Below are 43,081 nucleotides of genomic sequence, written 5' to 3' on the forward strand. Positions count from 1 at the left end.
AAGGATAGGACCGGCTGGGGGCCCGCAGGCAAGTACAAGGGCTGGCGGTGTTCAGCGGCTTTCTTTTGCCTACTTTTGTTTGCCGCGGCAAAGAAAAGTAGGTGCTGCCCCGCACAGGGGCGACGCATGAGGAACCAGCAAGAAATCGCGGATGCCAGCCAAAAGCAAACACCAAACGCCAGCGTAAAAAACAAACCCACCGGCTCCGCCAGAAAAAAACCACTTACCCCTGCTCGTCCTGCTCCTTAAAAACCTTATCAGCCAGATGAAAAGCCGAGTTAGCCGCAGGCACACCACAATAAATAGCAGTCTGCAGCAACACCTCTTTAACCTGCTCGCGAGTCACCCCATTATTCCGCGCAGCGCGCAGATGCAAGGCAAGCTCTTCACTACGATTAAGCGCAACCATCATCGCAATAGTCAGCAAACTACGCGTATGCCGCGGCAACCCTTCGCGAGTCCAGATCTCGCCCCACGCATACCGCGTAATGAAGTTCTGAAACTCCTCAGTCACTTCCGTGCGGTTAGCAAGCGACCTGTCCACATGCGCATCGCCTAGCACCGCACGACGCACGCCCATACCCGCTTCGTATCGTTGATCGTCGTTCATCGCTGCCCCTTCAGGAAATCGACCACCGTCTTCGTGAACGTATCCGCCACCTCGATGTTCGAGATATGCGACGCATCCAGTTCGACATATCGCGCGCCCGGAATCGCCGCAGCCAGCTCGCGACCCTGCGCAGGCGTCGCAGCCAGATCGTGCGTGCCCGAAATTACCAGCGCCGGCGCCTTGATGCCAGGCGCCTCAGGCCGCAAATCCGTTGCGTTGATCGCTTCGCAATTCAACGCGTAGCCTTCCTTGTCGGTGTGCACGAACACATCGCGGACATAGTTGAACACGAGCGGTTCGCGCGCGATGAAGTCAGCCGTGAACCAGCGCGGCAACACCGCTTCCGACAGCGCCAGCATGCCTTCCGTGCGCGCCCGCGCCGCGCGCGGCACCCACACTTCCGGCGAACCGATGCGCGCCGCCGTATTGCACAGCACGACATGATCGATACGATCCGCGTAACGCGCGGCCAGGCCCACGCCCGTCAAACCGCCCATCGAAATGCCGCAGAAATTCGCGCGCGCGATCTTCAGCGAGTCGAGCAGGCCGATCACGTCGCCTGTCAGTTGCTCGATCGAATACGGTCCCTTCGGCGCTTCCGAATGGCCGTGGCCACGCGTGTCGTAGCGCAGCACACGGAAGTGCTTCGCGAACTCGGCGACTTGCGCCGTCCACATCGACAGGTCCGTACCGAGCGAATTCGACAGCACCAGCCACGGCGCATTGCCGTGACGGTCGCCGTCGATGCGGTAGTGAAGCTCGATGCCATTGACTGCGGCGTAAGGCATTCCATTACTCCTGATGTTGGTTCACGCGTTCTTGCGCGCGGTATGAAGAGCCAGCACGGCGTCCACGAAAGCGTGCGCGCTGCCGACGTAATGCGCCGGATCGAGCAGCTTCCGAAGCTGCTCGACGGGCAGGTGTTGAGTGACGGCGGCATCGGCGGCAAGCACGTCGAATAGCGTCTTGCCGCTTCTGACCGCTTCCTTCGATGCATGCTCGACAAGATGATGCGCGTCCATCCGGCCGATCTTGTCGCCGAGCGCGAGCATCACCGCTTCGCCGAGAATCAGGCCATGCGTGACCTCGAGATTCGCCGCGAGACGCGCGACGTTCACTTCTAATCCCTGTGCTATCTGTTCGATATTCGCCAGCGCGCCGCCCGCCAGACGCGCGAGATCCGGCAGCGCGTCCCATTCGGCCTGCCAGCCGCCAAGCGCACGCTCATGCTCCTGCACCATGCCTGCGAAAACGGTCGCGACAAGACCGGGCGCACGTGCGGCTGCCGTCAGCACAGCAGCACAGCCGACCGGGTTGCGCTTGTGCGGCATCGTCGATGAACCGCCTTTGCCCGCGGCAACCGGCTCGCCGAGTTCGCCGAGTTCGGTCTGCATCTGCAGCGAGATGTCGCGCGCGATCTTGCCGAGCGTGCCGATCAGCATGCCGAAGAACGACGCCGTTTCCGCGATGCGGTCACGCTGCGTATGCCACGGCACGGCGGGCAATTGCAGTTTCAGTTCGTCTGCCAAAGCGGCGGCAACGACTTCGCCTTTGTCGCGCAAACTCGCGAGCGTGCCCGCCGCGCCACCGAATTGCAGCACCAGCACACGCTCACGCAACGCGTCGAGCCGCTCGCGATGACGCAGCAGCGCATCGAGCCATTGCGCGAACTTCAAACCGAGTGTGATAGGCAGCGCCTGTTGCAGCCACGTGCGGCCGATCATCGGCGTCGCGCGATGCTGCTTCGCGAGTGAAGCGACTGCATCGCAGGTGGACGTCAGCGTGCCGTCGAGCAGATCGAACGTTTCGCGCAGTTGCAGCACGGTCGCCGTATCGATGATGTCCTGGCTCGTCGCGCCCCAATGGACGAATTTCGACGCTTCTGCGTCGGCGTCCTTGACGCGCGCGGTCAGTTGCTTGACAAGGGGAATGGCGAGATTGCCGCCGAGCGCGGCATCGCGTGCGAGCGCGTCGGCGTCGAGTTTTTCCGCGCGGCATGTCGCTTCGATCGCGGCCACGGCCGATTGCGGAATCACGCCGTGGATGGCCGATGCGCGCGCCAGCGCCGCTTCGACATCGAGCATCCGTTGCAGCGTCGCGCGCGGCGACCAGATGTCGTTCATCGGCTGCGTGCCGCAGATCAGGCCAGTCAAGCGTGCGCTAGCTTCTAGCATGATGGATGTGTGCGTTGGGATGAATGCGCGTTGGGTCGCGCCTGGAAGCGCGCGGCGTTCGGCTTCATTGTCGCCGAACGCCGCGCCGAGGTCACGCGCGCCGTTGCGCGCGTGTCGGCTGTCAGATGCCGTGGCTCTGCAACCCTTAAGCCGCGCGAGCCTGCTGCGTGCCGTCGATCAGCGCGACGCCCGTCAGCTTTTCCAGTTCGGCGAAGTCGATATCCGAGAAGATTTCGCGCACGACGAGGCCGTCCTTCGTCACGTCGATCATCGCGAGGTCCGTGTAGATGCGGTCCACGCAGCCGACGCCCGTCACCGGGTACGAGCAATCGGCGACGATCTTGCTTTCGCCCTGCTTCGTCAGATGTTCCATCATCACGAACACCTGCTTTGCGCCGATGGCCAGATCCATCGCGCCGCCAACGGCCGGAATCGCATCCGGCGCGCCCGTGTGCCAGTTCGCCAGATCGCCCTTCGACGACACCTGGAACGCGCCCAGCACGCAGTAGTCGAGATGGCCGCCGCGCATCATCGCGAACGAATCGGAATGGTGGAAGAACGCGCCGCCCGTCAGCAGCGTGACGTGCTGCTTGCCGGCGTTGATCAGTTCGTCGTCTTCCTCGCCTTTGGCGGGCGCCGGGCCCATGCCGAGCAGGCCGTTTTCGCTGTGCAGGAAGATTTCCTTGTTGGCGTCGAGGTGATTCGCCACCAGCGTCGGCACGCCGATGCCGAGGTTCACGTAAGCGCCTTCAGGAATGTCCTGCGCGACGCGCTTTGCCATTTCATCGCGGGTCAGTTTTTTCATGTCAGGTCTCCTCAGGCGGCTTGTTCGGGGCGTTGCGCTTGATGCGCGGCCTGCGGCACTTCGACGATGCGCTGCACGAAGATGCCCGGCGTCACGATCACTTCGGGGTCGAGCGCGCCGAGCGGCACGACTTCCGACACCTGCACGATGGCCGTCTTCGCCGCGCTCGCCATGATCGGGCCGAAGTTGCGCGCTGTCTTGCGATACACCAGATTGCCCCAGCGGTCGCCCTTGTACGCCTTGATCAGCGCGAAGTCGGCGTGCAGCGGCGCTTCCAGCACGTAGTGCTTGCCGTCGATCTCACGCGTTTCCTTGCCTTCGGCCAGCTTCGTGCCGTAACCCGTCGGCGTGAAGAAGCCGCCGATGCCCGCGCCCGCCGCACGGATACGCTCGGCCAGATTGCCCTGCGGCACGAGTTCCAGTTCGATTTCGCCGGCGCGATAGAGCGCGTCGAACACGTACGAATCGGTCTGACGCGGGAACGAGCAGATGATCTTGCGCACGCGCTTCGCGTTGAGCAGCGCGGCGAGGCCCGTGTCGCCGTTACCGGCGTTGTTGTTGACGATGGTGAGTTCTTTGGCGCCCTGTTCGATGAGTGCATCGATCAGTTCGGACGGCATGCCCGCCGTGCCGAAACCGCCAATCATGACGGTCGCGCCGTCCTGCACGTCGGCGACTGCCGACTGGAGTGACTCGAAAATCTTGTTGATCATGTCGAATATCCTCTGGAACGCGTCGTTTCCGCGCCGCACGACCCGCCGTTTCATCGACGGATGCGCGCCGGACGGTCTCCACGTCCGCTTTCGTCCTTCAAAGCCTGCTGACGACGGCATGCAGACCTGCTGCAGGCCGCATGTGTTTGGTTCACGTTTCGAATCGCATCACCTCAGAACCGTTAAAAGTTCTTTACGCGAACACTGTTTCGTTTAGCGAACGTACCGGCGCATTATGGTTTGCGTACGCATCACTTGTCAAGGCAAGGGATTCGTGGTTTGCCCTGGCGTTATTCGTAAGCTGCCGGGCGCTGTTCACGTGCTGCCGCGCCCGGCGACCGGTTAGTCGAACAGTCAGTCGTGAAACGGCAGCCCGACATAATTCTCTGCCAGCATCCGCGCCGCTGCATCGGAGCGCGCGACGTAGCGCAATTCGGAAAGCTTCAGGCGATTGACGAACGGCGTGTCGTCGAATGAAGGATGCAGCATGTTCGTCATGAAGTATGAGAAATGCTCGGCGCGCCATATGCGCTCGAGACAGGTCGCCGAGTAAGCCGCGAGCAGGTCGTCGCGCCCTTCCCGATAGCGCGCGGCGAGCGCCTTCGACAGCACACGCACGTCGGCGACGGCCAGGTTCATGCCTTTTGCGCCCGTCGGCGGCACGATGTGCGCGGCGTCGCCGGCAAGAAAAAGGCGACCGTACTGCATCGGCTCGCATACGAAGCTGCGCATCGGCGTCACGCCCTTTTGCGTGATCTCGCCGATGGCAGGCAGCCAGCCGTCGTCGTTTTCGAAGCGCGCGTGAAGCTCGGCCCAGATGCGTTCATCGGACCACAACGCAAGATTTTCGTCGGGACGGCATTGCAGATAGAGACGCGTCACTTCCGGCGACCGCATGCTGAACAGCGCAAAGCCGCGCTCGTGATGCGCGTAGACCAGTTCCTCGCAGGTCGGGGCGGCGTCGGCCAGTATGCCGAGCCATGCATACGGATAGACGCGTTCGAAGGTTTGCAGCGCATCAGCAGGGATGGAATCGCGCGCGATGCCGTGAAAGCCGTCGCAGCCCGCCACATAGTCGCAATCGATACGCTGCACTGCGCCATCGTGCGTGAATCGAACCGAGGGGTGTTCGGTGCCCAGATCGTGAAGCGAGACTTCGGAGACATTGAAATAGAGCGGCTGCTGGTGCCCAACCGCTGACGCGATCATGTCGCACACCACTTCATGCTGGCCATACACCGTGATCGCGCGCCCACCTGTCAACGCGCTCAGATCGATGCGATGCCGCTTGTGCTCAAACAGCAACTCGATGCCGTGATGTACCAGACCTTCACGCTGCATTCGCTCGCCCAGACCAGCCTCGATGAGCGTATCGACGGTGCCTTGTTCCAGTACGCCGGCGCGAACTCGCTGCTCGCAGTATTCGCGCGACCGGCTCTCCAGCACCACCGATTCGACACCCGCCAGCCGCAGCAGATGCGACAGCAGCAGACCGGCCGGACCCGCGCCAACAATGGCTACCTGAGTGCGCATCGTTTGTCTCCGAAGTGCCTGTTCGGCTTGTCAGGCCATTCTCGGCGCTTTCCCGAATATGCGACAACGCGATTTTTAGGATAGGTTGTATACGAAATTTCGATACAGCGTAGGCACCTTTGCACCCGTTGCCCGCGCGCCAAACACCCAGCATGGCCGAACTCGATCTCAACCTGATTCCCTACCTCGTCGCGCTCGAAGACATGCGCAACGTGAGCCGCGCCGCCGAACGTCTCGGTGTGAGCCAGCCGCGCGTGAGCACCGCACTCGGCAAACTGCGCGAGTATTTCGACGATCCGCTGTTCGTGCGCACCTCGCGCGGCATGGAACCGACGCCGCGCGCGCTCGCATTGATTCCCGCTGCCCGTGAGGCGCTCGCACGCATCGAGAAAGGCATGCTCGAATCGCAGGACTTCGATCCCGCGACTTCGACGCATACCTTTTCGCTGGCGTTATCCGATGTCGGCGAGATCGTGTTTCTGCCGCGCCTGTTGCAGCTATTCGCGAAGCGAGCGCCGCATGCGAACCTGCGCTCGGTCTCGTTGCCGCCTGCGCATGTCGAACGCGGTCTGGAATCAGGCGATATCGATCTCGCCGTCGGCTATTTTCCCGATCTTTCCGGCAACAACTTCTTTCAGCAGCGTCTGTTCACGCACCGCTTCATCTGTTTGATGCGCAGCGATCATCCTCTCGCCGGCACGCCGATGACGCTCGACCAGTTCATTGGCCTCGGGCATGCCGTCGTGCGCGCCGAAGGCCGCAGCCAGGAAGTGCTCGAACAGTTTCTGGAGAAGAAGCGGATTCGCCGCCGTGCCGTGCTGGAGACGCCGCATTTCATGAGCCTGCCGTTCATTCTCGCCCGCACCGATCTGATCGCGACGGTGCCGCATGCGATCGGCTTTGCGTACGTGTCGGAACATGCGTCGATCACTCTGGTCGAACCGCCTTTGCCACTGCCGCGCTTCGACTTGCGCCAGCACTGGCATCGCAAGTTCCATAACGATCCGCGCGCAAGCTGGCTGCGCAGCGTTGTTGCAGAATTGTTCAATGATGCGAAGGACGAGTGGCCCAGGTAATGCCCGTCTGCGCTTGCTGCGCATATCCCTGTTGGGCGTAGGGCCGCGAAACATGGAACAATGCGATGGAACCATGACGCAACGTGCGATGCGCGTATCACTGTAACTGGAGCGAAGGATGACTACCAAGAAAACAACGCCCGCCGACGCACCCGGCCGGCCGTCCCGCGAAGAAGCCGAAGAAGCCGTGCGCACCCTCCTGCGCTGGGCCGGCGATAACCCTCAGCGCGAAGGGCTGATCGACACGCCCGCGCGCGTGGTCCGAGCGTACGAAGAATTTTTCGCGGGCTACACCGTCGAGCCGCGCGAGATCCTGGCCCGCACGTTCTCCGAAGTGGACGGCTACGACGAAATGATCGTGCTGAAGGACATCCGCTTCGAAAGCTACTGCGAGCATCATATGGTGCCGATCATCGGGCGTGCGCATGTGGCGTATCTGCCGGAGCATCGCGTGGTGGGCATTTCGAAGCTTGCACGGCTGGTCGATGCCTTTGCCAAGCGTCTGCAGATTCAGGAAAAGATGACCGTGCAGATCGCCGATACGCTCAACGAAGTATTGCAGCCCAAAGGCGTCGGCGTGATTCTGGAAGCGTCGCATCAATGCATGTCGACGCGCGGCGTGCACAAGGCAGGCGTCGAGATGGTGACGTCGCGCATGCTCGGCACGTTCCGCTCGGATCCGTCCACACGCCGCGAGTTTTTGTCGATCGTCCATAGCCCGACGTCTGTCAGCGTCGCGAATACCTGATCAATCGATAGCGGGCCTTTCAACGCGCCATTCAGCGCGAAGGCCCGCTTCCGGCGCGCGCCGTCGTGTCGGCGCCATGCGCATCGCTCAAAGCCTCATTACACCCGTCACGGTGATGTGCTCGCCCGGATAGCGCACTCTAAGAATTGGCCAGGCGTCCTGGATCGCGGCATCGCCCGAGACTGCCGCGACGCGTATCGTGGCGAGAACCGGACGCGTGGACATCGCGCGTTGGTGCGTGTATTGAACGACATACTTGTTCATCTTTGCTCCGCTTCGTTATTCGAGTCGCCATCGCCATCGCGAACATGGCTGAGAACTCGTTACGATGCCGCAGAGATCATCTCAAAACAAGATTAGTTATTCTTATTGATTTAAGGCAAATCAGGCGATTTCCTACGCGCCAAATAGCGTCCCTCATGCTTTCGCACTGACTCTCGCCGATCGAAGCTGGCCGAGCGTGGCAAGCAATACGGCGGCCAGCACGCACGCGACGCCAGCCAGTTGCGCGTGGCTGATCGATTCATGCAGCAGCCCGGCCGCGAACGCGAGCGTCGATACGGGCACCAGCGCCGTTACCAGCCCCGCCTCCGCGCCGCTGATCCGCGAAGCACCCGCGTACCACAGCACAAAGCCAAGCACGGTCGGCACGAGTGCGTAATAGACGACGCCCGTGAGCGCCGCCACGAGGCTCGCGTCGAACGGAATGCGCCACGGCTGCTCGAAAGCGGCCGGCACGATCGCGACGAGCAAGCCGATTCCGCTCATCAGCGCCGACAGCGGCAACGCGGCGACGGGCGTGCGCAGCTTCCGGTTGAGCAAGATGAAGAGCGCCTCGCAGACGATCGCTGCACCTATCAGCATGTTGCCGACGAGTGAATGAGCATCGCGAGAGGCGGCCATATCGTCGATCCGCACGGTGCAGGCCAGCACGCCGACCGTCGCAAGCGCAATTGCGCCGAGCAATGCCAGCGAGGGACGCTCACCGAGCGCGAGCGCCGCGAAACCCGCCGACACGGCCGGCAATGTCCCCGCGATCACGCCCGCATCGGCCGCGGACGCGAGGCGCATCCCGCTGATCAGACATACCGTGTAGCCGACGCTGCCCGCGCCCGCCTGCGCAATCACGAGCAACGCATCGCGTTTGTCGAGCTTCGGCCAGCCGGTTTTCTGCACCCGCATCATCGCGACGAAGACCGGAAACGCGATCGCGAAACGCAGCGCAGTCGCCGTGAACGGCGGCAAGCCAGCCGCTATCGTCTTGCTGACGATGACCGTGGTGCCTACGCCGATCATCGCCAGCGTGCAATAGAAATAGCCCGAGTAACGCGTGTTCATGCCGCCTCCCGTCGTACGATACGGAAAGCGTACGAGCCGGGTCGACGCGTGGTCTTGAACGTTATTGCAGCGCGAACGCGCCTTGAAAGAAATGGATCAGCGCACGGCGGCTGCGTAGCCCGCTGGCGTCACGCCCAGCAGGCGCACGAAGGCTCGCGTCATGTGGCTTTGATCGGCGAAACCCGCCGAAACGGCTGCGTCCGCGAGCGCCCCGCCACTGGCGATCAACTGCCGTGCGAGCAGAACGCGGCGTTGCATCCGGTAAGCGTGCGGCGGCAAGCCCACTTCATGCGCGAAACTGCGCAGCAACTGAAAGCGGCTCATGCCCGCTTCAGCGGCCAGTTCGGCAAGCGTCGTGGCGGCCGAAGGATCGTCGTCGATACGGCTTCTGGCGCGTGCGACAGGACCGATGCGCTCCCGCCTGCACGGCGACACCGTCATGCAGTGCCGTCCAACATACGCAAACATGGCCAGCAACGCCTCTTCGCACGCCAGATTGTCGGCGGGTGAAACGTCGCCTGCTTCGTTCACCGCGACTGAAAAGAGACGCGTGAAATGCGTCGACAGGCCCGGATCATTTAGCACGGGGCGCGTCAACTCGACGTTCTGCGAGCCAGCATGACCGCATTCCGTAAGCGTGCTCAACACCAGCGACGGCTCGAAATACAGCATGCGCCACGCGCGTCCACGCTCATCGAGCGGACTGCCGTCGTGGACTTCGCCTGGATTGACCGTGATGACATCGCTGGCCCGCGCTTCGACGGGGCCACGCCCGCTCGCCGAACGCTGCCCGCCCGCCACCACCACGCCGATGCCGAAACGCTCGTGCGAATGACGCGCGAACGCATGCGTCGTATGCGCGACGGTCGCCTCGATACCGTCGATCGCACAACGCAGCATCTGCACGCGTCCGCGCGGTTTCATCGCCGCGCGCGCCCGGTTTTCACGCAGAGCAGCGACGGCGCATTCATCAACGCCGCCCTTCGTCGCTGCGGCCGCGTTCGCCTTCGCGGATCTTGCCCTGCGACACGCTGCTGCCGGGCGGCACGCTATGCGTGAGCCACACATTGCCGCCGATCACCGAACCGCGCCCGATCGTCACGCGGCCCAGAATGGTCGCGCCCGCGTAGATCACGACATCGTCTTCGACGATCGGGTGACGCGCATTGCCCTTGACCAGCGTGCCGTCTTCTTCCGCAGCAAAGCTTTTTGCGCCGAGCGTCACGGCCTGATACACGCGTACACGCTCGCCGATGATCGCCGTCTCGCCGATCACGACGCCCGTGCCGTGATCGATGAAGAAACTCGGGCCGATCTGCGCGCCGGGGTGAATATCGATACCCGTCGCCGAATGCGCGATCTCGTTGATGAAACGCGCGAGCAGCGGCACGCCGAGCCGGTAGAGCGCGTGCGCGAGGCGATGATGCGTCATCGCCCACACGCCCGGATAGCACAGCAGAATCTCCGTGATGTGCTGCGCGGCAGGATCGCCGACGTACGCGGCCTGAATATCGCTGACCAGCATCGCGCGGATGCCGGGCAACTGCTTGCCGAACTGACGCGCGACATCGAACGCAAGCGCGCTCAGATCCGCCTCCGACGTCTCCGCGTGCTCAGGCAAAAAGCGCAACGCACGGCGAATCTGCTCGGCCAGCAGACGCAACGTGCTTTCGAGCGTGTGGCCCACGTAATAGTCGACGCTTTCGTCGGTCAGATCGGGCGCGCCGTAATGCGTCGGGAACAGTGCGGCGCGCAAACCCGCGACGATGTTGATCACGCCATCGCGCGAAGGCAGTTCACGGATGCCGCGTGGATGGCGCGTGCGATGCAGTTCTTCACGCGACGCACGCAATTCCGCGACGATCTGTTCGAGGCCCCAGTTGTGGGAAGAAACGTTTGACATGGCGAGAACGGCAGCCGCGCGTGAAGCGCGGCGAAAGTGAATTGTCCCCAGAGATTACCGCGTTTCGGCGCGCGCCGCCTGACGCACTTGCGAACTGCATAGCCAGTCGCATAAGGAACGGCTCATGCAGTGCAGACCATTGCATGCGTGCAAACAGACCGCCAGGGAAGCGTTACACGGTCATACTGCTCGCATCGATCCAGCGCACGGCCCAGTCGCGCGCATGCGCGATAGCGGCGGCTTCGGCGGTGAAGCGGAGGGCGGTAGGGAAGAAGCGGTTGGCGACGAGTTCGCCATCGCTGGAGCGCGACACCACGACATAAGGTTGCCAAGTTCCATCGCCCGCGCGCGCCGGCGCGCAGTTAAGCAAGTAGCCACGATGTGTGAATGCAGCATCAACGTGCATGAGTCACCCGCCCCTGACTGCCCCATAGATGGTCCTTGTGCGAGTGCTTTGCCATTTAGCGAAACAGTCCGCGCGACACTTGCGGTCATGCTGTTGTGTGGTCGTTGCTGCACTCGAACCAGAATCATACTCTGTAGGAAAAGGGCGTCTACGAAAAAAATAAGTAAAAATTCGCTGCCTGCCCTAAGTGCCGTCACGCGTGGACCGCGAGGTGATTGCGCGCTCACGCGGAACGACTTTTGCTCCTATCCTATGCTTTAAAGGCACGAGCCAAGGAGGGCATCAACATGAGCCTCAATACTCGCAAAGTCCCAGCGACACAATCGGGCACGCAGGTCGCACGCAGCGCCGAGATGCACAACGACCGCACGCACGACAGCACCGTGGACACCGACAGCAAGAACCTTGAAGCCGCGCGCATCGCGGGCCACGCGCCGATCGGCCCCGATGAGATCACGACGAGCAATGCAACGCTGGTGAACAGCGTGCCCGATAACCCTCACGCCATGGTGGCGGGATTCGACAGCCGCATCGGCGGAAACCATCTTCTGCTTGCTTTGGAGCCGGGTTATCGCGTGGTCGACAAGGGCATGACCATGCCCGATCCCACCGAACATTTCGACGACCGCTTTCATGAAGCACACTTTCATACGGGCGGGCGCGTGCACTACGCGATCAATCACCGGCGGCCGATGCGGGTGATCGAACTCGAACGCGTCGGGTGAATCGAGCGTGTGTTTGCGCGGTTTGATCTTTGTCGCTGGCAGGCGTGGCGTGTCATTGTGTGGCTCGCCGCGCCATTCTGTTGCATGACGTTCCACGTTCCGTTCGGGCGAACTTCGCTTTCGGATCAGACGAACCGCTCAGACATCGGTCAGGCCAACATGCGCGCGATTCGAAACTGCTGGTTTCATGACCTGATCGCACGCAGCTCTTTTTCGTGCTTGCTGCTATCAGCACAATCAGCCCATTTCCCTCATTCACGGAGCAGCAGATGAGCAGAATCGTCGTGATTGGCGCAACAGGCACGCTCGGCCAGGCCGTGGCCGCCGAACTGAAAGCGCGGCATGAAGTGATCGAAGTCGGCGCGACGCGCGGCAAGTATCAGGTCGACAGCAAGGACCCCGCTAGCATCGAACGGCTGTTTGAGGCCATCGGCAAAGTGGATGGCATCGTCACGACGACGGGCAAGGTTCACTTCGGCCCGCTGCCCGAGATGAGCATCGAGCAGTTCTGGATCGGTCTGCGCGACAAGCTGATGGGACAGATCAACGTCGTGCTCGCGGCTCAACCGTATCTGAACGACGGTGGCTCATTCACGCTGACGAGCGGCATTCTTGCCGACGAACCGATCAAGCTGGGTGTCAGCGCGACGACCGTGAATCTGGCGCTCGAAGGCTTCGTGCGCGGCGCGGCGATCGAGTTGCCCCGCCATATCCGCATCAACCTTGTCAGCCCGACTGTGTTGACTGAGTCAATGGAAAGCTACGCACCGTTCTTCAGAGGCTTCGAACCTGTCGACGCGAAGAAAGCCGCGCAAGCGTATCTGCGCAGCGTTGAAGGTGCGCAGACGGGACGTGTGTATCGCGTCGGCTACTAGAACGTTCGATTGATGTCTGCTGGCGGGCGCACATTGACGTGCGCCCGTTTTTTATTGGGCAGACGGTTGCGACTCAATGGATCTCCGGCTCGCCTTTGCCTGCGTTCGCGCCATCGCGTTGCAGGAAGTCGAAGTCACAACCCTTGTCGGCCTGCAGCACATGCACCTGATGCATCGCGCCGTAGCCGCGCGTGAAACGCGGCGCCGGCGCGACCCATGCGGCTTTGCGGCGCGCCAGTTCTTCATCCGATACCAGCACGTTCAGCTTGCGCTGCGGCACATCGAGTTCGATCATGTCGCCGTCGCGCACCAGCGCAAACGGCCCGCCGATAAACGATTCCGGCGCCACGTGCAGCACGCACGCGCCGTAGCTCGTGCCGCTCATGCGCGCATCGGAAATGCGCAGCATGTCGCGCACGCCCTGCTTCAGCAGCTTCTGCGGAATCGACAACTGGCCCCACTCGGGCATGCCCGGCGCGCCGACCGGCCCTGCATGCTGCAAAACGATCACGCAGGTTTTGTCGATATCGAGCGCATCGTCGTCGATGCGCGCGGCCATGTCGTTGTAGTCCCTGAACACCACGGCGCGGCCCGTGTGCACCAGCAGATGCGGCTCGGCCGCGCCCGGCTTGATGACGGCGCCATCGGGCGCGATATTGCCGCGCAGGACGGCGAGACCGTTGTCCGGCATCAGCGGATTGCTGCGGCGGCGGATCACGTCGTCGTTGAAAATCTGCGCGCCTTCGAGGTTCTCGCCGATCGTCCTGCCGTTCACGGTCTTCTGCGAGCGGTCGATCAGATCGCCCAGTTCCGCGAGCATCGCCTGCAGGCCGCCCGCATAGTAGAAATCTTCCATCAGGTACGCGCCCGTCGGCCGGATGTTGGCCAGCACCGGCGTGCGGCGCGACATGCTGTCGTAACGGTCGAGCGTCAGCTGGATGCCCGCACGGCGCGCGAGCGCGATCATATGCACGATGGCATTCGTCGAACCTGACAGCGCGAGGCAGGTAGTGACCGCGTTATCGATGGATTTTTCGGTGAGGATGTCCGATGGCTTGAGGTCTTCCCACACCATCTCGACGATACGCATGCCCGTTTTCGCGGACATCTGCGCATGGCGCGAATCAGGCGCGGGAATCGAGGCGAAGCCCGGCAGCGTGAAACCGAGTGCTTCGGCGGCGCTCGTCATCGTCGATGCCGTGCCCATCGTCATGCAGTGGCCCGGCGAACGCGCAATGCCGCCTTCCACACCTTGCCAGTCTTCTTCCGTGATCTTGCCTGCGCGCAGGTCGGCCCAGTATTTCCACGTGTCCGAACCCGAGCCGAGTGTTGCGCCGTTCCAGTTGCCGCGCAGCATCGGGCCGGCGGGCAGAAAGATAGTCGGCAGATCCATCGAGATCGCGCCCATCAGCAGCGCGGGCGTGGTCTTGTCGCAGCCGCCCATCAGCACGACGCCATCGGCGGGATACGAACGCAGCGTCTCTTCCGCTTCCATCGCGAGGAAGTTGCGGTAGAGCATCGTGGTCGGCTTCTGGAACGGCTCCGACAAGGTCTGCACCGGCAACTCGATCGGAAATCCGCCCGCCTGCCAGATGCCGCGCTTCACTTCTTCCACACGCTGCTTGAAGTGCGTGTGGCAAGGGTTCATCTCGCTCCAGGTGTTGAGGATCGCGATGACAGGCTTGCCCGCGTACTCCTCACGGCTATAACCCATCTGAGCCGTACGCGAGCGATGGCCGAACGAGCGTAGATCGTTCACGCCGTACCAGCGGTGACTGCGCAGTTCTTCGGGGGACTTCCGTTTCTTCGTCTGATCGTTCGACACTTCAACTCCTACCGGCGCTGCTCCTTCACCCGCGACACGATCTGCGTCGGGCTGACGAACTGCAACGCTATCAACACCCAGATCAGCGTGATCGCCATGTAGATCATCGCCATGGCGTCGATCGACTGCGGCGCGCGCACGCCCGTTGAAAACACAGCGTAGTACAACGCGACGACGAGCGTTTGCGTCGCCGGCCCCGCCGTGAAAAACGTCAGCTCGAACATACCGATGGTGCGCACCAGCACGAGCAGACCCGCCGCGAGCATGCCGGGCACCAGCAAGGGCAGCAGAATATAGCGGAAATACCGGAACGTATTCGCGCCGAAGATGCGCGCCGCCGATTCCAGATTCGGATCGATCTGCTCGATGAACGGCGTCATCACCAGAATGACGAACGGCAGCGCGGGCACGAGGTTCGCGAGGTTCACCCCCCACAGCGTTCCCGCCAGGCCGATCTTGTACATCACGGGCGCCATCGGAATGCCGTAGGTGACAGGCGGCACCATCAGCGGCAGCAGGAACACCAGCATCGCGAAACGCTTGCCGCGAAACTGCACGCGCGCCAACGCATACGCGGCAGGCACGCCGAGCACGACGGACAGCAGCACGACCGCGCCGACGACTTCAACCGTGACCCACAGCACCGCCGCAAGCTGGAAGTCGGTCCACGCCTGAGCGTACCAATGCAGCGTAAAGCCCTGCGGCAACAGCGTGCCGAACCAGCGCGTCGCGATGGAGTTCACCGCGACGGTGGCGATCAGCAGCACGAGATTCAGCAGGAAGAAAATCATCGCGCCCCAGACGAGCGCCTTGTACACGCGATCGCGCAAACTGACGTGCGGTTTCATCGATTTCACCGTTTGCCCTTGCGGCGCAGTGGGCCACGGATGCGCGACCTGACGATCGGTTGCCATCAGCCTTTACCTCCCGTCGCCGGTCCAGTGTAGAAGAAGCGGCGCGCGCCCAGCATCGCAGCGACGATGACCAGTTGCACGAAGCCCATCACGATTGCAATCGCCGATGCGAGCGAGTAATCGTAGTTCTCGAACGCGGCCTCGGCGGCGGCGATCGACATCACGCGCGTCGGACCGGCAGGCGCACCGAGCAGCACCGCCGACGGAAACACCGAAAACGCCTGCACGAACGACAGACACGCGGCCATCGTCAGCCCCGGCACCAGCAGCGGCAGATAGATCTGACGGAACTGCTGCCACGGATTCGCGCCGAGCGTCGCCGCAGCACTGGCGAGCGTCGGATCGATGCCCGTCACGTATGACAGCGTCAGCAGGAACGCAAACGGAAAGCCCGACACCACCAGCGAGATCAGCACACCCCAGTAGTTATGTGTGAGGCGCACTTCGTCGGTATAGAGATGCAGCCCTTGCAGCGCCTGTGGAAACCAGCCATTCGGACCGAAGTACGTCAGCATGCCATCGGCGATCAGCACGGTGCCGAGCGTGACGGGAATCACCAGCAACGTGGTCACGAACTTCTGATACGGCGACGGACGGCGCAGCGCGAACGCAACCGGCACCGACACGCCAACATTGATCAACGTAGCAGGCACGGCGAGCTTCAGCGTGACGATGATGGTGGGCCACATCGACGTGTCGCTGAAAAACTTCGCGTAGTTCGCCCACATGCCGCCGCCTTCCATCGGGCTGAACGACAGCGCGAGACCATAGACGAACGGGTAGACGAACAGCGCGAGGATGAACAGCAACGCAGGCGACACGAGCCACGCCTTGCCGTCGCGCGGCGCGGCTGACGCCGCTGCGGGCGTCAGCGTGCTCATGCCGGCTCTCCGTCGTACACCAGCGTGCGCGACGGCGGCACGCGCAACGTGACGCGCTCACCTTCGGCAAACTCGCCTGCCACACGCGCCCACAACTCGCCGAATGCGCTCTTCACGCGGATCAGCGAATCGCGGCCGCCGTATTCGACCGTCGTGACCTGTGCGTCGAACGCATTCTCCGAGCCGGGCGCGGCGCGCTCCATATCTTCGGGACGCAGCGCGACGGCAACACGCTTGCTGTTGAAGCCATCCATGGCCGTGCCGATCAGGCGCACGCCGTTCGCCTCGACTGCGACGCCATCGCCCTGCGTGCCTTCCAGCGTGAACGGCAGCACGTTGCGATAGCCCATGAAACGCGCGACATGCAGGTTCTTCGGTCGCCCATAAACTTCCTTCGGCGCCGCGACCTGCTGCACGACGCCTTCTTTCATCACGACGATGCGGTCCGCCATCGACAGCGCTTCGTCCTGATCGTGCGTCACGTAAATGGTCGCGCGATCCAGCTGGCTGTGAATGCGGCGGATCTCGGCGCGCATTTCGATACGCAGCTTGGTGTCGAGATTCGACAGCGGCTCGTCCATCAGAATGAGCGGCGGCTCGATGACAATGGCGCGCGCGATCGCCACGCGCTGCTGCTGGCCGCCCGACAACTGGCCCGGCAGCTTCTTCTCGTGACCGACCAGTTGCACGAGTTGCAACGCGTCACGCGCACGCTTGACCGTTTCCGCCTTCGATATGCCGCGCATCTTCAGGCCAAAGCCGACGTTGTCGAGCACCGACATGTGCGGAAACAGCGCGTAATTCTGGAACACCATGCCGAAGCCGCGCTTTTCTGGCGGCAAGACATCGATGCGTTTCTCGTCGAGCCAGATGCCGCCGCCCGACAGCGGTTGCACACCCGCGATGCAGTTGAGCGCCGTCGATTTTCCGCAGCCCGACGGACCGAGCAGCGCGATGAATTCGCCGCGGCGGATATTCAGATCGAGGCCCTGCAACGCGGCAACGGATTGGCCTTCGGCATTCACGAAACTGCGGCTGACCGACTCGAGGCGCAACTGTTCAAAGTGATGCTTCATGATCGCTTCCCTACGATGTTGCGTGGCCGCGCCGCGAGGCGGCGCGCCGTCACAGTCGCCGATGTGCGTATGGCGTCATGCATCACGCCATGCGCAACACCGGCTGTTCCGCTTTGCACGGTAATGGGTGTGTCTGGCGATGCGCTTATTTGCTCTTTTGCGCGCCCACTTCGCGGTCCCACTTCTGGAATGCCGCGACCATCGCCGCCGCGCTCAACGGCTGAACGTGCGGACGATCAGCCAGCAATTTTGCGTATTCCGGACGGCCGAATTTTTTCAGCACGTCCTGGCTGTGCTCGGGCGCCTGGGCTTCCGTCACGCCCTTGATAGCCGGACCGGGATAGAAATAGCCGTCGTCGTACGTCAAGGCCTGCTGTGCCGGCTCCAGCATGAAGTTCATCAGCTTGTAGAGAATATCGAGCTTTTCCTTCGGCACGCCCTTCGGAATCACCATGTAGTGCGCGTCGTTGACCCAGGTCATGTTGTCGAACGCCTGCACCTTGAATTCAGCCGGCACGATGCCGAGCGCGCGCGGGTTGATGTCCCAGCCCGTCACGGTGACGGTCATGTCACGCGTGCCTTCGCCCAGTTCCTTCATCACCGCCGACGTGCCGCCCGGATAGTAAGGAATGCAGTCGTTCAGCTGTTTGAGGAATGCCCAGGTTTTATCCCAGCCATTGACGGGATCTTTCGGGTCTTTGTCGCCGAGCACGTACGGCAGGCCCATCAGGAACGTGCGGCCCGGACCGGAATTGGCGGGGCGCGCGTAGATCAGCTTGTTCGGATGCGCCTTGCACCATTGCAGCAGCTGGTCCGGCGTTTTGGGGGGATCAGTGACCTTGGCCGGGTTGTATTCGAGCAGCGGGCCGGCGGGCATATAAGCGACTTCGAGACCGAAGCCCTGCGCGATGTCCTGCATCTTGCGCGGACCGGGCGCGTACTTGTCGAGCACACCGGGGAAGGCAGCATTGTTTTCCGGCAGCAGCTTGATCCACAGATTCTGTTCGATGCCGGCGGCGAGCGCGTCGGTGCCCGTCAGCACGAGATCGATATCCGAGCGGCCGGCGGCCTGCATCGCCTTGATCTTGCCGGGCAACTGCGGTGCGGGCGCGTTCGTGTAGGTGATATTGGAGACGAGATTCGGGTACTTAGCCTTGAAGGCTTCGAAGCCCTTTTGCGTGAGTTGCAGATCGCCGGCGACGTCGACGATGTTGAGCGTGACGGGGTCTGCCGCGCGCGCCACTTGCGTATACCCTGCCACCACCGCGCCGACTGCCATGCACAGTGCAGCCACTTTCAGTGGCAACTTGCCAGAAAAAGCCATTTCGTCTCCTCGCCTCTTGGTATGGAACGCCCGCCGACGGGATGCGGCGGTGACGTATCACGGGCTGCTAGTCAGAGAAACATAACGAACGCAAGCGCATGATGTCAAGCAAATCTTAGCTTGACGAGATCAGCGCACGATCACCTTTCAGATTCATCAAGTCCTTTTATGGTAAGGGTTTCCGCGCATTTTTTCGATTCGGCCGGATGGCATAGGGAGAACACCGAGATATGACTTGTTAGGCAACTTCAGCCACCGCGAACGCCCTGCGTGTTGACGTACAGCGCGTACAGGCCATGGCTTGCGGCCATGAACAGGCGGTTTCGGTGCCGGCCGCCGAAACATACGTTCGCACAACGCTCGGGCAGCGCGATATGTCCGAGCGCTTCGCCTTGCGGAGAGAACACGCGCACGCCGTCGAGCTCATCCGTGCCCATGCCCCAGCCGCACCAGAGGTTGCCGTGGAGATCGATGCGAAAGCCGTCCGGCGTACCCTGTTGCGCGTCGATCAGCACGCGGTTGTTGGCGAGCGTGCGCCCGTCGCCGAGCACATCGAACGCGCGGATCGTGCGCGGCTTCGCGCGCGATTCGACGATATACAGCACCGATTCATCCGGCGAGAACGCGAGCCCGTTCGGGCCGATCACTTCGTCGCACACCATCGTCACTTCGCCCGTCTGACCGTCGACGCGATAGACGTTCTGCGGCAACTCCGGCTCCTGCTTCTCGCCTTCGTAAAAACTGTCGATGCCGAACGAGGGATCGGTGAACCAGATCGAGCCGTCCGACTTCACGATCACATCGTTCGGCGAGTTGAAGCGCTTGCCCTGGTAGCGATCCGCGAGCACCGTGATCGAGCCGTCGTACTCGGTGCGCGTCACGCGCCGCGTCAGATGCTCGCAGGTGACAAGCCGCCCTTCGCGGTCGCGCGTGTTGCCGTTGGCATTGTTCGATGGCCGGCGAAACGGCGTCACGGCGCCCGTTTCCTCGTCCCAGCGCAGCATGCGGTTGTTCGGAATGTCGCTCCACAGCACGTAGCGGCCGTCGCCGAACCAGACAGGGCCTTCGGACCAGCGCGCGCCCTGATACAGGCACTCGACGGATGCCGAGGCGAGACGCAATGCATCGAAGCGGGGATCAAAACTACGGATGGAAGGATCGGGATAGCGGCGCGGGTTCAGTTGGCTGAGTTCGGTCATGGCGCTGTCAGAGCGAACGCCGGGCGTCGAATTGATCGACGCCCGGCGTTCGTGGTGGTTTGATTATTGTTGATGACGCGGCCCGAAGCGCGCTTGCGAGCACCCCGAGCCGCTCTGCCGTCATGCCTGCGCGGGTTTGCCGTCGCGCAGACGCCAGAGCTTCAACGGATTATCGTCGCGCAACGCTTGCGGCAGCAAATCCTCCGGCAGATCCTGGTAGCAGACCGGGCGCAGGAAACGTTCGATCGCCGTGGCGCCGACCGAAGTCGCACGCGGGTCTGACGTGGCCGGGAACGGGCCGCCGTGCACCATGGCGTGAGACACCTCGACGCCCGTCGGAAAGCCGTTCGCCAGGATGCGGCCCGCCTTGCGTTCCAGCGTGGGCAAGAGGCGCCGCGCCGTGTCGTAATCTTCGGGTTCGATCTGCAACGTCGCCGTCAGCTGGCCTTCGAGATACTCGGCCACCTTGACCATTTCGTCGATATCCGAGCACGTGACGATCAGCGACGTCGGCCCGAAGATTTCGTCCTCGAGTTCGGCGGAGGCGAGAAACTGCATCGCGGAGGTCTGGAACAGCGCGGGCAACGCCGGGCACGTCGCATCCGACGAGGTGCCGCGCGCGATGGTCTGCACCCCGCGCTGCTCGGTACGATGCGTAATGCCGCCCTGATACGCCCTCGCGATGCCCGGCGTCAGCATGGTCTGCGCGCTCTTTTGCGCGAGCGCTTTGGCGGCAGCGTCGATGAAGATCTGCTTGTTCGGGCCTTCGAGAATCAGCACAAGACCAGGATTCGTGCAGAACTGTCCGACACCGAGCGTCACCGATTCGATGAAGCCTGTCGCAATCTGCTCAGCGCGTTTGGCCAGCGCGCCGGGCAGCACGAAGAACTGGTTGACGCTGCTCATCTCGGCGAACACGGGAATCGGCGCGCGGCGCTTTTGCGCGAGATTGACGAGCGCAAGGCCGCCCGCGCGCGAACCCGTGAAGCCAACCGATTTGATGGCGGGATGCTGGACCAGCGCCTCGCCGATCTCGTTACCCGCGCCGATGACGAGCGAGAACACGCCCTCATGCAGCCCGCAATCCGCGACCGCTTTCTGAATCGCGCGCCCCACCAGTTCGGACGTACCGAGATGCGCAGGGTGCGCCTTGACGACAACCGGGCAACCCGCTGCCAGCGCAGATGCCGTATCGCCGCCCGCCACGGAAAACGCGAGCGGGAAATTGCTCGCTCCGAATACGCCGACCGGACCGACGGGAATCTTCTGCAGGCGCAGATCGGAGCGCGGCAGCGGCTTGCGATCGGGCTGGGCCGAATCGAGTGTCGCGGTGAGCCAGCGGCCCTCGCGCACCAGCGAAGCAAACAGCTTCAACTGTCCGACGGTGCGCGCGCGCTCGCCTTCCAGCCGCGCCTTGGGCAGCGCCGATTCGGCTTGTGCGCGCTCGATCAGCGTATCGCCCAGACCGAGGATGTTTTCCGCGACCGTTTCGAGAAAATGCGCGCGGATTTCGAGCGAGGTTTGACGGTAGGCGTCGAACGCCAGCGCGGCCAGCGTGCATGCGCGGTCCACGTCGACCGTGCCGCCCGCACCGAATTCGGGTTCGATTTCCATATTGCGCGCCGGGTCGAACGCGCGCAGCGTGCCCTTGGTGCCGCGCACCTCGGCCGCGCCGATCAGCATGTCTCCGGTAATCTGCATGTCCTGCTCCTGTCGATGGCCGCGCGGCAGGAACGCATCTCAGTCGAGCGGCCGGAATTCAGATAGTGAATGTGCGACGTCACGATGGGCGGACGATTCCGCGAGATGGCGCTCAAACAGAGCCAGGCCAGCGTCGCAACTTCGATCTTCGCATGATGCCCGGGCGGCGTCGAACGTGCTGGCGGTTGCCTCAGTGTTCGTCCGGCACATTAGCAAAACGTGGGACAGCAACCCTTTTCGATCAGTCGCGAACTTCCACGCAACCAGTGTGCCGCAGCCAGCACGCGTTGACCCGTTCGCTCGCCGAGCGGATCACGGACTGCCGGAACGCCCTGCGACGTGACAATCGCCCAGGAAAACTAACATTGCGCTTCCAAGTTGTCAAACAACCAGGAGTGTAAATCGCGCAAATGCCAGATGCATAGAACCCGCTTTCTTCATACAAAAGAAGGCTCAACATGCTGCGGCGCACTTCTGACTGATATAAATGCTGGTATGACAACGAGTGGAAAAGCCGGCCGGTTTGAATCAAACGTTTCGTAATCTCTTCCGATTTTCAAGATACCACCGTATTTAATACCGATTCAAACCAGTGCAAATCCCTCTCAATGAGAGGTTTATTCGATTGGCTGTCAGCCAAGGCAGGAGCGGATTTGCGGCATTTGCTGGAGAATTGCGCCAAATCAATTTAATGACGCAGACGCGACAAGCCGATTTTGAGCCAAAAAAGAAACATCCTAAAAATTCTCTATCGCCAATGCGTATTAACCGGCGAATAATAGTGATAAATTGATGCGCAACAAGACCATGAGTCACCGCAGCATCGGCATGGCCATAGCCCGCTCCGCTGCGAACCTCGAGAGATAGAACCTTGCCTCAACATTTCATTGAGCAGATGTCGCCGTTGCTGGCAGCGGAGAACGATGTCACCTGGTTCCGCGAAGTCGCCCGGCTGGCTGACGGGTGGGGCTTTGATCGCGTGCTGGTCGGGATTCTTCCGCGGCCCGGCATGCGTCTGGAAGACGCGTTCATCCGCAGCACGTACTCGCCGTCGTGGCGGCAGTTCTACAACGATCAGGGCTTCGCGCACATCGATCCGACGGTCACGCATTGCATGACCAAGTCGTCGCCGCTGATCTGGTCACCCGATCTGTTCGTGACCTCTCCCGCGCAAACCATGTATGAGGAAGCGCGCGCGCATGGCTTGCACGCAGGCGTGAGTCTGCCTATACATGGTCCACGGCAGGAGTCAGGGCTGATCTGCTTCGTCAACGATCAGAACCCGAGCGATGATTTCTGGCGTCATCTCGATGTCGTGCTGCCCAACCTGGTGCTGTTGCGCGACCTCGTCATCGATACGAGCCAGCCTCACCTGAATGCTCACACGCAGGCCCTGGTGCCGAAGCTCACGCCGCGTGAACAGGAGTGCCTGAAATGGACCGCTCGCGGTAAGTCCACGTGGGAAATTTCGCACATCCTTAATTGCTCGGAAGCCGTGGTGAACTTCCACCTTAAGAACATTCGCACGAAATTCGGCGTGAACTCACGGCGGGCGGCCGCCGTGATTGCAACGCAGCTTGGTCTTATTGATCCAGGTTGATCAGCTCACGGGCTTCCGGGTTGTGGAGCACCTTCTCTGCCCTGCCCAGATCGCCGTCCGTGACGGTCTTCGTGAAATACAGACCGAGCAGGATCGAGACGGGTGCCGGAATCTCAGCGCCCGATTCGAAGCGGCTGCCACGCGACTGCGTCACGCCGAAGCGTGCCCAGAACTGACGCTGGCTCTCTTTCTTTTTCTTGCGGTACGCGATGATCAGTACGCGATCAACGCCGGACGAAGGGTCCGCGCTGCGGTTCTGAACGGTCGGTTGAACGTTTGCGTGAACACCCGCTTGCCAATGATTTTGAAGTTCCATGATGTTTTCTTCCCTGTTGAGTGGCCCTCATCTCAATTTTGTAATCTTCAGACGCGATCGCCACCTATCTAGGTGAGTAGGTGTTTTTTTTATCCGAAATGCATACGTTTTCCTGCGTACCGCGACCACGTAAGGAGTACACCATGCATACCTCGATTCGGATTGGCACACGGCAAGAGTTCGACAACAACCATATCAACGAGATGTATCGGCTTCGCGCACGGGTTTTCCGTGACCGGATGGGATGGGATGTCCCCACCATCGCCGGCATGGAGATCGATGGATACGACGCGCTCGGTCCGTACTACATGCTCATCCAGGACCCCGAGCGGCAGGTGCGCGGCTGCTGGCGTCTGATGCCCACGGAAGGCCCGAACATGCTGAAAGACACGTTTCCGCAGTTGCTCGACGGACAGGCTGCCCCACTCGGGAGGCATATATGGGAATTGAGCCGCTTTGCTATCGAAACGGATGGAGAGCAAACGTTTGGCTTTGCAGATATGACGATGAACGCCATCCACGAACTGGTCACGTTCGCGGACCGGATGGGCATTACGCGCTATGTGACCGTCACGACGACGTCGATCGAGCGGCTGTTGAAGCGCACGGGGATCGAAGTGACGCGCTTGGGGCCGCCCGTGAAGATCGGCGTCGAACGCACGGTTGCGCTCGACATCACCGTCGACGCGATCCGCGCCGCAGTGTGCAAGCCGATGCGGGTCGCAGCGTGATCGCGGCCTGACAGCGGTCTGATCGAAGAAAACGTCTAGCTGCGCCGGAAGGTGATGTGGGAAATGCGGCGGACGAGCAGCGCTGCCGCCAAAGCGGCGCAGCCCGTCAGCACGACGCCGATGTGAATCGACTGCACGAGCACGTGACGTGCAGCGTCGAACAGCGCCGGGCCTTCCAGGCCGGCGCGTTTCAGTTCGGCCAGCAGCGAATCGCGGAGGTTTTCATCGACCAGAATGCGCGGATCGGCGAGTTTTGGCCGCCACGTCGTGGCGACGTTCTCGCCCAGTACGCGCAGCGAATCCGCCACGCCCGACGCATAGCGCCGGTTCACGATCGTCGCCACGATGCTGGTGCCGAGCATGCCGCCTACCATCCGCGTGGACTGCAGCAGCGCCGTCGTGATGCCGAAGCGTTCGCGGCCGGCTATCTCCTGGCCGAACACGTTCAGGTTGTTGAGAATGAACCCCAGCCCGATACCTACGGCCGCCATCGACAGTTCGAGATAGAGATGCGGCGTCGTGGGCGTGGCAAGCGCAATCCCCACCGAAGCCGCCACCAGCAAGCTGAAGCCGATGGTCAGAATGGCCGTGGGCCGCTTCATGTGAATCACGATGCGCGTGTTGATCAGGCTGCCGAGGGCGATGCACGCGGCTATCGGCGTAGCGAGCAGGCCGGCCTGCTGCGGCGACAACCCGAAGCCGCCCTGCAGCAGCAGCGGCGCGAAAAAGATCAGCGAGAACATCACGAAGCCCGACAGCACCGACAGCGTGAACAGCGTCACGAGCTGCGGGTCCTTGAACAGGTCGAGCGGCACGATGGGATGCGTCGCGCGGCGTTCGCAGATGAGCAACGCCGCCGCACCAACAACCACCAGCGCCGCGAGGATCAGGTTGGCCGTGGTCAGACCGTCCTTCGGCACGGCTTCGATAAAGGTCTGCAAGCCACCGAGCACCAGCGCAACCAGCGCGGCACCCGTCCAGTCGATCCGCACGTCGCCCGTCCGCTCGCGACGGTAGTACGGCAGATGTGCCCAGATGAAGTACAGCGCGAGCGCGCCGACGGGCAGGTTCACCAGAAACGTCGAACGCCAGCCGAATTGCTGGCTCAGCCAGCCGCCCAGCGACGGCCCCGCCGCCGTGCCGATGCCGTAGGCAGCCGCCAGCACGACCTGCCAGCGCACGCGCGTACGCGGATCGGGAAAGATATCGGGGATCGACGCGAACGCGGTGCCGACCATCATGCCGCCGCCCACGCCCTGCAGGCCGCGCGCGAACACCAGAAACGGCATGCTCGACGCGAGACCGCACAGCACCGACGCCAGCGTGAAGACGATCACTGCCGTGATGACGAAGTACTTGCGGCCGAAGTAATCGCCGAGCCGCCCGAACACGGGCACCGTGACGACGGAAGCCAGCAGATAGGCGCTCGCGATCCATGCGTAGTACTCGAAACCATGCAGTTCGACGACGATCGACGGCAATGCCGTGCTGACCACCGTTTGATCGAGTGCGACCAGCATGTTGACGAGACCAATGCCGAGCATGGCCAGCAAGGCGTCGCGGAATACGAGAGGACGGGAAGGGTTCACTTCGTTGCGATGCGGCGCAAGGCGCGCCGCATTTTTCAGTCAGGAGGAAAACGGAACCGGGCCACCGTCAGGCGGCTGGCCCGGCGAGGCGGAAAAACTCAGGAGCCGAACATCCGGTCGCGTGCACGCTCGAGGTGCTGACGCATTGCGAGACCGGCCGCAGCTGAATCCTTACTGCGGATCGCTTCGAGCACAGCGAGATGCTCGGCCTGCACCAGCCGCTGACGCTCGAGCGTCTTCACCAGCGACAGATTGCGCGACAGATTCATGCTGAACACGATCTGCTCTTCGATGAACGACATCATCGTGATGAAGAACTGGTTCTTCGACGCCCGCGCGACGGCCAGGTGAAACGCGAAATCATCCTTCGCGCCAATGCCCTGCGTTTCAATCACACGTTCGAGTTCGTCCCACGCATGCTGGATCGCGGCGATGTCGTCGGCTTCGGCCATTTGCGCGGCCAGTTCGGCGGCGCCGGATACCGTGACGATGCGGAAATCGTAGCAGCGGCGGATATCGGAGAGCGTTTCAAGCGGCGCGAAGCGGCGCACGTCGGGGTCCGGTCGGCGCGCGACCGTGGTGCCCGAGCCGTGCCGCGTGACGATGATGCCGTCGGCGCGCAGTCGCGCCAGCGCTTCGCGCACCGTCGGCCGCGACGTCGCGCAGCGCTCCGCGAGGGCATGCTCGGGCGGCAGACGCTCGCCTTCCTTGTACTCGCCTTCGAGAATGCGGTTGAGATTGTCGCCGTAGATCTTGTCGGGCAGACCTGTCGATTTGCGCTCGTTCATCGTCGAGAAAGCGGCTTGTCAGAGTAGATTCGAATTGTAAGGCAAATAACGCGCGCCACGCGCCTCAGCCGTCCGCCGTATGGGTCAGAAAGTACGCTATTGCGCGCATGCCGCCAGTATGAACGACCTCGCGTCCGACAGCAAAATTTGACAAATCATTGATTAACATCTGTGTTTCCGCTGACGAAAACGCGCCTTCCGCGCCGATGATCTAAGCTGCACGCACCAACTCGACACACTCACCGCTACACGGCACGGAGGCCCTATGTACACACGCATCCTCGTTGCAGTCGACGGCAGCAACACATCGCGCCGCGCTTTCGACGGCGCCCTGAACCTCGCCAGCAAACTGGGCGCGACGCTGCGCGCGTTCTACGCCGTCGAAAACACGCCGATGTATTTCGATGCGCCCGGCTATGACCCGTCCATCCTGCGCAACCGGCTGGTCGAGCAAGGCAAGGAACTGACGGCAGAGTTGTCGGCGGCGATGCGCGCGAGCAACGTATCGGGCGATATCGCAGTGGGCGAAGCCACCTCGCTCGACGACGTGCCGACGCTCGTGTTGCGCGCAGCAGCCGAGTTCAATGCCGACCTGATCGTGATGGGCACGCATGGCCGGCGCGGCATGCAGCGGCTGATTCTCGGCAGCGTGGCCGAGCGCTGCGTGCGCCAGTCGACCTTGCCCGTGCTGCTGATTCCAACAGCCGCAGGCGGCGATGAAGCAGCGCAGGAAACGAAAGCCTGAACTGTGCATCGGCATGCATGACGCCGCGCAAAAGTGACCAAGGCGTTTGCGCGTCATTTTGCCGCCTGGTTGCGCGCGCATCGAGTGGGACAATCGGTTGTCACCCTTATTCATAGCCGGTTGGTCCCATGCTCAATCCCATTGCAGTTGCCGCCGCAGTCTCCCCGTCAGCGTCGCCCGCGCGCACTCGCCGCAGCCCGGCTTCTTCCACGCAGCGCGCGACGCGCACCTCGGCACGCTGCTCGTCGTGCGCGATGCGGCATCTGTGCATGCCGCAAGGCCTGGCCGCCAACGACATGCCGCAACTCGAAGCACTGATCTGCACGGCGCGCGCCGTACGTCGCGGCGAGTCGCTGTATCGCGCCGGCGACTCGTTCGACAATCTGTACGCGGTGCGCTCGGGATCGATGAAGACCGTGATGGCGCACCGCGACGGCCGTGAGCAGGTCACGGGCTTGCGCATCGCCGGCGAGGCGCTTGGACTCGACGGCATCAGCAGCGACACACACGCATGCAGTGCCGTCGCGCTGGAAGACAGCTCGGTGTGCATCATTCCCTACGCTGCGCTCAAGCATCTGTGCCGCGAAATCAGCTCGATGCAGGATCGCCTGCACAAGCTGATGGGCGAGCAGATCGTGCGCGAAGCCGCGCAGATGATGGTGCTCGGTTCGCTGAGCGCCGACGAGCGCGTGGCGGCGTTTCTCATCGACATCTCGGAGCGCAACGCGCAGCGCGGTTATTCTTCGGCGGAATTCAACCTTCGGATGACGCGCGAAGACATGGGCAGCTATCTCGGCATGACGCTCGAAACCGTGAGCCGCACCCTGTCAAGATTTCAAAAGCGTGGACTGATCGACGCGCAAGGCCGCTTCATTCATATCGTCGACCCCGAAGGCTTGCGCCAGGTCGGCGCGGCGCAAAACGCCTGACGATGCCTGATCACGCCTGATTCGACACAAGTCCGACGCGCGGCTTCGTCCCGTCCGAAGCCCGCGCGCATTCGCCTGGCACGTCTCCTGCGGCTGCGGTACAGTTCAAGACTATCCTTCTCGACGAGAGCGCTGCGCTCGTCCCGTGCAAAGATGCTTGCTGTCCCCACGAGGAGACCCAGCGAATGAACCGCGATCCTGCTCCGCACCACCCGCTGGTCGAACGTCTCATCGACGCGCGCCGCGTCACTGACGCGCTGTTCGCCGTCGTCAAACCCGAATACCTGTACGAACGCCCGATCCGCGAGCGCCATCGCATCGTGTTCTACATCGGCCACCTCGAAGCCTTCGACCGTAATCTGTTCGACGAACGCCTGTGTGCGCTGCCCGCGTTCGCGCCCGAGCTCGACCAGCTGTTCGCGTTCGGCATCGATCCCGTCGACGGCGGCTTTCCAACTGATCAACCTTCCGACTGGCCTTCACTCGACGCCGTGCGCGACTACGCGACGAAAGCGCGTGAGCAGATCGATAGCCATCTCGCGGCGTACGATTTCGGCGGCCGCGGCATGGCGACGGGCTCGCCCGAGCAACTGCTGCATGTGGCCATCGAGCATCGGTTGATGCATGCGGAAACGCTCGCGTACATGCTGCATCAGTTGCCGCTCGACATGAAGGCTGCGCCGGCGGGCACACGTGCACCTGCACAGTCCGCACGTCGGGTCGATACGACGCCGATGGTTCGCGTCAGCGCAGGCGAAGCGGTGCTCGGCATGAAGAAGGAAGACGGCCGCTTTGGCTGGGACAATGAATTCGGCGAGCAGCGTGTCGACGTCGAGGCGTTCGAGATGGACCGCTACATGGTGACCAACGCGCAGTTCCGCGAGTTCATCGAAGCCGGCGGTTATCGCAATCGCGCTTACTGGAACGACAAGGACTGGGCGTGGAAGGAAGCCGAAGGCATTGCGCATCCCGTTACGTGGACGCAGACCGCCGATGGCACGTGGACCTTGCGCACGATGTTCGAAGATATTCCGTTGCCACCTGATTGGCCCGCTTATGTGAGCCATGCGGAAGCGGCGGCCTACGCAACGTGGGCGGGCAAGACGCTGCCGACGGAAGCACAGTGGCAGCATGCCGCGCAAGGCGTGCCGCACGCGCCGTCAGGCAACTACGATTTCCGCAGCTGGGATCCGCAAGCCGTCGATGCGACGCCTGATAACGTCAGCGCGTTCGGTGTCGAAGGGCTGTATGGAAATGGCTGGGAATGGACTTCTTCGTTGTTCGAAGCGTTGCCGGGTTTTGAGGCGTTTCCGTTTTATCTCGGCTACTCGGCCAACTTCTATGATGGCCAGCATTACGTGCTGAAGGGCGGCTCGGCGCGCACCGCGCAATGCATGATCCGGCCGACTTTCCGCAACTGGTTTCAGCCGCGGTATCAGCATGTTTATGCGGGGTTCAGGTGTGTGAGAGCCGTATAAATACGCTCGCGTGATTTCAGGCGTCCGCTGCACCACGCAGCGGACGCCCGCTGACCGGCATCACCTCTCCCCGCTGCATCCCCGCCGCTCCCGCTTCGTTGCATCACGCACCGTTTGCGATCACCCACGCCCCACCGTCGATAGCCGCGTCCGGACGCACGCGTAGTCGCTTTCTGTCCGTCCGGCACCGTTCCAGCAAATCCGGCAAGCCGGGCCGCACATTCCTGCCAGCTATCGTCGCCCCGAAGACAGCCGCGCACATTCGGCCTGGAAGTCGCTAGATACCCCGCGTTCACAACCCGCGCACCGCCGCAAGGCAAGCGCCAAGGACGACCGCGATGCGACTCAAGACCATCCCCACTACCGTAGTAACCGGCTTCCTCGGCGCCGGCAAGACCACGCTCGTCAATCACATACTCGATTCGACGCGGCCGATGCAGATCGGCATCGTCGTCAACGAGTTCGGCGAGGTCGGCATCGACGGTCAACTGATCGTCGCCGACGAAGAAGCCGTCATCGAAATCAATAACGGCTGCGTGTGCTGCACGGTCCGCACGGATCTCGTCGCCAGCGTGCGCGATCTGCTCGACCGTTTCGGCGACCGGCTGGAGCGGCTGATCGTCGAGACGTCGGGCCTCGCCGATCCCGCGCCCGTATTGCAGACCTTTCTCGCCGACCCAGACGTACGCGAACGCGTCGAACTGGAATCGGTGATTGCCGTGATCGACGCGTTGCACGCGAACGCGCAACTCGACGACGACATCGCGCGCGAACAGATCGTGTTCGCCGACCGCATCATCGTCAACAAGACGGACGTCGCGCCGCCGCAAGCAGTCGATGCGCTCGTCGAACGTATCCGCCAGCTCAATCCCACTGCGCGGATCGACTTTGCGAATCATTCGGCTGTGGCTGTCGACACACTGCTCGGCGTGCGCAGCTTTTCCATCGACAACCTGCTTGCCGTCGAACCCGATCTGCTCGATGAAACCGGTCACGACCACGAACACGACGACACCATCGCATCGTGCGCTTTCGTCGTGCCAGGTGCGCTCGACGCAACGCGCTTCAACGGCTGGATCAACCAGCTGGTGCAAACCGATGGCCAGCAACTGCTGCGCATGAAGGGCGTGCTCAACCTGCACGACGAAGCGCGGCGTCTGCATTTTCATAGCGTCCACATGCTGCTCGACGCGAAGTTCGGCAAGGCATGGTCGCGCGATGAACAACGCGAGAACCGCTTCGTGATGATCGGCAGAAATATCGACGCCGATCGGATGCGCGAAGGCCTGCTCGCCTGCCTGCATTGATCCCGTCATCAATCTTCACTAAAGGAGTGCGCAAATGAAAAAGCCGGAAGCCTACACATTGAGCATCGGCGTGCTTGCCGTGGCCGATACGTACCTCACGGGAACGCTGCTTCCCGTGCCCGTCTGGGTGACGTTCATCGCGTGGGCGTCGTTTTTCGTGCTGGGCGGCGGACGCGCCGGTTTCATCAAGAGCGTCGCATCGAACCTGACAGGCCTCGTCATCGCATCGCTGACGCTGCTGTGCATTACGGCGACAAGCGGCAGTGCGCTTGCAGTCGCGGTACTGGTCGGCATCGGCAGCGCGGCGATGGTGCAGGCATCGAAGCTCAAGCTGCTCGATGTCCTGCCCGCCATCGTGTGGGGTTTCGCATCGACAGTCGGCACGACCGTCGCCACCGGCAAGGCCATCACCACGGTTGGCATCGCGAATCCCGCGCTGGTCGCTGCCGCCGCACTCGTGACGGGCGCCGTGTTCGGCTTCGTATCGGAAGTCGTGGGCGAAGCGCTGGCATTCAAGCGCGAGCATCGGCTCGGCTAAGTCTCTCTTCAACATTGCGCGGAGCGAACCGTGAAACTACAGCATCATCTTGGCGGCATCGAGAACCTTGGCCCCGTCAGCACCGAAACGCGTGTCTTCGTCGAGCCGTGGGAAAAGCGCATCTTCGGCATTCACACTGTGATGATGGCCGAGAGCGCGCATCTGTCGAATGCATTGCATGCCTATCCGGTCGAGGCGCTGCCCACAGCGTTCAAGAACGACTGGACATGGGCGTCATTGCGCACGGGTGCCGAAGACATGCAACCGTTCGAGTACTTCAAGTATCGCTATTACGAAAAGTGGCTGGGCGGCATTTCGCAGTTCTTTATCGATCAGGGCTATATCACTGCGGAAGAACTCGCGGAAAAGACCGCGCAGTTTCGCGCGGATCCGCAAGCCGCTTTGCCCGACAAGCCGCATGCCGCGCTGGCCGCGCAAGTGGATGCGTATCTTCAGAATGGCGATTCGGGCTATCACACGCTCGACAGCAGCGCGCGTTTCGCGCAGGGCGACACAGTACGTATCGCCGACCCCGATGCCGTCGATCACACGCGCCTGCCCGGCTATCTGCGCAACAAGACAGGCGTGGTCGATCTCGTCTATCCGGGCGCGTTCTCGTACTTCGTCTCGACGGGCGTGGATGGCATCGGCGAACCGATGCCCGTCTACCGCATCGCCTTCGACGCCGCCGACATCTGGGGCGAAGGCAAGAGCGAAGCCAACACCACCCTCTATGCCGACCTGTACGAAGCCTACGTGCAGCCAGCCAACTAACTCCATAGCGAGAGCAGCATGACCCAACTGTTCGAATATCCGGAAGACCGCGAAGCGTCGAGCGCCGCCAAGGTGCGCGCATTGGAAGCGCTGCTGATCGAGAAAGGTGTGCTTGGCAGCGATTCCGTCGATGCCGTGCTCGCGCACTTCGAGACCATGGCCGGTCCGTTCAACGGCGCGAAGATCGTCGCGCATGCGTGGGTCGATCCCGCGTACAGGCAGCGCCTGATCGAAGACACGCCGAAGGCGATCGCCGAACTGTCGCTGCCGCTCGGCATGGCCGGCGCGGAAGGCGAGCATATGGCCGCTGTCGCCAACGACGCGAACGTGCACAACCTGATCATCTGCACGTTGTGCTCGTGCTATCCGTGGCCGGTGCTTGGCCTGCCACCGTATTGGTACAAAGATCCCGTGTTTCGCGCACGCGGCGTGCGCGAGCCGCGCGCCGTATTGCAGGAATTCGGCGTGACGGTGCCTGCAGACAAAGACGTGAAGGTGTGGGACAGCAGCGCGCAGATCCGCTGGTTCGTCGTACCGGAGCGCCCCGCCAATACGGAGCACATGAGCGAGGAAGAACTCGCCGCGCTCGTCACGCCGGAATCGATGATGGGTGTCGCGCTCGTCGCCGTACCCGCTGCCTGAAGGACGCACGTCATGTTCACGCGTTTCGAGGAATACGCCGCGGCATCGATGCTCGGCACGCCGGACTCGCCGCCGCGTCTGGACGGCAAGCTGTTTTTCACCAACCGCTGGGAGCGCGACGTGTTCGGTCTCGCGCTGTCGCTATCGAAAGCGGGCTGCTTCGAATGGGAAGACTTTCGACAGAGCCTGATTGCATCGATTGCGAAGTGGGAAGCTGCGGACTGCGCTAACCAGCCGCGCTGGGACTATTACGAACGCTTTCTCGAAGCACTGCTGGACGTGGTCGAAGCGCACGGCGTGCTGTCGCGCGACGAACTGAAGAAGGTCGTCACGGCACGCCGCGCGGCCGCCTGAACATCACTCTACATTCAATCCATGAGGTCTCTGATGAACGATACCGTCTTGCAACCTGTCGACACACTTGCTCCCATTCCGCTGCGCGAACTGCTGCCGTGGATCGTATTCGGCGGCCTGCTGATGCTGCTCGTGCTGTATTTCGTCGGTGCCGAACAGGGCGCCACGTCCCTCGTGCCCGGCATGTATGTGCATGAGTTCGTGCACGATGGCCGCCATCTGCTCGGCTTTCCCTGCCACTGACAAGGAGACGATCATGGTCGGCAAGCTGTTGATGCGCGGCATGCTCACGGGCGTCGTCGCGGGCCTGATTGCCTTTGGATTCGCACGCATGGCGGGCGAGCCGCAGGTCGAGCAGGCCATCGCCTTCGAAGAACACGCACACGAGATGGCAGGCGAAGCGCCCGAACCGGAACTGGTGAGCCGCGAGACACAAGCCGGCCTTGGTCTGCTGACAGGCGTGGTCGCGTATGGCGCTGCGTTCGGCGGGCTGTTCGCGCTGACTTTCGCCTATGCCTGGGGACGCGCCGGCAAACTCGGCGCGCGGCCACTCGCCGCGTGGCTCGCGCTCGGCGCATTCGTTGCGCTTGTCGTGGTGCCGAACCTCAAGTATCCGGCCAATCCGCCGTCGGTTGGCGACCCCGACACCATCGGCTATCGCACGGGCCTGTTCTTTCTGACGATAGCCATCTCGGTCGCAGTCATGGTGCTGTCGCTCAACGTGCGAGGTCTCGTTGCGCGGCGCTTCGGCGCATGGAATGGCGCGCTGGCGGGCCTGCTTGCGTTCGTCGTGATGCTGGCTGTCGTGCTTGCTGCGTTGCCGACTATCGACGAAGTACCCGCCGCATTCCCGGCCACGTTGCTGTGGAAATTCCGCATCGCGGCCATCGGCATGCAGGCGGTGATCTGGACGACATTGGGTGCGTTATTCGGCGCAGTGGCCGAGCGTGTTACGCGTGTGGCGTCATATCGCCCGCAGAACGTACACGGCACGGCTTCCGCCACACGGGCTTTTTGATCACGCGGCTACTTTGGATATTGCCGTATAGACTAACCGTTCAAGGCGCTCGCGAGAGCGGGCGCCCATTTTCCAGCGGATTCGGACACTTGCGATGAAACGGATCAAGGTCGGCATGCTTGTCTTTCCCGGTTTCCAGTTGCTCGATATCGCCGGGCCGCGGGACGCGTTCGCCGAAGTGAAGATACTGAGCAAGGGCGAGTGCGATTACGAAATGCTCACGGTGGGCACGACGCGCGGCGCGGTGCAATCGTCGAGCGGATTGCCGACAATGCCCGACCGCACGATCTTCGACGTGTGCCCCGAGTTCGACACGATCATCGTGCCAGGCGGCCTCGGCATCTTCGACGCCTTCGACGCTCCGGCGCTAAGCGGCTGGCTCCGCACGCAGCATCGGCAATGCCGTCGCGTATCGGCGATCTGCAACGGGCTGTTTGCGCTCGGCTCGGCGGGCCTGCTCGACAACAAGGTGGTGACGACGCACTGGATGGACGTGCCGCGTCTCGCCGCGACGTTTCCAAAAGCGAAGATCGAACCCGATCACATCTTCGTGCAGGACGGCAGCATCTACACGACTGCGGGTGTCACGGCAGGCATCGATCTCTCGCTGGCGATGATCGAAGACGACTTCGGCCGCCAGATGGCGCTCGACGTCGCGAAGTATCTGATCGTCTATCTACGCCGCGCAGGTGGGCAATCGCAATTCAGTCCGCTGCTGGAAACGCAGGCGTCGCCGGGTTCGCAGATGGTCGCGCTGCAGCAGTTCATGCTCGACAATCTTCATGTCGAGCATACGGTGGCGTCGCTTGCCGAGCGTGTGCACATGAGCGCGCGCAACCTCTCGCGCATCTTCGCGAAGGAATGCGGCATCACGCCGATGACGTTTCTCGCCAACGCGCGTATCGATGCGGCGCGGCGCTTTCTTGAGGCCACGGATCTGTCTTTAAGGGAGATTGCGCAACGATGCGGCTTTGAAGACACAGACGGATTCCGCAGAACGTTCAATCGACGCCTGCAAATCAATCCGGCTGATTATCGTGAGCGGTTCAGATCGAAGAAGCCCGCTGCGGAGAAGAAGAAAACAGCGACAACGCGAGCGGAGTCGTGGGAACAGGCTGTATCGCGTGCCTGATGTTTTGCGGGCGGTTTCGAACACGGTCGCGCCGCATCAGATCCCCTCGGTGCAGGTGGATCGTCCGATTATAGAATCCGATGCGCACAGGCCAATGGGAGCGAACGCACGCTCCCGTTCAACTCATTGCGGAACCTTGCCGCCGAGTTCGTCGTCGATGAATGCGCGCACGATATCCTTGAACGACGCGTCGCCGTGCAACCCGAGTTTCGCCGCACGCGACACATCCCAGCGCGCCGGCCAGCTGCCGACAATCTTCTCGACTCGCTCGTCCGCCTTCCACTCGATGCGCGCCGCGACAGCATCGCCCGCCACTTCGCGCAGCGCCGCCACCATCTCATCGACCGTTACCGACACGCCCGGCAGGTTCACCGTGCGGCGATTGCCCAGTGCCGCACCGTCGATCTCGCATCCAGCCACCAGACATTCGATCGCCTTGCGCGGCGACAGCAGCCACAAGCGCGTCGAACCACTGACGGGACACACAGCCGGCTCGCCCGTGAGCGGCTCGCGAATGATCCCACTCGCAAACGACGACGCCGCTGCATTCGGCTTGCCCGGCCGCACGCTGATAGTGGGCAAGCGCAGCACGCGGCCATCGACGAAACTGCGTCGCGAATAGTCGTTCAACAGCAGTTCGGCAATCGCCTTCTGCGCACCATAAGACGACTGCGGATTCAGCGCCGTTTCATCGAGCACCAAATCGGGCAGATCGCCGCCATACACCGCCACCGAACTCGTGAACAGCACACGCGGCCGATGCCCCAGCGCACGGCACACATCGAGCAGCAGACGCGACGCGTCGAGATTGATGCGCATGCCAAGCTCGAAATCGGCTTCGGCCTGACCGCTGACGATAGCCGCGAGATGGAAGATGGCTTCCGTCTTCGTATCGATCACACGTTCGAGCACGCTGCGCTCGGCGATGTCGCCTACTTCGACGCGCACGCGTTCGTCTTTCGGACCCGCTGCTGCGACGACGTCGAGCAGCACGAGTTCGGTGATCGGTTGACGCTGTCCGTCTGTGCCCTTCAGTTCGCCGCGTGCGAGCAGTTCGCGCGCGAGACGCTGGCCGAGAAATCCCGCACCGCCCGTGATAAGTACTTTCATGTCTGCATTGCCCCTCAATGAGTCAGTGTGATCAGCCGCGTGCCTTCACGTACGGCCTGATCCATCCCAGTCCTTCCGACGTGCCCGCGCGCGGCCGGTATTCGCAGCCGAGCCAGCCGTCGTAACCCAGTTCGTCGATCAGCGCGAACAGATACGGATAATTCACTTCCCCGATATCCGGCTCGTGCCGCTCCGGCACGCCCGCAATCTGGATATGGCCAATGCCCTTGATGTCGCGCTTGAGCTTCACGGCGAGATCGCCTTCCACGATCTGACAGTGATACAGATCGAACTGCACCTTCAGATTCGGCGCGCCGACTTCGGCGCAGATCGCCTGTGCATCGTCCTGACGGTTCAAGAAAAAGCCGGGAATGTCGCGCGTATTGATCGGCTCGATGACGACGGTAATGCCTTCTGCCTGCGCCGTTTTCGCTGCATACGCGAGGTTCTTCAGATACACCTCGCGATGCGCTGCGCGAGATTGCTCGGGCTTGATAAGGCCCGCCATCACGTGCAGCTTGTCGTTGCCGAGCACGCGCACGTATTCGAGTGCCTTGTCGACGCTTTGGCGGAACTCGTCTTCGCGGCCCGGCAACGATGCGATACCGCGCTCTCCTGCCGCCCAGTCGCCGGGCGGTGCATTGAACAGCGCCTGCGTGAGGCCGTTGTCCGTCAGGCGCGCCTTGATGTCGGCAGCCGGGAAGTCATAAGGAAACAGGAACTCGACGGCCTCGAAACCGTCGCGCGCAGCAGCGGCGAAGCGGTCGAGGAACGCGTGTTCGTTGTACATCATCGTCAGATTGGCGGCGAAGCGGGGCATCGAAGTGACTCCTTGTCTAACGCGTTTAGCGGTTCACGAGCCGCGCAGGCGTCAGCCATACAGCGACTGCGCCGATCACGAGCATCGCGGCGAGCACGTACATGCCGGACTGCGTGCTGTGCGTGAGATCCTTAAGATAGCCGATCATGTACGGGCTGGCGAAGCCCGCCAGATTGCCGATCGAATTGATGATCGCGATGCCTGCCGCCGCCGTTGCGCCCGACATGAAGGCTGTCGGCAGCGACCAGAACAGCGGTGCGCAGGTCAGCACGCCAGCCGCCGCAATCGACAGAAACGCGATCGATACCACCGTGTTGTTGGCAAACGAGGCTGCCACCGTGAAGCCGACGGCACCCGCGAGTGCCGGCCCGATCAGATGCCAGCGGCGCTCGCGGCGCTTGTCCGCGCTGTGGCCCATGATGTTCATCACGACGATGGCAACCAGAAACGGAATCGCGCTCAGCAGGCCGATTTCGAATGCACCCGTCACGCCCGTGGATTTGACCAGCGTCGGCATCCAGAACGTCAGGCCGTATTGACCCGTGACGAACGCAAAGTAGATCATTGACATCCACCACGTACGCGGATCGCGGAACACCGCACCGACCGAATGCGACTTCGCTTTGGATTGCGGCTGCGCGGCGATTTCATCGGCGAGCAATTGCTTTTCGCGCGACGTGAGCCATTTCGCGCTGGCGATACCGTTGTCGAGATACAAAATGGTCGCAATACCTACAGCGATGGCCGGCACCGCTTCGATCACGAACATCCATTGCCAGCCGGCGAAGCCGTGATGCGAATCGAAGGTCTGCATGATCCAGCCCGACAGCGGATTGCCGAAGATGCCCGACACGGGAATCGCCGACATGAACACCGCGATGATCTTCGCGCGGCGATGCGACGGGAACCAGTACGTCAGATACAGAATGACACCCGGATAGAAACCCGCTTCGGCAAGGCCAAGCAGAAAGCGCAACGCGTAGAACTGCGCGGGCGTCTTCACGAAGATGAACAACGCGGACATCACGCCCCATGTGATCATGATGCGCGCAATCCAGATACGCGCGCCGAGCTTGTGCATCAGGATGTTGCTCGGCAGTTCAAAGAGAAAGTAGCCGACGAAGAACACGCCCGCGCCGAGACCGAACACGGTTTCGCTGAACGCCAGGTCTTGCGACATCTGCAGCTTCGCAAAGCCGACGTTCACGCGGTCCAGATAGGCGACCACATAGCACAGCATCAGGAACGGCACGATGCGCCAGAACACCTTGCCATAGGTGCGTTCGATTTCGGCCGCGCCGGGTTGTCCGGCTGCGTCGGAAGATGATGCAGGGCGAACGGATGCCGCCTGATAGCTTGACATGCGTGTGTCTCCTTCGGATGGCGCCGGTTATAGATCACCCGCCTTTTAGCGGGCTTTCCTCCGGTTTTTTGCCTGAGTTGGTGGTACGGAAGTCCGCGTTGCGCGCGGACCAGCAGATAAGCGTTTTGTGCGCTACCAGCGCGCGCCGAACACCGTGCGCAATTCTTCGAGCGCGTTGTCATCGAGCGGTGCGGGCCGCGGATTCGTCATCAGCCACAGACGTGCGGTCTCTTCCAGCTCTTCGAGTGCATACGAAGCCTGCGATACCGAGCGCTCCCACACGACCGGCCCGAGCCGTTCGAGCAGCACGCCGCGCACGCGATCGGCGAGTTCGGCGATCTGCTGCGCGACTTGCGGATCGCCGGGACGCTTGTAGCGGATCAGCGGAATGTGGCCCACTTTCATCACGTAGTACGGCGTGATGGGCGGCAGCACATCGGCTTCGCTCCAGATATCTGCGAGCGTCAGCGCGACGAGATGCGTCGAATGCGTGTGCACGATGCCGCGCGTTTCGTGATTGCGTTCGTATACGCCGCGATGCAGCGCGAGCGTCTTAGACGGCTTGCCGCCCGACACCGCGTTGCCTTCGAGATCGACCTTGGCGATCTGTGCGGGATCGAGGCGGCCGAGGCATGCATCCGTCGGCGTGATCAGCCAGCCGTCGTCGAGTCGTGCGCTGATGTTGCCTGCACTGCCGACGGTGTAGCCGCGCGCGTACAGGCTCGCGCCCGTCACGCAGATTTCTTCGCGGACCTTTGCTTCGTCGCTGGTATGGATGGCGACAGTCATTGCGCGCCTCCTTCCAGATGACGCAGCGCTTTCGTGAAGAAGTCGACGGCGCCGAAATTGCCCGACTTGAGCGCGAGCGCAAGCGGCTGCGCGCCGATGGTCGCAGTAGCGGGCACGCCAGGATCGATCTGCTTGCCGATGCGCAGCATCTTCACGTCGAGCGCCTGCACCACGGCACCCGACGTCTCGCCGCCTGCGACGACGAACTTGCGCACGCCGAGATCGTGCAGTCCGCGCGCAATCGCAGCGAGCGTGCGTTCGACCAGTTCACCTGCTTCGGCCACGCCGAGTTCGCGTTGCGTGGCCTTCACTTCATCGGGCGACGCTGTCGCGTAGATCAGCACCGGTTGCGGCTGCGCCGCGTTCATATGCTCGCGCGCAAAGGCCAGCGCCTGATCGACAACCGGTTCGCCACGCGCCGCGGCCAGTGGATCGATACGGAACGCCGGGCGCGACTCGCGCCACGTGGCCACCTGCGCATTGGTCGCTTTCGAAGCACTGCCCGCCAGCACCGCCGACGCGCCTTCGATATGCGGCAACTCGCCAGCATCGGCGGCATCGTCGAGCAGACCGGCGCGACGGAAATTGGCGGGCAGACCGAGCGCGACACCCGAGCCGCCCGTGATTAGCGGCAGATCCGCACACGCTTCGCCGAGCGTGTAGAGATCAGCATCCGATACGGCATCGGCGATTGCCATGCGCACGCCATCGTGACGCAACGCATCGATCGACGTGCGCACGGCTTCTGCGCCCTTCGCGACCGCGTCGTAGCGCACGAGGCCGACTTTCGATTGCGTCTGCCGTTGCAGCACGCGCACGAGGTTTGCATCGGTCATCGGTGTGAGCGGGTGATTCTCCATGCCTGACTCGTTCAGCAGCACATCGCCGACGAACAGATGGCCGCGATAGATCGTGCGGCCATTCTCCGGAAACGCCGGGCACGCGATCGTGAACGGCGTGCCGCCGCCAATCGACGATACGGCATTGAGCAGCGCATCTGCGACGGGGCCAATGTTGCCCTTGTCAGTCGAATCGAAGGTCGAGCAGTACTTGAAGAAGAACTGGCGGCAGCCTTGCGCGCGCAACCATTCGAGCGCGGCGAGCGATTGCGCGACGGCATCGGCGGCGTCGATGGTGCGCGACTTCAGTGCCACGACCAGCGCATCGGCTTCGATACTGGTATCGGCAGCGGGCACACCGATGGTTTGCACAGTGCGCATACCGCCGCGCACCAGCATGTTCGCGAGATCGGTCGCGCCCGTGAAATCGTCGGCGATACAACCGAGCAGCGGCTTGCGATTCGAGGTAGTCATATCGTCATGCTCCTCTTAGCGCTTCGGCGGCACGTCGATGCCGGGGAAAATCTTGATCACGGCGGAATCGTCTTCGCCGCCGTGACCCGCCGTCGACGCCATCATGAACATCTGATGCGCCGCCGCCGACAAGGGCAGCGGAAACTTCGAGCGGCGCGCGGTATCGAGCACGAGGCCGAGATCCTTGACGAAGATGTCGACAGCGGAGAGCGGCGTGTAATCGCCGTTCAGAATATGCGGCACGCGGTTCTCGAACATCCACGAGTTGCCGGCGCTGTGCGTGATTACGTCGTATAGCGCATCGGCATCCACGCCTTCACGCAGACCGAGCGCCATCGCTTCAGCCGCAGCGGCGATGTGCACGCCCGCCAGCAACTGGTTGATGATCTTCACCTTCGAACCCGCGCCATGCTGGTCGCCGAGGCGATACACCTTGCCCGCCATCGCCGCGAGCACGTCTTCGCAGGCGGCGTATGCGGCCGCGGGGCCGGACGTCATCATCGTCATTTCACCCGAGGCGGCACGCGCTGCGCCACCCGACACGGGCGCATCGAGCATCTGCAGACCAACGGCTTCGATGCGCTTGCCGAGATCGATTGCGAAGTCGGGCGCCACCGTCGCGCAGGCGATCACGACGCTGCCCGGCTTCATCGCCTTGACGGCGCCCTGCTCGCCGAACAGCACGGTTTCCGTTTGCGCCGCATTGACGACGAGTGTGACGACGACATCGCATTGCGCACCGAGCTCTGCTGGGCTTGCGCACGCCTTGCCGCCATCGGCGACGAACTGGTCGAGCACTTCGCGACGCACATCGCACGCGTGCACATCGAGGCCACCGCGCAGCAGTGAGCGCGCGACGCCCATTCCCATCGCGCCAAGACCGATCACTCCGACATTTCTGGACATACTTTCCTCTACGAACAATGCTTCAGACGCCGGCTCGCGCATGACGCGAGCAAACGTGTGTACGGATCAGCAGATGCCGGCTTCAGCGAGGCGCCGCGCGGCGTTGTACATGTGGGTCTGCGCGGCGTTGCGCGCGGCCATTGGATCGCCGGCACGAATCGCTGCGGCGATGGCGGCGTGCTCGTCGCGCACCTGGCGCGAGAAGTCTTCGCGCAGCGCTTCGTTGCGGCGGGTGACGACGGTGCCGGCTTCGAGGTACTGGTTGAGGAACGAGAGCGTCTTCAGGAAGTACGGATTGCCGGTGACGGCGGCGATGGCGCGGTGAAACGCGACGTCTTCAGCGACGCCATCGCGGCCTTCGGCGACCGCTTCGTCGATCTTTCTGAGGGCGGCGTCGATGGCCATCATGTCTGCGTCGGTGCGGCGCATGGCGGCTTCGGCGGCGACTTCGGCTTCTATCGCGCGGCGCACGGCGAGGATTTGCAGTACGGAGCCGCCTTCCATTGCTTCCGCGTAGTCGATTCTTAGTGGGCGGATAGCGCCGTGGGCGGCGACGTAGACCCCGCTGCCCTGGCGGGGCTCGACGACGCCTTCGTTCTTCAAACGTGAGATCGCCTCGCGGATGACGGTGCGGCTGACGCCGAATTCTTGCGCCAGCACGGCTTCCGTCGGCAGCTTGCCGCCGCGGGCGAAGGTGCCTTTGTCGATCTGTGCGAGCAACTGTTGCGCGACGGTGTCGCTGAGGGCTCTGTTCGGAATTTTTTCGAACATGGGTGTTCGTGAGATTTGCTAGGTGATATGGTCATCATACAAATTTGCTCGTTATTTGGGTTATCAGGGGAAACCCTTGATTTAGGTTTTTTTGCGCTTTGCGGGGTTGGTGCGGTTTGCTTGTGTTTTTGCTGGCGTCCGCTTTTTGTTAGTGGTCTGCTAGCGTTGCCCCTGTGCGGGGCGGCACCTACTTTTCTTTGCCGCCGCAAAGAAAAGTAGGCAAAAGAAAGCGGGCTAACACC

At 62.4% G+C, this 43,081-nt stretch carries 45 protein-coding genes; 17 read left to right on the forward strand and 28 right to left on the reverse strand.

Annotation, left to right across the window (positions count from 1 at the left end; translation table 11 throughout):
- Nucleotides 1–223: 223 nt before the first annotated feature.
- From pcaC to DK391_RS31325, 6 genes are all read right to left on the reverse strand, one after another.
- Nucleotides 224–610 carry a 4-carboxymuconolactone decarboxylase gene (gene pcaC / locus DK391_RS31300; protein WP_109481881.1) on the reverse strand — a complete coding sequence of 129 codons (387 nt, stop codon included), beginning with the start codon at nt 608–610 and terminating at the stop codon, nt 224–226.
- Nucleotides 607–1,398, reverse strand: a complete 792-nt coding sequence (gene pcaD / locus DK391_RS31305) for a 3-oxoadipate enol-lactonase (protein ID WP_109481882.1) — start codon at nt 1,396–1,398, stop codon at nt 607–609. Before pcaD ends, pcaC begins: the two co-directional genes overlap by 4 nt.
- Nucleotides 1,399–1,419: 21 nt before the next feature.
- Nucleotides 1,420–2,784, reverse strand: a complete 1,365-nt coding sequence (locus DK391_RS31310; RefSeq protein ID WP_109481883.1) for a 3-carboxy-cis,cis-muconate cycloisomerase — start codon at nt 2,782–2,784, stop codon at nt 1,420–1,422.
- A 145-nt stretch (nt 2,785–2,929) separates the two neighbouring features.
- The gene (locus DK391_RS31315) at nt 2,930–3,589 is read right to left on the reverse strand and encodes a 3-oxoacid CoA-transferase subunit B (RefSeq protein ID WP_109481884.1); all 660 of its coding nucleotides are present in this window, start codon (nt 3,587–3,589) and stop codon (nt 2,930–2,932) included.
- Between the two features lie 11 nt (nt 3,590–3,600).
- The gene (locus DK391_RS31320) at nt 3,601–4,302 is read right to left on the reverse strand and encodes a 3-oxoacid CoA-transferase subunit A (protein WP_109481924.1); all 702 of its coding nucleotides are present in this window, start codon (nt 4,300–4,302) and stop codon (nt 3,601–3,603) included.
- A 354-nt stretch (nt 4,303–4,656) separates the two neighbouring features.
- Nucleotides 4,657–5,835, reverse strand: coding sequence for a 4-hydroxybenzoate 3-monooxygenase (locus tag DK391_RS31325; RefSeq protein ID WP_109481885.1), 1,179 nt, complete (start codon nt 5,833–5,835; stop codon nt 4,657–4,659).
- A gap of 152 nt (nt 5,836–5,987) precedes the next feature.
- Here DK391_RS31325 and DK391_RS31330 point away from each other — a divergent pair, with 152 nt between their 5' ends.
- Nucleotides 5,988–6,911 (forward strand): LysR family transcriptional regulator, encoded by a 924-nt coding sequence (locus DK391_RS31330; RefSeq protein ID WP_109481886.1) that lies wholly within the window; start codon nt 5,988–5,990, stop codon nt 6,909–6,911.
- Nucleotides 6,912–7,029: 118 nt separating this feature from the next.
- Nucleotides 7,030–7,659, forward strand: coding sequence for a GTP cyclohydrolase I FolE (gene folE / locus DK391_RS31335; protein WP_109481887.1), 630 nt, complete (start codon nt 7,030–7,032; stop codon nt 7,657–7,659).
- A gap of 87 nt (nt 7,660–7,746) precedes the next feature.
- Here the strand turns inward: folE and DK391_RS44515 are convergent, their stop codons facing one another.
- From DK391_RS44515 to DK391_RS31355, 5 genes are all read right to left on the reverse strand, one after another.
- Nucleotides 7,747–7,923, reverse strand: a complete 177-nt coding sequence (locus DK391_RS44515) for a hypothetical protein (protein WP_162600955.1) — start codon at nt 7,921–7,923, stop codon at nt 7,747–7,749.
- Nucleotides 7,924–8,076: 153 nt separating this feature from the next.
- The gene (locus DK391_RS31340; protein WP_109481888.1) at nt 8,077–8,997 is read right to left on the reverse strand and encodes a DMT family transporter; all 921 of its coding nucleotides are present in this window, start codon (nt 8,995–8,997) and stop codon (nt 8,077–8,079) included.
- Between the two features lie 96 nt (nt 8,998–9,093).
- On the reverse strand, nt 9,094–9,921 hold the full coding sequence (locus DK391_RS31345) for an AraC family transcriptional regulator (protein WP_109481889.1): 828 nt from the start codon (nt 9,919–9,921) through the stop codon (nt 9,094–9,096).
- A 46-nt stretch (nt 9,922–9,967) separates the two neighbouring features.
- Nucleotides 9,968–10,900, reverse strand: coding sequence for a serine O-acetyltransferase EpsC (epsC, locus tag DK391_RS31350; protein ID WP_109481890.1), 933 nt, complete (start codon nt 10,898–10,900; stop codon nt 9,968–9,970).
- Between the two features lie 172 nt (nt 10,901–11,072).
- Nucleotides 11,073–11,306 (reverse strand): hypothetical protein, encoded by a 234-nt coding sequence (locus DK391_RS31355; protein ID WP_109481891.1) that lies wholly within the window; start codon nt 11,304–11,306, stop codon nt 11,073–11,075.
- 287 nt (nt 11,307–11,593) lie between these two features.
- Here DK391_RS31355 and DK391_RS31360 point away from each other — a divergent pair, with 287 nt between their 5' ends.
- Both DK391_RS31360 and DK391_RS31365 read left to right on the forward strand, forming a co-directional pair.
- Nucleotides 11,594–12,031 (forward strand): DUF3005 domain-containing protein, encoded by a 438-nt coding sequence (locus DK391_RS31360; RefSeq protein WP_109481892.1) that lies wholly within the window; start codon nt 11,594–11,596, stop codon nt 12,029–12,031.
- Between the two features lie 269 nt (nt 12,032–12,300).
- On the forward strand, nt 12,301–12,906 hold the full coding sequence (locus DK391_RS31365) for a short chain dehydrogenase (protein WP_109481893.1): 606 nt from the start codon (nt 12,301–12,303) through the stop codon (nt 12,904–12,906).
- Nucleotides 12,907–12,979: 73 nt separating this feature from the next.
- Here the strand turns inward: DK391_RS31365 and araD are convergent, their stop codons facing one another.
- From araD to DK391_RS31400, 7 genes are all read right to left on the reverse strand, one after another.
- On the reverse strand, nt 12,980–14,731 hold the full coding sequence (araD, locus tag DK391_RS31370; protein WP_109481894.1) for an L-arabinonate dehydratase: 1,752 nt from the start codon (nt 14,729–14,731) through the stop codon (nt 12,980–12,982).
- Between the two features lie 8 nt (nt 14,732–14,739).
- Nucleotides 14,740–15,645: an ABC transporter permease gene (locus DK391_RS31375; RefSeq protein WP_109481895.1), complete on the reverse strand. Its 906-nt coding sequence runs from the start codon at nt 15,643–15,645 to the stop codon at nt 14,740–14,742.
- The gene (locus tag DK391_RS31380; protein ID WP_109481896.1) at nt 15,645–16,526 is read right to left on the reverse strand and encodes a sugar ABC transporter permease; all 882 of its coding nucleotides are present in this window, start codon (nt 16,524–16,526) and stop codon (nt 15,645–15,647) included. The genes DK391_RS31375 and DK391_RS31380 overlap by 1 nt, the downstream gene beginning before the upstream one ends.
- Nucleotides 16,523–17,602: an ABC transporter ATP-binding protein gene (locus tag DK391_RS31385; RefSeq protein WP_109481897.1), complete on the reverse strand. Its 1,080-nt coding sequence runs from the start codon at nt 17,600–17,602 to the stop codon at nt 16,523–16,525. The genes DK391_RS31380 and DK391_RS31385 overlap by 4 nt, the downstream gene beginning before the upstream one ends.
- A gap of 145 nt (nt 17,603–17,747) precedes the next feature.
- Nucleotides 17,748–18,881, reverse strand: coding sequence for an extracellular solute-binding protein (locus DK391_RS31390; protein WP_239483000.1), 1,134 nt, complete (start codon nt 18,879–18,881; stop codon nt 17,748–17,750).
- Nucleotides 18,882–19,174: 293 nt separating this feature from the next.
- Complete coding sequence (locus tag DK391_RS31395; protein WP_109481899.1) at nt 19,175–20,125, reverse strand: SMP-30/gluconolactonase/LRE family protein; 951 nt, start codon at nt 20,123–20,125, stop codon at nt 19,175–19,177.
- 120 nt (nt 20,126–20,245) lie between these two features.
- A complete protein-coding gene (locus DK391_RS31400; RefSeq protein ID WP_109481900.1) occupies nt 20,246–21,826 on the reverse strand; it encodes an aldehyde dehydrogenase (NADP(+)) in 1,581 nt (526 codons plus the stop codon).
- A gap of 895 nt (nt 21,827–22,721) precedes the next feature.
- Between DK391_RS31400 and DK391_RS31405 the strand changes: the two genes are divergently transcribed.
- The gene (locus tag DK391_RS31405) at nt 22,722–23,426 is read left to right on the forward strand and encodes a LuxR family transcriptional regulator (protein ID WP_204117479.1); all 705 of its coding nucleotides are present in this window, start codon (nt 22,722–22,724) and stop codon (nt 23,424–23,426) included.
- Here the strand turns inward: DK391_RS31405 and DK391_RS31410 are convergent.
- Nucleotides 23,410–23,742, reverse strand: a complete 333-nt coding sequence (locus tag DK391_RS31410; RefSeq protein ID WP_109481902.1) for a helix-turn-helix transcriptional regulator — start codon at nt 23,740–23,742, stop codon at nt 23,410–23,412. The genes DK391_RS31405 and DK391_RS31410 overlap by 17 nt on opposite strands.
- Nucleotides 23,743–23,885: 143 nt before the next feature.
- Here DK391_RS31410 and DK391_RS31415 point away from each other — a divergent pair, with 143 nt between their 5' ends.
- The gene (locus tag DK391_RS31415; protein ID WP_109481903.1) at nt 23,886–24,473 is read left to right on the forward strand and encodes an acyl-homoserine-lactone synthase; all 588 of its coding nucleotides are present in this window, start codon (nt 23,886–23,888) and stop codon (nt 24,471–24,473) included.
- Nucleotides 24,474–24,508: 35 nt separating this feature from the next.
- On the opposite strand, the gene DK391_RS31420 is transcribed toward DK391_RS31415, so the two are convergent.
- Nucleotides 24,509–26,017 carry an MFS transporter gene (locus DK391_RS31420; RefSeq protein WP_109481904.1) on the reverse strand — a complete coding sequence of 503 codons (1,509 nt, stop codon included), beginning with the start codon at nt 26,015–26,017 and terminating at the stop codon, nt 24,509–24,511.
- Between the two features lie 143 nt (nt 26,018–26,160).
- The gene (locus DK391_RS31425; RefSeq protein ID WP_109481905.1) at nt 26,161–26,850 is read right to left on the reverse strand and encodes a FadR/GntR family transcriptional regulator; all 690 of its coding nucleotides are present in this window, start codon (nt 26,848–26,850) and stop codon (nt 26,161–26,163) included.
- 265 nt (nt 26,851–27,115) lie between these two features.
- On the opposite strand from DK391_RS31425, the gene DK391_RS31430 reads away from it, so the two are divergent.
- The 11 genes from DK391_RS31430 to DK391_RS31480 all read left to right on the forward strand — a co-directional run bounded on the left by DK391_RS31430 (nt 27,116) and on the right by DK391_RS31480 (nt 35,767).
- Nucleotides 27,116–27,595 carry a universal stress protein gene (locus tag DK391_RS31430; RefSeq protein ID WP_109481906.1) on the forward strand — a complete coding sequence of 160 codons (480 nt, stop codon included), beginning with the start codon at nt 27,116–27,118 and terminating at the stop codon, nt 27,593–27,595.
- Between the two features lie 254 nt (nt 27,596–27,849).
- Nucleotides 27,850–28,524 (forward strand): helix-turn-helix domain-containing protein, encoded by a 675-nt coding sequence (locus tag DK391_RS31435; RefSeq protein WP_109481907.1) that lies wholly within the window; start codon nt 27,850–27,852, stop codon nt 28,522–28,524.
- A 185-nt stretch (nt 28,525–28,709) separates the two neighbouring features.
- Nucleotides 28,710–30,002 (forward strand): SUMF1/EgtB/PvdO family nonheme iron enzyme, encoded by a 1,293-nt coding sequence (locus DK391_RS31440; RefSeq protein ID WP_109481908.1) that lies wholly within the window; start codon nt 28,710–28,712, stop codon nt 30,000–30,002.
- 338 nt (nt 30,003–30,340) lie between these two features.
- On the forward strand, nt 30,341–31,309 hold the full coding sequence (locus DK391_RS31445; RefSeq protein ID WP_109481909.1) for a GTP-binding protein: 969 nt from the start codon (nt 30,341–30,343) through the stop codon (nt 31,307–31,309).
- A gap of 34 nt (nt 31,310–31,343) precedes the next feature.
- Nucleotides 31,344–31,847, forward strand: a complete 504-nt coding sequence (locus DK391_RS31450; protein ID WP_109481910.1) for a DUF1097 domain-containing protein — start codon at nt 31,344–31,346, stop codon at nt 31,845–31,847.
- 30 nt (nt 31,848–31,877) lie between these two features.
- Entirely contained in the window at nt 31,878–32,621 is a 744-nt protein-coding gene (nthB, locus tag DK391_RS31455; protein WP_109481911.1) for a nitrile hydratase subunit beta, read from the forward strand.
- Nucleotides 32,622–32,639: 18 nt separating this feature from the next.
- Entirely contained in the window at nt 32,640–33,263 is a 624-nt protein-coding gene (nthA, locus tag DK391_RS31460) for a nitrile hydratase subunit alpha (RefSeq protein WP_109481912.1), read from the forward strand.
- Between the two features lie 12 nt (nt 33,264–33,275).
- A complete protein-coding gene (locus tag DK391_RS31465; protein ID WP_109481913.1) occupies nt 33,276–33,617 on the forward strand; it encodes a nitrile hydratase accessory protein in 342 nt (113 codons plus the stop codon).
- Nucleotides 33,618–33,650: 33 nt separating this feature from the next.
- A complete protein-coding gene (locus DK391_RS31470; protein ID WP_109481914.1) occupies nt 33,651–33,860 on the forward strand; it encodes a CbtB domain-containing protein in 210 nt (69 codons plus the stop codon).
- 13 nt (nt 33,861–33,873) lie between these two features.
- Complete coding sequence (locus DK391_RS31475) at nt 33,874–34,635, forward strand: CbtA family protein (RefSeq protein WP_109481915.1); 762 nt, start codon at nt 33,874–33,876, stop codon at nt 34,633–34,635.
- Between the two features lie 94 nt (nt 34,636–34,729).
- Entirely contained in the window at nt 34,730–35,767 is a 1,038-nt protein-coding gene (locus DK391_RS31480) for a GlxA family transcriptional regulator (RefSeq protein ID WP_109481916.1), read from the forward strand.
- A 123-nt stretch (nt 35,768–35,890) separates the two neighbouring features.
- Here DK391_RS31480 and denD read toward each other — a convergent pair whose 3' ends face one another.
- The 7 genes from denD to DK391_RS31515 all read right to left on the reverse strand — a co-directional run bounded on the left by denD (nt 35,891) and on the right by DK391_RS31515 (nt 42,839).
- Nucleotides 35,891–36,877, reverse strand: coding sequence for a D-erythronate dehydrogenase (gene denD / locus DK391_RS31485; RefSeq protein ID WP_109481917.1), 987 nt, complete (start codon nt 36,875–36,877; stop codon nt 35,891–35,893).
- A gap of 31 nt (nt 36,878–36,908) precedes the next feature.
- Nucleotides 36,909–37,697, reverse strand: a complete 789-nt coding sequence (otnI, locus tag DK391_RS31490; RefSeq protein WP_109481918.1) for a 2-oxo-tetronate isomerase — start codon at nt 37,695–37,697, stop codon at nt 36,909–36,911.
- Nucleotides 37,698–37,722: 25 nt separating this feature from the next.
- Nucleotides 37,723–39,060, reverse strand: a complete 1,338-nt coding sequence (locus DK391_RS31495; protein WP_109481919.1) for an MFS transporter — start codon at nt 39,058–39,060, stop codon at nt 37,723–37,725.
- 132 nt (nt 39,061–39,192) lie between these two features.
- Nucleotides 39,193–39,849, reverse strand: a complete 657-nt coding sequence (locus tag DK391_RS31500) for an aldolase (protein ID WP_109481920.1) — start codon at nt 39,847–39,849, stop codon at nt 39,193–39,195.
- Nucleotides 39,846–41,162, reverse strand: a complete 1,317-nt coding sequence (gene otnK / locus DK391_RS31505; RefSeq protein ID WP_109481921.1) for a 3-oxo-tetronate kinase — start codon at nt 41,160–41,162, stop codon at nt 39,846–39,848. The genes DK391_RS31500 and otnK overlap by 4 nt, the downstream gene beginning before the upstream one ends.
- A gap of 15 nt (nt 41,163–41,177) precedes the next feature.
- Nucleotides 41,178–42,110 carry an L-threonate dehydrogenase gene (gene ltnD / locus DK391_RS31510; protein WP_109481922.1) on the reverse strand — a complete coding sequence of 311 codons (933 nt, stop codon included), beginning with the start codon at nt 42,108–42,110 and terminating at the stop codon, nt 41,178–41,180.
- Nucleotides 42,111–42,134: 24 nt separating this feature from the next.
- Complete coding sequence (locus DK391_RS31515; protein ID WP_109481923.1) at nt 42,135–42,839, reverse strand: FadR/GntR family transcriptional regulator; 705 nt, start codon at nt 42,837–42,839, stop codon at nt 42,135–42,137.
- Between the last annotated feature and the right edge of the window lie 242 nt (nt 42,840–43,081).

Source organism: Paraburkholderia sp. C35, assembly GCF_003121405.1.
GTDB lineage: Bacteria > Pseudomonadota > Gammaproteobacteria > Burkholderiales > Burkholderiaceae > Paraburkholderia.

What these genes read in the sequence shown, in the direction of transcription:
- pcaC (WP_109481881.1), bottom strand. Translation starts at nt 610, where the DNA reads ATGAACGACGATCAACGATACGAAGCGGGTATGGGCGTGCGTCGTGCG.
- pcaD (WP_109481882.1), bottom strand. Translation starts at nt 1,398, where the DNA reads ATGCCTTACGCCGCAGTCAATGGCATCGAGCTTCACTACCGCATCGAC.
- DK391_RS31310 (WP_109481883.1), bottom strand. Translation starts at nt 2,784, where the DNA reads ATGCTAGAAGCTAGCGCACGCTTGACTGGCCTGATCTGCGGCACGCAG.
- DK391_RS31315 (WP_109481884.1), bottom strand. Translation starts at nt 3,589, where the DNA reads ATGAAAAAACTGACCCGCGATGAAATGGCAAAGCGCGTCGCGCAGGAC.
- DK391_RS31320 (WP_109481924.1), bottom strand. Translation starts at nt 4,302, where the DNA reads ATGATCAACAAGATTTTCGAGTCACTCCAGTCGGCAGTCGCCGACGTG.
- DK391_RS31325 (WP_109481885.1), bottom strand. Translation starts at nt 5,835, where the DNA reads ATGCGCACTCAGGTAGCCATTGTTGGCGCGGGTCCGGCCGGTCTGCTG.
- DK391_RS31330 (WP_109481886.1), top strand. Translation starts at nt 5,988, where the DNA reads ATGGCCGAACTCGATCTCAACCTGATTCCCTACCTCGTCGCGCTCGAA.
- folE (WP_109481887.1), top strand. Translation starts at nt 7,030, where the DNA reads ATGACTACCAAGAAAACAACGCCCGCCGACGCACCCGGCCGGCCGTCC.
- DK391_RS44515 (WP_162600955.1), bottom strand. Translation starts at nt 7,923, where the DNA reads ATGAACAAGTATGTCGTTCAATACACGCACCAACGCGCGATGTCCACG.
- DK391_RS31340 (WP_109481888.1), bottom strand. Translation starts at nt 8,997, where the DNA reads ATGAACACGCGTTACTCGGGCTATTTCTATTGCACGCTGGCGATGATC.
- DK391_RS31345 (WP_109481889.1), bottom strand. Translation starts at nt 9,921, where the DNA reads ATGAAACCGCGCGGACGCGTGCAGATGCTGCGTTGTGCGATCGACGGT.
- epsC (WP_109481890.1), bottom strand. Translation starts at nt 10,900, where the DNA reads ATGTCAAACGTTTCTTCCCACAACTGGGGCCTCGAACAGATCGTCGCG.
- DK391_RS31355 (WP_109481891.1), bottom strand. Translation starts at nt 11,306, where the DNA reads ATGCACGTTGATGCTGCATTCACACATCGTGGCTACTTGCTTAACTGC.
- DK391_RS31360 (WP_109481892.1), top strand. Translation starts at nt 11,594, where the DNA reads ATGAGCCTCAATACTCGCAAAGTCCCAGCGACACAATCGGGCACGCAG.
- DK391_RS31365 (WP_109481893.1), top strand. Translation starts at nt 12,301, where the DNA reads ATGAGCAGAATCGTCGTGATTGGCGCAACAGGCACGCTCGGCCAGGCC.
- DK391_RS31375 (WP_109481895.1), bottom strand. Translation starts at nt 15,645, where the DNA reads ATGGCAACCGATCGTCAGGTCGCGCATCCGTGGCCCACTGCGCCGCAA.
- DK391_RS31380 (WP_109481896.1), bottom strand. Translation starts at nt 16,526, where the DNA reads ATGAGCACGCTGACGCCCGCAGCGGCGTCAGCCGCGCCGCGCGACGGC.
- DK391_RS31385 (WP_109481897.1), bottom strand. Translation starts at nt 17,602, where the DNA reads ATGAAGCATCACTTTGAACAGTTGCGCCTCGAGTCGGTCAGCCGCAGT.
- DK391_RS31390 (WP_239483000.1), bottom strand. Translation starts at nt 18,881, where the DNA reads ATGGCAGTCGGCGCGGTGGTGGCAGGGTATACGCAAGTGGCGCGCGCG.
- DK391_RS31395 (WP_109481899.1), bottom strand. Translation starts at nt 20,125, where the DNA reads ATGACCGAACTCAGCCAACTGAACCCGCGCCGCTATCCCGATCCTTCC.
- DK391_RS31400 (WP_109481900.1), bottom strand. Translation starts at nt 21,826, where the DNA reads ATGCAGATTACCGGAGACATGCTGATCGGCGCGGCCGAGGTGCGCGGC.
- DK391_RS31405 (WP_204117479.1), top strand. Translation starts at nt 22,722, where the DNA reads ATGTCGCCGTTGCTGGCAGCGGAGAACGATGTCACCTGGTTCCGCGAA.
- DK391_RS31410 (WP_109481902.1), bottom strand. Translation starts at nt 23,742, where the DNA reads ATGGAACTTCAAAATCATTGGCAAGCGGGTGTTCACGCAAACGTTCAA.
- DK391_RS31415 (WP_109481903.1), top strand. Translation starts at nt 23,886, where the DNA reads ATGCATACCTCGATTCGGATTGGCACACGGCAAGAGTTCGACAACAAC.
- DK391_RS31420 (WP_109481904.1), bottom strand. Translation starts at nt 26,017, where the DNA reads ATGCTCGGCATTGGTCTCGTCAACATGCTGGTCGCACTCGATCAAACG.
- DK391_RS31425 (WP_109481905.1), bottom strand. Translation starts at nt 26,850, where the DNA reads ATGAACGAGCGCAAATCGACAGGTCTGCCCGACAAGATCTACGGCGAC.
- DK391_RS31430 (WP_109481906.1), top strand. Translation starts at nt 27,116, where the DNA reads ATGTACACACGCATCCTCGTTGCAGTCGACGGCAGCAACACATCGCGC.
- DK391_RS31435 (WP_109481907.1), top strand. Translation starts at nt 27,850, where the DNA reads ATGCGGCATCTGTGCATGCCGCAAGGCCTGGCCGCCAACGACATGCCG.
- DK391_RS31440 (WP_109481908.1), top strand. Translation starts at nt 28,710, where the DNA reads ATGAACCGCGATCCTGCTCCGCACCACCCGCTGGTCGAACGTCTCATC.
- DK391_RS31445 (WP_109481909.1), top strand. Translation starts at nt 30,341, where the DNA reads ATGCGACTCAAGACCATCCCCACTACCGTAGTAACCGGCTTCCTCGGC.
- DK391_RS31450 (WP_109481910.1), top strand. Translation starts at nt 31,344, where the DNA reads ATGAAAAAGCCGGAAGCCTACACATTGAGCATCGGCGTGCTTGCCGTG.
- nthA (WP_109481912.1), top strand. Translation starts at nt 32,640, where the DNA reads ATGACCCAACTGTTCGAATATCCGGAAGACCGCGAAGCGTCGAGCGCC.
- DK391_RS31465 (WP_109481913.1), top strand. Translation starts at nt 33,276, where the DNA reads ATGTTCACGCGTTTCGAGGAATACGCCGCGGCATCGATGCTCGGCACG.
- DK391_RS31470 (WP_109481914.1), top strand. Translation starts at nt 33,651, where the DNA reads ATGAACGATACCGTCTTGCAACCTGTCGACACACTTGCTCCCATTCCG.
- DK391_RS31475 (WP_109481915.1), top strand. Translation starts at nt 33,874, where the DNA reads ATGGTCGGCAAGCTGTTGATGCGCGGCATGCTCACGGGCGTCGTCGCG.
- DK391_RS31480 (WP_109481916.1), top strand. Translation starts at nt 34,730, where the DNA reads ATGAAACGGATCAAGGTCGGCATGCTTGTCTTTCCCGGTTTCCAGTTG.
- denD (WP_109481917.1), bottom strand. Translation starts at nt 36,877, where the DNA reads ATGAAAGTACTTATCACGGGCGGTGCGGGATTTCTCGGCCAGCGTCTC.
- otnI (WP_109481918.1), bottom strand. Translation starts at nt 37,697, where the DNA reads ATGCCCCGCTTCGCCGCCAATCTGACGATGATGTACAACGAACACGCG.
- DK391_RS31495 (WP_109481919.1), bottom strand. Translation starts at nt 39,060, where the DNA reads ATGTCAAGCTATCAGGCGGCATCCGTTCGCCCTGCATCATCTTCCGAC.
- DK391_RS31500 (WP_109481920.1), bottom strand. Translation starts at nt 39,849, where the DNA reads ATGACTGTCGCCATCCATACCAGCGACGAAGCAAAGGTCCGCGAAGAA.
- otnK (WP_109481921.1), bottom strand. Translation starts at nt 41,162, where the DNA reads ATGACTACCTCGAATCGCAAGCCGCTGCTCGGTTGTATCGCCGACGAT.
- ltnD (WP_109481922.1), bottom strand. Translation starts at nt 42,110, where the DNA reads ATGCGCGAGCCGGCGTCTGAAGCATTGTTCGTAGAGGAAAGTATGTCC.
- DK391_RS31515 (WP_109481923.1), bottom strand. Translation starts at nt 42,839, where the DNA reads ATGTTCGAAAAAATTCCGAACAGAGCCCTCAGCGACACCGTCGCGCAA.